The organism is Litorisediminicola beolgyonensis, from assembly GCF_042679605.1.
Lineage (GTDB): Bacteria > Pseudomonadota > Alphaproteobacteria > Rhodobacterales > Rhodobacteraceae > Litorisediminicola > Litorisediminicola beolgyonensis.
Map to the genome: position 1 here is coordinate 54844 of NZ_JBHTMU010000010.1, position 54471 is coordinate 109314.

Annotated in this window: 52 protein-coding genes (2 of these 52 cut by a window edge); 23 read left to right on the forward strand and 29 right to left on the reverse strand. The window is 68.0% G+C overall.

All coding sequences use genetic code 11. The annotated features are described in order from the left end of the window. Window positions 1-1685, forward strand: the 3' portion of a protein-coding gene (gene katG / locus ACFQ4E_RS07700; RefSeq protein ID WP_386802362.1) for a catalase/peroxidase HPI. Its footprint begins 490 nt before the window's first position; only the last 1685 of its 2175 coding nucleotides appear in the window; its start codon lies beyond the left edge, outside the window; its stop codon occupies window positions 1683-1685. Between the two features lie 90 nt (window positions 1686-1775). On the opposite strand, the gene ACFQ4E_RS07705 is transcribed toward katG, so the two are convergent. The 7 genes from ACFQ4E_RS07705 to ACFQ4E_RS07735 form a co-directional block, all read right to left on the reverse strand. Continuing rightward, the gene (locus ACFQ4E_RS07705; protein ID WP_386802363.1) at window positions 1776-3242 is read right to left on the reverse strand and encodes a mannitol dehydrogenase family protein; all 1467 of its coding nucleotides are present in this window, start codon (window positions 3240-3242) and stop codon (window positions 1776-1778) included. A gap of 56 nt (window positions 3243-3298) precedes the next feature. After that, complete coding sequence (locus ACFQ4E_RS07710; RefSeq protein WP_386802364.1) at window positions 3299-4066, reverse strand: L-iditol 2-dehydrogenase; 768 nt, start codon at window positions 4064-4066, stop codon at window positions 3299-3301. Then, window positions 4063-5061: an ABC transporter ATP-binding protein gene (locus ACFQ4E_RS07715; protein ID WP_386802365.1), complete on the reverse strand. Its 999-nt coding sequence runs from the start codon at window positions 5059-5061 to the stop codon at window positions 4063-4065. Before ACFQ4E_RS07715 ends, ACFQ4E_RS07710 begins: the two co-directional genes overlap by 4 nt. Window positions 5062-5072: 11 nt before the next feature. Beyond that, complete coding sequence (locus ACFQ4E_RS07720) at window positions 5073-5903, reverse strand: carbohydrate ABC transporter permease (protein WP_386802366.1); 831 nt, start codon at window positions 5901-5903, stop codon at window positions 5073-5075. A gap of 13 nt (window positions 5904-5916) precedes the next feature. After that, window positions 5917-6783: a carbohydrate ABC transporter permease gene (locus ACFQ4E_RS07725; protein WP_386802367.1), complete on the reverse strand. Its 867-nt coding sequence runs from the start codon at window positions 6781-6783 to the stop codon at window positions 5917-5919. A gap of 122 nt (window positions 6784-6905) precedes the next feature. Beyond that, the gene (locus ACFQ4E_RS07730; RefSeq protein ID WP_386802418.1) at window positions 6906-8198 is read right to left on the reverse strand and encodes an ABC transporter substrate-binding protein; all 1293 of its coding nucleotides are present in this window, start codon (window positions 8196-8198) and stop codon (window positions 6906-6908) included. 131 nt (window positions 8199-8329) lie between these two features. After that, window positions 8330-9391 carry a LacI family DNA-binding transcriptional regulator gene (locus tag ACFQ4E_RS07735; protein WP_386802368.1) on the reverse strand — a complete coding sequence of 354 codons (1062 nt, stop codon included), beginning with the start codon at window positions 9389-9391 and terminating at the stop codon, window positions 8330-8332. Window positions 9392-9713: 322 nt separating this feature from the next. On the opposite strand from ACFQ4E_RS07735, the gene ACFQ4E_RS07740 reads away from it, so the two are divergent. From ACFQ4E_RS07740 to ACFQ4E_RS07750, 3 genes are all read left to right on the forward strand, one after another. Next, window positions 9714-10382, forward strand: coding sequence for a 50S ribosomal protein L25/general stress protein Ctc (locus ACFQ4E_RS07740; RefSeq protein ID WP_386802369.1), 669 nt, complete (start codon window positions 9714-9716; stop codon window positions 10380-10382). 109 nt (window positions 10383-10491) lie between these two features. After that, complete coding sequence (pth, locus tag ACFQ4E_RS07745) at window positions 10492-11184, forward strand: aminoacyl-tRNA hydrolase (protein WP_386802370.1); 693 nt, start codon at window positions 10492-10494, stop codon at window positions 11182-11184. After that, the gene (locus ACFQ4E_RS07750) at window positions 11184-11552 is read left to right on the forward strand and encodes a DUF2237 family protein (protein ID WP_386802371.1); all 369 of its coding nucleotides are present in this window, start codon (window positions 11184-11186) and stop codon (window positions 11550-11552) included. Before pth ends, ACFQ4E_RS07750 begins: the two co-directional genes overlap by 1 nt. Before the next feature lie 120 nt (window positions 11553-11672). Here the strand turns inward: ACFQ4E_RS07750 and ACFQ4E_RS07755 are convergent, their stop codons facing one another. The 4 genes from ACFQ4E_RS07755 to trpB form a co-directional block, all read right to left on the reverse strand. Next, window positions 11673-12185: a helix-turn-helix transcriptional regulator gene (locus tag ACFQ4E_RS07755; protein ID WP_386802372.1), complete on the reverse strand. Its 513-nt coding sequence runs from the start codon at window positions 12183-12185 to the stop codon at window positions 11673-11675. An 18-nt stretch (window positions 12186-12203) separates the two neighbouring features. Then, the gene (locus tag ACFQ4E_RS07760; RefSeq protein WP_386802373.1) at window positions 12204-12734 is read right to left on the reverse strand and encodes a hypothetical protein; all 531 of its coding nucleotides are present in this window, start codon (window positions 12732-12734) and stop codon (window positions 12204-12206) included. Window positions 12735-12752: 18 nt separating this feature from the next. Next, window positions 12753-13358: a PepSY domain-containing protein gene (locus ACFQ4E_RS07765; protein ID WP_386802374.1), complete on the reverse strand. Its 606-nt coding sequence runs from the start codon at window positions 13356-13358 to the stop codon at window positions 12753-12755. A gap of 168 nt (window positions 13359-13526) precedes the next feature. Further along, on the reverse strand, window positions 13527-14747 hold the full coding sequence (gene trpB, locus ACFQ4E_RS07770; RefSeq protein ID WP_386802375.1) for a tryptophan synthase subunit beta: 1221 nt from the start codon (window positions 14745-14747) through the stop codon (window positions 13527-13529). A 152-nt stretch (window positions 14748-14899) separates the two neighbouring features. Here trpB and pcaD point away from each other — a divergent pair, with 152 nt between their 5' ends. From pcaD to ACFQ4E_RS07790, 4 genes are read left to right on the forward strand one after another with little or no spacing between them, the layout of a single operon-like run. Continuing rightward, window positions 14900-15691 carry a 3-oxoadipate enol-lactonase gene (gene pcaD, locus ACFQ4E_RS07775; RefSeq protein ID WP_386802376.1) on the forward strand — a complete coding sequence of 264 codons (792 nt, stop codon included), beginning with the start codon at window positions 14900-14902 and terminating at the stop codon, window positions 15689-15691. Window positions 15692-15712: 21 nt separating this feature from the next. After that, on the forward strand, window positions 15713-17038 hold the full coding sequence (locus tag ACFQ4E_RS07780) for a lyase family protein (protein ID WP_386802377.1): 1326 nt from the start codon (window positions 15713-15715) through the stop codon (window positions 17036-17038). Beyond that, window positions 17038-18222 carry an MFS transporter gene (locus ACFQ4E_RS07785; protein WP_386802378.1) on the forward strand — a complete coding sequence of 395 codons (1185 nt, stop codon included), beginning with the start codon at window positions 17038-17040 and terminating at the stop codon, window positions 18220-18222. The genes ACFQ4E_RS07780 and ACFQ4E_RS07785 overlap by 1 nt, the downstream gene beginning before the upstream one ends. A 30-nt stretch (window positions 18223-18252) precedes the next feature. Continuing rightward, complete coding sequence (locus tag ACFQ4E_RS07790) at window positions 18253-19332, forward strand: alcohol dehydrogenase catalytic domain-containing protein (protein ID WP_386802379.1); 1080 nt, start codon at window positions 18253-18255, stop codon at window positions 19330-19332. 641 nt (window positions 19333-19973) lie between these two features. Here ACFQ4E_RS07790 and ACFQ4E_RS07795 read toward each other — a convergent pair. Beyond that, window positions 19974-21851 (reverse strand): acyl-CoA synthetase, encoded by a 1878-nt coding sequence (locus tag ACFQ4E_RS07795; RefSeq protein WP_386802380.1) that lies wholly within the window; start codon window positions 21849-21851, stop codon window positions 19974-19976. 173 nt (window positions 21852-22024) lie between these two features. On the opposite strand from ACFQ4E_RS07795, the gene ACFQ4E_RS07800 reads away from it, so the two are divergent. The 3 genes from ACFQ4E_RS07800 to ACFQ4E_RS07810 all read left to right on the forward strand — a co-directional run bounded on the left by ACFQ4E_RS07800 (window position 22025) and on the right by ACFQ4E_RS07810 (window position 23290). Next, window positions 22025-22411, forward strand: coding sequence for a DoxX family protein (locus ACFQ4E_RS07800; protein WP_386802381.1), 387 nt, complete (start codon window positions 22025-22027; stop codon window positions 22409-22411). Window positions 22412-22478: 67 nt separating this feature from the next. After that, window positions 22479-23024, forward strand: a complete 546-nt coding sequence (locus ACFQ4E_RS07805) for a hypothetical protein (protein WP_386802382.1) — start codon at window positions 22479-22481, stop codon at window positions 23022-23024. Between the two features lie 107 nt (window positions 23025-23131). Beyond that, window positions 23132-23290 (forward strand): hypothetical protein, encoded by a 159-nt coding sequence (locus ACFQ4E_RS07810; protein ID WP_386802383.1) that lies wholly within the window; start codon window positions 23132-23134, stop codon window positions 23288-23290. A 63-nt stretch (window positions 23291-23353) separates the two neighbouring features. Here ACFQ4E_RS07810 and ACFQ4E_RS07815 read toward each other — a convergent pair whose 3' ends face one another. From ACFQ4E_RS07815 to ACFQ4E_RS07825, 3 genes are all read right to left on the reverse strand, one after another. Next, complete coding sequence (locus ACFQ4E_RS07815) at window positions 23354-23545, reverse strand: hypothetical protein (protein WP_386802384.1); 192 nt, start codon at window positions 23543-23545, stop codon at window positions 23354-23356. A 200-nt stretch (window positions 23546-23745) separates the two neighbouring features. After that, the gene (locus ACFQ4E_RS07820) at window positions 23746-23937 is read right to left on the reverse strand and encodes a hypothetical protein (RefSeq protein WP_386802385.1); all 192 of its coding nucleotides are present in this window, start codon (window positions 23935-23937) and stop codon (window positions 23746-23748) included. Between the two features lie 201 nt (window positions 23938-24138). Next, window positions 24139-25911, reverse strand: coding sequence for a trypsin-like peptidase domain-containing protein (locus tag ACFQ4E_RS07825; RefSeq protein ID WP_386802386.1), 1773 nt, complete (start codon window positions 25909-25911; stop codon window positions 24139-24141). Between the two features lie 188 nt (window positions 25912-26099). Here ACFQ4E_RS07825 and ACFQ4E_RS07830 point away from each other — a divergent pair, with 188 nt between their 5' ends. The 3 genes from ACFQ4E_RS07830 to ACFQ4E_RS07840 all read left to right on the forward strand — a co-directional run bounded on the left by ACFQ4E_RS07830 (window position 26100) and on the right by ACFQ4E_RS07840 (window position 28569). After that, window positions 26100-27026 carry a glycine--tRNA ligase subunit alpha gene (locus ACFQ4E_RS07830; RefSeq protein ID WP_386802387.1) on the forward strand — a complete coding sequence of 309 codons (927 nt, stop codon included), beginning with the start codon at window positions 26100-26102 and terminating at the stop codon, window positions 27024-27026. Next, window positions 27023-27535: a DUF6446 family protein gene (locus tag ACFQ4E_RS07835; protein WP_386802388.1), complete on the forward strand. Its 513-nt coding sequence runs from the start codon at window positions 27023-27025 to the stop codon at window positions 27533-27535. The genes ACFQ4E_RS07830 and ACFQ4E_RS07835 overlap by 4 nt, the downstream gene beginning before the upstream one ends. Before the next feature lie 161 nt (window positions 27536-27696). Next, window positions 27697-28569, forward strand: a complete 873-nt coding sequence (locus ACFQ4E_RS07840; protein ID WP_386802389.1) for a DUF1206 domain-containing protein — start codon at window positions 27697-27699, stop codon at window positions 28567-28569. Window positions 28570-28576: 7 nt separating this feature from the next. Here the strand turns inward: ACFQ4E_RS07840 and ACFQ4E_RS07845 are convergent, their stop codons facing one another. Together ACFQ4E_RS07845 and ACFQ4E_RS07850 are read right to left on the reverse strand one after the other, a co-directional pair. After that, on the reverse strand, window positions 28577-28846 hold the full coding sequence (locus ACFQ4E_RS07845; RefSeq protein ID WP_386802390.1) for a hypothetical protein: 270 nt from the start codon (window positions 28844-28846) through the stop codon (window positions 28577-28579). Next, complete coding sequence (locus ACFQ4E_RS07850; RefSeq protein WP_386802391.1) at window positions 28843-31632, reverse strand: [protein-PII] uridylyltransferase family protein; 2790 nt, start codon at window positions 31630-31632, stop codon at window positions 28843-28845. Before ACFQ4E_RS07850 ends, ACFQ4E_RS07845 begins: the two co-directional genes overlap by 4 nt. A 101-nt stretch (window positions 31633-31733) precedes the next feature. On the opposite strand from ACFQ4E_RS07850, the gene ACFQ4E_RS07855 reads away from it, so the two are divergent. From ACFQ4E_RS07855 to ACFQ4E_RS07870, 4 genes are all read left to right on the forward strand, one after another. Beyond that, the gene (locus ACFQ4E_RS07855) at window positions 31734-32201 is read left to right on the forward strand and encodes a YbaK/EbsC family protein (RefSeq protein WP_386802392.1); all 468 of its coding nucleotides are present in this window, start codon (window positions 31734-31736) and stop codon (window positions 32199-32201) included. 129 nt (window positions 32202-32330) lie between these two features. After that, window positions 32331-32756 (forward strand): DUF2852 domain-containing protein, encoded by a 426-nt coding sequence (locus ACFQ4E_RS07860; RefSeq protein ID WP_386802393.1) that lies wholly within the window; start codon window positions 32331-32333, stop codon window positions 32754-32756. Window positions 32757-32818: 62 nt separating this feature from the next. Further along, window positions 32819-33262, forward strand: a complete 444-nt coding sequence (locus ACFQ4E_RS07865) for an RDD family protein (protein WP_386802394.1) — start codon at window positions 32819-32821, stop codon at window positions 33260-33262. A gap of 221 nt (window positions 33263-33483) precedes the next feature. Next, window positions 33484-34296 (forward strand): arginyltransferase, encoded by an 813-nt coding sequence (locus ACFQ4E_RS07870; RefSeq protein ID WP_386802395.1) that lies wholly within the window; start codon window positions 33484-33486, stop codon window positions 34294-34296. Between the two features lie 150 nt (window positions 34297-34446). Here the strand turns inward: ACFQ4E_RS07870 and ACFQ4E_RS07875 are convergent, their stop codons facing one another. The 8 genes from ACFQ4E_RS07875 to ACFQ4E_RS07910 form a co-directional block, all read right to left on the reverse strand. Next, window positions 34447-35334, reverse strand: coding sequence for a cation diffusion facilitator family transporter (locus tag ACFQ4E_RS07875; protein WP_386802396.1), 888 nt, complete (start codon window positions 35332-35334; stop codon window positions 34447-34449). A gap of 115 nt (window positions 35335-35449) precedes the next feature. Beyond that, the gene (gene mscL, locus ACFQ4E_RS07880; RefSeq protein ID WP_386802397.1) at window positions 35450-35872 is read right to left on the reverse strand and encodes a large conductance mechanosensitive channel protein MscL; all 423 of its coding nucleotides are present in this window, start codon (window positions 35870-35872) and stop codon (window positions 35450-35452) included. A gap of 140 nt (window positions 35873-36012) precedes the next feature. Next, complete coding sequence (locus tag ACFQ4E_RS07885; RefSeq protein WP_386802398.1) at window positions 36013-36462, reverse strand: YtoQ family protein; 450 nt, start codon at window positions 36460-36462, stop codon at window positions 36013-36015. Window positions 36463-36699: 237 nt separating this feature from the next. Next, a complete protein-coding gene (pheT, locus tag ACFQ4E_RS07890) occupies window positions 36700-39096 on the reverse strand; it encodes a phenylalanine--tRNA ligase subunit beta (RefSeq protein ID WP_386802399.1) in 2397 nt (798 codons plus the stop codon). 382 nt (window positions 39097-39478) lie between these two features. Next, complete coding sequence (argC, locus tag ACFQ4E_RS07895; protein WP_386802400.1) at window positions 39479-40507, reverse strand: N-acetyl-gamma-glutamyl-phosphate reductase; 1029 nt, start codon at window positions 40505-40507, stop codon at window positions 39479-39481. Window positions 40508-40564: 57 nt separating this feature from the next. Then, window positions 40565-41377 carry a glutamate racemase gene (gene murI, locus ACFQ4E_RS07900; protein WP_386802401.1) on the reverse strand — a complete coding sequence of 271 codons (813 nt, stop codon included), beginning with the start codon at window positions 41375-41377 and terminating at the stop codon, window positions 40565-40567. A 36-nt stretch (window positions 41378-41413) separates the two neighbouring features. Next, window positions 41414-42292 (reverse strand): lysophospholipid acyltransferase family protein, encoded by an 879-nt coding sequence (locus ACFQ4E_RS07905; RefSeq protein ID WP_386802402.1) that lies wholly within the window; start codon window positions 42290-42292, stop codon window positions 41414-41416. Between the two features lie 294 nt (window positions 42293-42586). After that, window positions 42587-43492, reverse strand: a complete 906-nt coding sequence (locus ACFQ4E_RS07910) for a LysR family transcriptional regulator (protein ID WP_386802403.1) — start codon at window positions 43490-43492, stop codon at window positions 42587-42589. A gap of 168 nt (window positions 43493-43660) precedes the next feature. Between ACFQ4E_RS07910 and ACFQ4E_RS07915 the strand changes: the two genes are divergently transcribed. After that, on the forward strand, window positions 43661-47077 hold the full coding sequence (locus ACFQ4E_RS07915) for an indolepyruvate ferredoxin oxidoreductase family protein (protein ID WP_386802404.1): 3417 nt from the start codon (window positions 43661-43663) through the stop codon (window positions 47075-47077). A 7-nt stretch (window positions 47078-47084) separates the two neighbouring features. Here the strand turns inward: ACFQ4E_RS07915 and ACFQ4E_RS07920 are convergent, their stop codons facing one another. Next, window positions 47085-47516, reverse strand: a complete 432-nt coding sequence (locus ACFQ4E_RS07920; RefSeq protein WP_386802405.1) for a PaaI family thioesterase — start codon at window positions 47514-47516, stop codon at window positions 47085-47087. Window positions 47517-47572: 56 nt separating this feature from the next. Here ACFQ4E_RS07920 and ACFQ4E_RS07925 point away from each other — a divergent pair, with 56 nt between their 5' ends. Genes ACFQ4E_RS07925 through gluQRS form a run of 3 tightly spaced genes read left to right on the forward strand, consistent with a single transcriptional unit; the run spans window position 47573 to window position 50631 of the window. Continuing rightward, a complete protein-coding gene (locus ACFQ4E_RS07925; protein WP_386802406.1) occupies window positions 47573-48370 on the forward strand; it encodes an enoyl-CoA hydratase in 798 nt (265 codons plus the stop codon). Window positions 48371-48424: 54 nt separating this feature from the next. Further along, window positions 48425-49789 carry a methylenetetrahydrofolate--tRNA-(uracil(54)-C(5))-methyltransferase (FADH(2)-oxidizing) TrmFO gene (trmFO, locus tag ACFQ4E_RS07930; protein WP_386802407.1) on the forward strand — a complete coding sequence of 455 codons (1365 nt, stop codon included), beginning with the start codon at window positions 48425-48427 and terminating at the stop codon, window positions 49787-49789. Continuing rightward, window positions 49786-50631 (forward strand): tRNA glutamyl-Q(34) synthetase GluQRS, encoded by an 846-nt coding sequence (gene gluQRS, locus ACFQ4E_RS07935; protein WP_386802408.1) that lies wholly within the window; start codon window positions 49786-49788, stop codon window positions 50629-50631. The genes trmFO and gluQRS overlap by 4 nt, the downstream gene beginning before the upstream one ends. A 10-nt stretch (window positions 50632-50641) precedes the next feature. On the opposite strand, the gene hisI is transcribed toward gluQRS, so the two are convergent. Further along, window positions 50642-51007 (reverse strand): phosphoribosyl-AMP cyclohydrolase, encoded by a 366-nt coding sequence (hisI, locus tag ACFQ4E_RS07940; protein ID WP_386802409.1) that lies wholly within the window; start codon window positions 51005-51007, stop codon window positions 50642-50644. A gap of 68 nt (window positions 51008-51075) precedes the next feature. On the opposite strand from hisI, the gene ACFQ4E_RS07945 reads away from it, so the two are divergent. Then, entirely contained in the window at window positions 51076-51528 is a 453-nt protein-coding gene (locus ACFQ4E_RS07945; protein ID WP_386802410.1) for an iron-sulfur cluster assembly scaffold protein, read from the forward strand. 415 nt (window positions 51529-51943) lie between these two features. Here the strand turns inward: ACFQ4E_RS07945 and recG are convergent, their stop codons facing one another. Together recG and ligA are read right to left on the reverse strand one after the other, a co-directional pair. Beyond that, a complete protein-coding gene (gene recG, locus ACFQ4E_RS07950; RefSeq protein ID WP_386802411.1) occupies window positions 51944-54034 on the reverse strand; it encodes an ATP-dependent DNA helicase RecG in 2091 nt (696 codons plus the stop codon). Next, window positions 54031-54471, reverse strand: partial view of an NAD-dependent DNA ligase LigA gene (ligA, locus tag ACFQ4E_RS07955; RefSeq protein WP_386802412.1) — the final stretch only. 1716 nt of this gene lie beyond the right edge of the window; the window shows 441 of its 2157 coding nt (coding positions 1717-2157); the start codon falls outside the window, past its right edge; its stop codon occupies window positions 54031-54033. The genes recG and ligA overlap by 4 nt, the downstream gene beginning before the upstream one ends.

Here is a 54471-nt window from a genome sequence, read left to right on the forward strand (position 1 = left end):
ACGAGACGATGGGCCTCAAGACCTTCGGCTTCGGCTATGGCCGCGAGGATATCTGGCACCCCGAGAAGGACATCTACTGGGGCGCCGAGCGTGAATGGCTGGCCCCGTCCGACACGCGCTACGAGTCCGTCGAGAAGCCCTCGACCATGGAGAACCCGCTCGCCTCCGTGCAGATGGGCCTGATCTACGTGAACCCCGAAGGCGTGAACGGCAATCCCGATCCGGCCGAGACCGCCAAGCAGGTGCGCGAGACCTTCAAGCGCATGGCGATGAACGACGAGGAAACCGCCGCGCTGACCGCGGGCGGCCACACCGTCGGCAAGTGCCACGGCGGCGGCGATGCCAATGCCCTGGGCGCCGAGCCCGAGGGTGCGGGCGTCGAGCATCAGGGCCTCGGCTGGTTCAACCCGAACCTCGACGGCAAGGCCTCGAACGCCATCACCGGCGGCCCCGAGGGCGCGTGGACGACGAACCCGCTCGTGTTCGACATGGGCTATTTCGACATGCTCTTCGGCCATGAATGGGAGCTCACCGAGAGCCCCGCGGGCGCCAAGCAGTGGAAGCCCGTCGACATCAAGGAAGAGGACATGCCGCTCGACGCCTCCGATCCGTCGAAGCGCCGCATGCCGATGATGACCGACGCCGACATGGCGATGAAGGTCGATCCCGTCTACAACGAGATCTGCCAGAAATTCATGGCCGATCCGGAGTATTTCAAGGACACCTTCGCGCGCGCCTGGTTCAAGCTGACCCACCGCGACATGGGACCGAAGAACCGCTATGTCGGCCCCGACGTGCCCGCCGAGGACCTGATCTGGCAGGATCCGGTCCCCAACGGCCCGACCGGATGGGACGTGGACGCGGTCAAGGCGAAGATCGCCGACAGCGGCCTCACGCTCTCCGAGATGGTCTCGACCGCTTGGGACAGCGCCCGGACCTATCGCGGCTCGGACATGCGCGGCGGCGCCAATGGCGCGCGCATCCGTCTCGCGCCGCAGAAGGACTGGGAGGGCAACGAGCCCGAGCGTCTGGCCAAGGTGCTGGGCGTGCTGGAGCCGATCGCCAAGGACGCGGGCGCGAGCCTCGCCGACGTGATCGTTCTGGCGGGCAATGTCGGTGTCGAGCAGGCGGCCAAGGCCGCGGGCCACGAGATCGCCCTGCCCTTCACCCCCGGTCGCGGCGACGCGAGCGCGGAAGAGACCGATGCCGAGAGCTTCGACGTGCTCGAGCCGGTCGCCGACGGGTTCCGCAACTGGATGAAGGCCGATTACATCGTCGAGGCCGAGGAACTCCTTCTCGACCGGGCCCAGCTTCTGGGTCTGACCGCGTCCGAGATGGTCGTTCTCCTGGGCGGCATGCGGGCGATGGGCACCAATCACGGCGGCAGCGCGCATGGCGTTCTGACCGACCGCGAAGGGGCGCTGACGACGGACTTCTTCGTCAACCTGACCGACATGGCCTATAGCTGGCACCCGACCGGCAAGAACGTCTACGAGATCCGCGATCGCAAGACCGGCGAGACCAAGTGGACCGCCACCCGCGCCGATCTGGTCTTCGGTTCGAACTCGGTGCTGCGCGCCTATGTCGAGCTCTACGCCCAGGACGACAATGCCGGGAAATTCGTCGAGGATTTCGGCGCGGCCTGGACCAAGGTGATGAATGCCGACCGCTTCGATCTGATCTGATCGGTTCGGACACGCAAACGAAAGGCCCCGCGCGATCCGCGCGGGGCCTTTTATTTTCAAACGATTAGAGCGCGATTTTCGCGCGCCGCCTTAACCGGCGTAGCGCGCGAGCGTCGCTTCCGTGCCCTCGGCATAGAGATCGGTGAGCCAGCGCGCGAAGGCATCGGCGAAGGCCGAATGACTGCCCAGATCGCCGTAGATCCCGCGCTGCTCCAGCCAGGCCGCGGGACGCTCCCTGGCCTCGAGCGCTGCCGCGTTCAGCTGGCCCCAGATAGGGTCGTTGGGCTCGATCGTCGAGCCGTCCTCGCGCGTGCCCGCGCACATCCGCGCCCAGAGCGCCTGGCTCAGGGCGAACCCCTCGACCGGTGTGTTCGCCTTCAGCGCCTCGCGAATGGTCGGCAGCAGGAAGCCGGGATGCCGCGAGGAGCCGTCGAAGGCGACGCGGCGGGTGGTGTCGCGGATCTCGGGGTTCGAGAAGCGGCGGTCGATCAGGTCGAGATATTCCTCGGGCGTGCGCCCCGGCACCGCGGCGACATGGGGCGCGATCTCTTCGGCCTCGATCTTGCGGAAAAAGGCGCGGATGCCCTCATGCGCCATGCAGCCCGAGATCGTCTCGATCCCGAGGATCTCGCCGGGATTGGCGATGATCTGGTGGCCGCCGTTCAGCATGCGGATCTTCATCGCCTCGAAGGCGTGGACATCGTCGGTGAAGGTCGCGCCGACCTTGTCCCAATCGGGCCTCCCCGCGCAGAACGCGTCCTCGATGACCCATTGGCGGAAGTTCTCATGAGTGACCGGCGCCTTGTCGTCGATGCCGAACTCGCGCGCGAGCGCCAGTTCGGACGGGCCGGTCGCGGGCACGATGCAATCGACCATCGAGTTCGGAAAGCTCGCATTGGCGTCGATCCAGTCGGCGAGTTCGGGATCGGAGAGCCGCGCGAGACCCACGACCGTGGCGCGCAGGATGTCACCGTTGCCCTGGAGGTTGTCGCAGGAGAGGCAGGTGAACGGGCCGGTCCCGGCGTCGCGCCGCTGGCGGAGCGCCGCGACCATCGCGCCAAAGGCGGTGCGCGGCGCATCGGGCGTCTCGGCATCGTGGCGGATATCGGCGTGATCCGCGTCGAAGCCGCCATCCGCGTCGCGGTAATAGCCGCCCTCGGTCACGGTCAGCGCGACGATGCGGATATGGGCGTCGCTCATATGCGCGACGAGCGGCGCGTTGCCCTCGGCCACCGGCACGAAGCCGATCATCGAGCCCGTCACCTCGGCGGATTTGCCCGAGGGGTCGAGCTCGATCAGCGTGGTCAGGCAGTCCTGCTCCAGAAGCCGCTCGCGCTGCTGGGCGTCGGCGGGGCGCACGCCCGCGCCGATGATCGCCCAATCCTGGGCGAGCCCCTCGTCCATCAGCCGGTGCAGATACCAGGCCTGATGCGCGCGGTGGAAATTTCCCAGACCGATATGCACGATGCCGGGCTTGAGCGTGCTCCGGTCGTAGCGCGGCACGCGCACCTCCGGCGGCAGCTGATCGAGGGTCCGGTTCGAAAGCGCGACGGGCATCGGGGCCTCCTTGGGGTTTTCGTTGGTCTGGCAGTGGACGGACAGCACCGACGCCGTCAGCTCATCCACTGTCCGCCATCGACATTATAGGTCTGGGCGACGATGTAGCGCGCCTCGTCGGTGGCAAGGAAGATCGCCATTCCGGTGAGGTCCTCGGCCACGCCCATGCGCCCGAAGGGCACGCTCTCGCCGACCTCTTTCTTCTTCTGGCCGGGCGCCTTGCCCTCGTATTTCGCGAAGAAGGCGTCGACCCCGTCCCAATGCTCGCCATCGACCACGCCGGGCGCGATGGCGTTCACGTTGATGCCGTGCTGGATCAGGTTCAGGCCCGCCGACTGGGTGAGCGAGATCACCGCGGCCTTGGTGGCGCAATAGACGGCGACCAGCGCCTCGCCGCGCCGCCCGGCCTGGCTCGCCATGTTGATGATCCGGCCGCCCTCTCCGCGCTCGATCATGTGGCGCGCCACCGCCTGGAGCGTGAAGAGCGTGCCGCCGACATTGATGTCGAAGACGCGGGCGTAATCCTCGCGGGTGATCTCGACGATGGGCGCGGCGGTGAAGAGCGCGGCGTTGTTGATCAGGATGTCGATCCCGCCCAGGGCCGCGACCGTGTCGGCCACACCGGCGTCGATGCTGGCCTGGTCGGTCACGTCCATCACCACCGGATGCGCGCCGATCTCGGACGCCGTCTCGCGCACCCGGTCGGCGGCGATGTCGGCGATGGCGACGCGCGCACCCTCGGCGATATAGGCCTCGGCGAAGGCACGTCCGATGCCGCGGGCCGCGCCGGTGATCAGCGCGGTCTTTCCGTCCAGTCGGCTCATGCGATGCGCAGCCCGTTGCCGTCGAAGCGGACGATCTTGTCCTCCTGCGGGGCCAGGCGGATAGTATCGCCCGCCTTGTAGGAGACCTCGCCCGGGGCGCGGATGGTGATCGTCTCCGCGAGACCGGTGTCGTGGACATGGAAGAACGTGTCGCTGCCCAGATGCTCGGAGACACCGACCCGGCCCTCCCAGGGGCCGTCGCCGACGGTGATGTGCTCGGGCCGGATGCCGATGGTCTGGGCCTCGTGCTTCTTGGCCTCGGCGCCCTCGATGAAGTTCATCTTTGGGCTGCCGATGAAGCCTGCAACAAACAGGTTGCGCGGGCTGTGATAAAGCTCGAGCGGGCTGCCCACCTGCTCGATATGGCCGGCACGCAGGACCACGATCTTGTCGGCCATGGTCATCGCCTCGACCTGGTCGTGGGTCACGTAGATCATCGTCGTCTTCAGACGCTCGTGCAGCTCCGAGATCTCGAGCCGCATGCCGACGCGCAGCGCCGCGTCGAGGTTCGAGAGCGGCTCGTCGAAGAGGAACGCCGCCGGTTCCCGCACGATGGCGCGGCCGATCGCGACCCGCTGACGCTGGCCGCCTGAGAGCTGGCCGGGACGGCGGTCGAGATAGTCGGTGAGGTTCAGCACATCGGCGGCGCGCTCGACGCGCTTGTTGCGCTCCGCCTCGTCGAGACCCGCCATCTTGAGCGGGAACGCGATGTTCTTGCGCACGCTCATATGCGGATAGAGCGCGTAGGACTGGAACACCATCGCCAGGCCGCGCTTGGCGGGCGGCAGGTCGGTGGCGTCGGTGCCGTCGATCCGGATCTCACCCGAGCTGACATCCTCCAGCCCCGCGATCAGCCGCAGAAGCGTGGACTTGCCGCAGCCCGAGGGGCCGACGAAGACAACGAACTCGCCATCCTCGATGGTCAGGTCCAGCGGCGGAATGACTTCGACATCGCCGAATTTCTTCTGAACCTTATCAAGCGTGATACGTCCCATCGAAGGTCTCCTTATTTCACTGCGCCGAAGGTCAAGCCGCGGACAAGCTGCTTCTGCGAGAACCAGCCCATGATGAGGATAGGTGCGATCGCCATTGTGGAGGCGGCCGACAGCTTGGCGTAGAACAGGCCTTCGGGGCTCGAGTAGCTCGCGATGAAGGCCGTGAGGGGCGCCGCTTTCGCGGCGGTCAGGTTGAGCGTCCAGAACGCCTCGTTCCAGGCGAGGATCACGTTCAGAAGGACCGTCGAGGCGATGCCGGGGATCGCCATCGGCGTGAGCACGTAGAGGATCTCTTCCTTCAGCGTCGCCCCGTCCATCCGCGCGGCTTCGAGGATCTCGCCCGGGATTTCGCGGAAATAGGTGTAGAGCATCCAGACGATGATCGGCAGGTTCACCAGCATCAGCACGATGGTCAGGCCGAACCGGGTGTCGAGGAGGCCGAGATTGATGAAGATCAGGTACATCGGGTAGAGCACGCCGACCGCGGGAAGCATCTTGGTGGAGAGCATCCACAGAAGGATGTCCTTGGTCCGCTTCGAGGGCACGAAGGCCATCGACCAGGCCGCGGGCACCGCGATGATGATGCCGAGGATCGTGGAGCCACCGGCGATGATGATCGAGTTCCACAGGAAGCGCATGTAGTTCGAGCGCTCCTGCACGACCGAGTAGTTCTCGAGCGTCCAGTCGAAGAACAGGAAGACCGGCGGGTCCGAGATCGCCTGCGCTTCGGTCTTGAAGCTCGTCAGCACGGTCCAGAGGATCGGGAAGAAGATCAGGAGACCGACGGACCAGGCGGCGATGGTGGTGAGCGCCTTGCGGCGGGTGGTGACGGCACGGGCCATGTCTATCTCCTCCTCAGGCGTCGAGGTTCTTGCCGACGATCCGCATCAAGAAGATCGCGACGATGTTGGCGAGGATGACGGCGTAGATGCCCCCGGCGGATCCCAGGCCGACGTTCTGACTTTCGAGAACGCGCTGGTAGATGAGGTAGGTCAGCGTTCGCGTGCCGAACGAGCCCTGCGTGGTGACGAAGATCTCCGCGAAGATCGACAGAAGAAAGATCGTCTGGATCAGCAGCACGACGGTGATCGCGCGGCTCAGGTGCGGCAGGATGATGTAGCCGAAGCGCGACAGCGCCGAGGCGCCGTCCATCTCGGCCGCCTCGAGCTGCTCGCTGTCGAGCGACTGGATCGCGGTCAGAAGGATGAGCGTCGCGAAGGGCAGCCATTGCCAGGACACGATCAGCACGATCGAGAAGAGAGAGGCCTCGGAGAGCCATGAGACCGGCTCGGCCCCGAAAAATTTCCAAAGATGCGCGAAAAGACCGTTCACGGGGTCCATGAACATGTTCTTCCAGACCAGCGCCGACACGGTGGGCATCACGAAGAAGGGCGCGATCACGAGGATCCGGACGACCCCCTGCCCCCAGAACGGCTGGTCGAGGAGCAGCGACAGGAGCACACCGAAAATGATGGTGATGAAGAGCACACCGCCCACGATCACCAGCGTCGCCTGGACGCTGGGCCAGAAAGCCGATGAGGTGACGAAGCGGACGTAATTCTCGAACCCGACGCCGCCCAGATCGCCGCCTCGCAGCGGCAGGTACTGCCGGAACGAGAACCAGAGCGTCATCGTCAGCGGCACGAGCATCCAGCCGAGCAGCAAAATGACGGCGGGTGCCATCATGATGCGGGCGGCGGATCGGGAATGCTGGGTGGCCATGGGTGTCTCCTCCTCCGTTCGGCGCCCTCGCTGTCGAGGCGCACGCGCAGGTCAGCCCTGATCGGTCAAATCGGGATAACCAAGATCCGGGGGACGGTGTCCCGCCCCCCGGATGAAGTGGCTCAGTAGCCGGCCGCTTCCATTTCGTCGGCGACCATCGTCTGGGCCTTGGACAGCGCCTCCTCCGGCGACTGCTGGCCCGCGACCATGGCGGAGAACTCCTGGCCCGCGGAGGTGCCGATACCCGCCCATTCCGGGATCGCGACATACTGGATGCCGACATAGGGCACCGCCTCGACGGTCGGGTTGTTCGGGTCCGCGGCGTTGATCGAGCGCAGGGTCATGTCCGCGAAGGGCACTTCCTTGTAGTTCTCGTTCTCATAGAGCGAGGTGCGGCTGCCCGGAGGCACGTTCGCCCAGCCCTCTTTCTCGGCCACGAGCGCGAGATACTCCTTGGAGGTCGCCCAGTTGATGAACTCCTTGGCGGCCTCTTCCTGCTGGGTGCCGGCGGGGATCGCCAGGGCCCAGGCCCAGAGCCAGTTCGCGCGCTTCTCGACACCTTCCTTGTTCGGCGCGAGCGCGAAGCCGACGCTGTCGGCCACGGTCGAGTCGCTGGGGTTGGTCACGAAGGACGCAGCCACGGTGGCGTCGATCCACATGCCGCACTTGCCCTGCTGGAACAGCGCGAGGTTCTCGTTGAAGCCGTTGGTCGAGGCGCCCGGAGGGCCGTAGTTCTCGAGCAGGCTGTTGTAGAAGTTGACCGCTTCCGACCAGGCTTCGCTGTCGAGCTGCGGCGTCCAGTTCTCATCGAACCAGCGTGCGCCGAAGGAGTTGGCGACGGTGGTGATGAACGCCATGTTCTCACCCCAGCCGGCCTTGCCGCGCAGGCAGACGCCGTAGATCTCGTTGTCCTTGTCGGTCATCGCCTCGGCGGCGGCTTCGATGTCGGACCAGGTCGGCTCTTCCGGCATTTCCATGCCAGCGGCTTCCAACAGGTCGGTGCGATACATCACCATCGAGCTCTCGCCGTAGAACGGTGCCGCGTAGAGCGTGCCGTCATGGCTGAGACCTGCGCGCATGGCGGGCAGGATGTCGTCGGCATCGTAGCTCTCGGGCAGGTCGTCGAGCGCGACGAGCCAGTCCTGAGCGGCCCAAATCGGCGTCTCATACATGCCGATGGTCATGATGTCGAACTGGCCGCCCTGTGCGGCGATATCCTGGGTGACGCGCTGACGCAGCACGTTCTCCTCAAGCGTGACCCATTCGACGGTGTGGCCGGTCTTTTCGGTGAAATCGTCGGTCAGGCCCTGCATGCGGATCATGTCGCCGTTGTTCACGGTGGCGATGGTCAGCTCTGCGGCGGCGGCGGCAGTGCCGAGACCGAAGACCAGACCGAGGCATGCGGCCGACCCCATAAGGGTGCGCGTGGACGTCATAGGTTCCTCCCGTTTTTGCGTTTACGCGTGTCAAAACTAGGGCGAAACAGGGCACACGTCAACGAAAATTGTTTCCGGAAACCTCTCTGCGGCGCAGCATTGTTTCCACCTCAGGCCGATTCACGAATTTTTAGCGTCCCAGGAAACAATTCCACCGAGTGGTCGAACTCGGATTTTTGCCCCGCGATCTTGGCGATCACCCGGTCCACCGCGGCCCGCCCGATGGCGTCGAGATCCTGCGCGACGGTGGTCAGCGCGGGCACCGTGAAGGGGCAGAGCGGATAGTCGTCATGCCCCGCGATCCGCAAGCCTCCCCGCCTCTGGCTGCCCGGCGACAGCCCGTGTCGCGCGGCGGCGCGCAAGGCCCCGATGGCGACCCGGTCATTGGCGCAGAGGATCGAGCTTTCGGTGAAATCGCCCCGGGCGAAAAAGGCGCTGAGCGCCGCCTCGCCATGCGCCTCGTAGTGCCAGCCCTCGGCGATCAGCTCGGTCCCGATGATGCGCGGCTCGAGCCCCTTCTCGGCCATCGCCTCGAGGTAAATCTGCTCGTGCTGGAAGGCGTTGAAGTTCACGCGGGGCATGGCCAGGAAGACCGGAGGCTCCCCCACGCGGGTCAGGTAATTCAGGATAAGACGCATGCTTTCGGCATGGGCGGTCCCGACATAATCCACGTGCATCAATGGCTTAGGTCGCGTGTCAACCAAGACGTAAGGCAGCCGTCGATCCAGCCGCTCCTGCGCCTCGGTATTGGTCTGATTGCCGAGAGGCGCCACGATCGCGCCGTCCACATTCATCGACATGAAGGTTTCGACCGCCCGTGCCTCGACCCTCGGATCGGCGTGGGAGCACTGGGTGATGACGGTGAACCCGGCCTCCATCGCGGCGGTCTCGATGCCCTGCATGAGCTTGGTGAAAAAGAGGTCGTTGAGGTAGGGAATGATCACGCCGATCATGCCCGTGGACTTCCGGTTCAGACGCGTGGCGAAGAAGTTCGGGACATACTCGACGCGCTCCAGCCCGCGCTCGATCCGCTCGACCGACGACCGGCTGACCTTGGCCGGATCCTGGAAGTAGCGCGACAGCGTCGGACGCGACACGCCGATCTCGGCGGAGAGCTGCTCCATCGTGTGGATGCGCGGCTTGCGCTCGGCGCCCCCCGCATCCTTTCCCATTCCGACCACACGCGCCTCCCAGTAAATTTACAGATGTAAAACTTTTGTCGCGAGCGGATGTAAAAATCAAGCCCCAAGTCCTTGGACCTCCCGGCTTGCGCCTCCCGGGGCGCCTCCGCCCCCTGCCCCGCGCGCACGGTCGACACACGCCATCTTCAGACCTGACCGCTAATGTCGTAGCACCAGTCGCGGATCAGAGAGCGGTCTCGCAGCCCGGAGCGGCGTTCGGCCCTTGCCAAGGCGGCCGATCCAGTCTATCGCGCGGGCTTCGTGACGGGGTGACAGCCTTGGAGGCACCCCACCCAGCTAATGGAGACTTAAAATGGCTGAAGAAATTCCTGATCTTCACGCCCAGGAACGGACGGGGACAGGCAAGGGCGCCGCTCGTCAAGCCCGTCGTGACGGCATGGTTCCTGGCATCGTATTCGGCGGCGACGCCGACCCGCTTCCCATCCAGATCCCGTTCAACGAGCTTCTGAAGAAGCTCAAGGCCGGACGCTTCAAGTCGACCCTCTTCAACATGAAGGTCGACGGCCAGGACGACGTGCGCGTGATCTGCCGCGACGTGCAGCGCGACATCGTCAAGGACCTGCCCACGCATGTCGATTTCATGCGCCTGCGCCGGACCTCGAAGATCAACCTCTTCATCCCCGTCGAGTTCGTCGGCGAAGAGACCTCGCCCGGCATCCAGAAGGGTGGCGTGCTCACCGTGATCCGTCCGGAGATCGAGCTGATCGTGACCGCGGGTGACATCCCCGAGAAGGTCACCGTCGACATCTCCGCGCTCGAGATCGGCGACAACATCTCGATCAGTCAGGTGACGCTGCCCGAAGGCGCGAAGCCGACGATCGACCGCGACTTCGCGATCTGCAACGTCTCTGCTCCGTCCGGCCTTCTGGCCGCCGGCGACGAGGACGAAGAGCCCGCCGAGACCGAGGTCATCGAACAGACCGACGAGACCGTCGAGGCAGAGCCCGAAGAGGGCAACTGATCCCGGCATCCCGGTTCAGGGAAACGCGACGGCCCCGCCCCATCGGCGGGGCCGTTTGCGTTGGCGCTCAGGCTCGCCTATCTCTGGGCGGAACGACAGGGAGCGGGACATGAAACTCTTCGTGGGGCTGGGCAATCCCGGGCGCGACTATGCCGGACATCGCCACAATATCGGCTTCATGGCGCTCGACCGGATCGCCGAGGATCACGGGCTCGGGCCCTGGAAGAGCCGGTTTCAAGGTCAGGTGGCCGAGGGGCGTCTGGGCTCGGAGAAGGTGCTGCTCCTGAAGCCCGCGACCTACATGAACCGCTCCGGCCAGGCGGTCGGCGAGGCCGCGCGCTTCTTCAAGATCGACACGCCCGATATCTGCGTCTTCCATGACGAGCTCGACCTCGCGCCGGGGCGGCTCAAGGTGAAATCCGGCGGCGGGCATGCGGGCCATAACGGGCTCCGGTCGCTGCACGCGCATGTGGGCGACAGCTATCAGCGCGTGCGCATGGGGATCGGGCATCCCGGGCGCAAGGAACTGGTCTCGGGCTACGTGCTGCACGATTTCGCCAAGGCGGAGCAGGAGTGGCTCGACGACCTGCTCCGCGGCATCTCGGACGGGGCCCCGGCGCTGGCCGAGGGCGATGCGGCGGGGTTCATGAACAAGGTGGCGCTCCGGGTCAGCCCGCCCCGGAACGAGGGGCGCGGCAAGGCGACCGAGGCGCCTCAGGCGGCGCGGGAGCCCGCGGCGGAGAGCCCTTCGGCAGAGGACACGCGCTCGCCCCTCCAGAAACTTGCGGATCGGTTTCGGTGATGGAAAAAGACCCTGAGATCAACGTGTTCGGGGGCGACCTGAAACCGTGCTCCTCCGATCCCCTGACTGGGTTTTTCCGGGACGGGCATTGCAATACCTGCGCGGCGGATCAGGGCAGCCACACGGTCTGCGCGGTGATGACGGCGGAGTTCCTGGCCTATTCGAAATATGTCGGAAACGACCTCTCCACGCCCCGGCCCGAGTTCCGCTTTCCCGGACTAAGACCCGGAGATCGTTGGTGTCTTTGCGCGGCGCGCTTCCTGCAGGCGCAGGATGAGGGCTGCGCGCCGAAGGTCGATCTGGAGGCCACGCATATCCGCGCGCTGGACATCGTGCCGCTGCATATCCTCGAGGCGCACGCGATCTGAAACTTGCCCATGGGCAAGAAGAAGGTACAAACCCGTCAATTCGACCCCCTGTTTTGTACGCGGTCTGCGGTTTTCCGGCGTGATTTGTACAAATCCCGGATCGGCCCCAGGCGGACCGGATCAGGCCGCGTCGTCGCGCGCCGGTGAGGTCAGCGGGCCGTCCATCAGGGCGTCTATGAAGAGCGACAGAAGCTGCGGGCGACCCGTCACGCCGGCCTTGCGATAGATCGCGTTGGTCTGCGCCTTGACCGTTCCTTCCGAGGTTTGGCGCAGCGTCGCGATCTCGGCGGTCGAGAGCCCCTTGATGCAGAAGAGCGCGACGTCGCGCTCGGCGGGCGTCAGGCCCCATTCGTCGAATCGGTCCTCGATCAGCTCGCCGAAAGCGCCGGAGGCGAGCCGCAGGCTCTCCTCGGCGCGGTGGCGGGCGCGCAGGCTCCAGGCCAGAAGGAGCGCCGTGGCGATCACGCCGAGGATGAGGCCGAGCGCGGCGCCGATCTCGATCATCTCGTACAGCGCCCAGGAAATCGGTTCGGCCCGGAGGCCGAGGAGGCTCGACAGGAACTCCCACAGGAAGAAGGTCGCGCAGGCGATCTGCAGCGCCAGAAGCAGGGAGAAGCCGAGCCAGACCTTCACAGGCCGGGATCCGAGGGGTCAGTCGTCGTCATCGTCATCGTCGTCGCTGTCGCGCCCGGATCCGGAGCCGGAACTGTCGCGATCGTCGTCATCGTCGTCGTCGTCGCGCCCCGATCCGCGACCGGAGCTGTCGCGATCATCGTCGCGGTCGTCATCCCGGTCGTCGTCGCGATCATCGCGATCATCGTCCCGGTCGTCGCGGTCATCGTCATCGTCGCGATCGTCGTCCCGGTCATCGCGATCGTCGTCGCGGTCGTCCCGGTCGTCGCGATCCTCCCGGCTGCCCGAGCGGTCGTCGCGGTCATCGCTGCGGTCGATATAGTCGCGCAGGATCGCCCCGGTGGTCGGGTTGAGGATCACCTCGCGCCGCCCGATCCGGCTGGTCGAGACGATCCGGATCCGCCCGAGCCAGGTGCGGCTGATGCGGAAATTGTTGAAGCCCTGCTGGCGCAACTGGCGCACGACCTGTTCGGTCGCGTCCTGCGCCGCAGCCGGTGACCCGGCTGCGGCGAGCGCCAATGTGCCCAACAGGAAGGCGCGGCGCTTCATGGCCTGCCCTGCCAGAGGTCAGTCGTCGTCGTCATCATCGTCGTCGTCATCGCCTCCGCGGTCACGATCCCGGTCCCGGTCGCGTCCGCCACGGTCGTCGTCATCATCATCGTCATCGTCGTCATCGTCATCATCGTCGCGACCGCGGTCATCGTCATCATCGTCGTCACGATCATCGTCCCGGTCGTCGTCATCGTCATCATCATCGTCGTCGTCGTCATCGTCGTCGCCGCGACCGCCGTGATCGTCATCGCGATCATCATCGTCGTCGTCGTCATCATCGTCATCGTCGTCATCATCGTCGTCCCGGCCGCGTCTGTCATCCCCGTCGAGGAAGTCGCGGTTCTCGGAGCGCACCTGGACGCCGGAGCGCCCGGCATCGTCGCCGGCCGCTTCCCATTCCTGCTTGAGGATCTGGCCCGTGGAGCGGTCGTAGACGACCTCGACCTTGCGGTCGCCGCGCACGGCCTCGACCTTGGTCTGGCTGACGCCGTTCTTGATCTCGATGAAACCGAAGCCCTTGGAGGTCAGGTCCGCGACGATCTGGTCGCTGAACGCATCGGCGGTGGCCAGGGTGGCGCTGAGCATCAGCGCCCCTGTGGCGAGCAGGAAGGGTCTTTTCATGGGTCTGTCTCCTCTCAGTGACACGCGTGGGGCACATGCGTCGGGCGCGGCCCCGTCGTGGTGTCATGAGACCCCCACAATCGGGGTCCGGCTATAGAGGAGCGGTTTAGGGAGGCCCGCGTAAACCCCTGGTCCGCGGGCCTAAACCTGAGTTTATGGAGCTGTCGCTCAGCCCATCTCGACGCCGAGCGCCTTGGCGACGGTGAAGATGTCCTTGTCGCCCCGGCCGCACATGTTCATGCAGATGATGTGGTCGCGGGGCAGCTTAGGCGCGATCTTCATCACATGCGCCAGCGCGTGGGAGGGCTCGAGCGCGGGTATGATGCCCTCGGTCTCGCAGCAGAGTTGGAAGGCCTCGAGCGCCTCCTTGTCGGTGATCGCGACATATTCGGCGCGGCCGATATCGTGCAGCCAGGCATGCTCGGGGCCGATGCCGGGATAGTCGAGACCGGCGGAGATCGAGAAGCCCTCGAGGATCTGGCCGTCATCGTCCTGCAGAAGGTATGTGCGGTTGCCGTGCAGCACGCCTGGGCGCCCGCCGGTGAGCGAGGCGCAGTGCTCCATCTTCTCGTTGACGCCCTTGCCGCCGGCCTCGACGCCAATGATCGAGACCTCGGTGTCGTCGAGGAACGGGTAGAAGAGGCCCATCGCGTTCGAGCCGCCGCCGATGGCGGCGATGATGGTGTCCGGGAGACGCCCCTCGGCGGCCATCATCTGCTCTTTCGCTTCCTTGCCGATGATCGACTGGAAGTCGCGGACCATGGCCGGGTACGGGTGCGGACCCGCGACCGTGCCGATGCAGTAGAACGTGTCGCGGACATTGGTGACCCAGTCGCGCAGCGCGTCGTTCATCGCGTCCTTGAGCGTGCCGCGGCCCGAGGTGACGGGCACGACCTCGGCGCCCAGAAGGCGCATGCGGAAGACGTTGGGCTGCTGGCGCTCCACGTCGTGGGCGCCCATGTAGACCACGCATTTCAGGCCGAACTTGGCGCAGACGGTCGCGGTCGCGACGCCGTGCTGGCCCGCGCCGGTCTCGGCGATGATGCGGCTCTTGCCCATGCGGCGGGCGAGGATGATCTGGCCCAGCACGTTGTTGATCTTGTGCGCGCCGGTGTGGTTCAGCTCGTCGCGCTTGAGATAGACCTTGGCGCCGCCGAGATGCTCGGTCAGGCGCTCGGCGTAGTAGAGCGGGCTCGGGCGGCCGACGTAATTGGTCCAGAGATCCTGCATCTCGTCCCAGAAGCTCTGGTCGGTCTTGGCGTGCTCGTATTGCGCCTCGAGTTCCAGGATCAGCGGCATCAGCGTCTCGGACACGAAACGCCCGCCGAAATCGCCAAAGCGGCCCTTTTCGTCGGGGCCGGTCATGAAGCTGTTCACCAGATCGTCCATCGGAGCCTCCTGTCGCCTGTCGTGACGCCTGTGAATAGGCGCTTGGGCCGGTGGTTTCCAGCGCGAAATCGGCCGCCGGGCCGCGCGTGTTCCCTTTCGCCGCGACACGGGCTAGAGGATGCGGGAGACCACGGCAAAGAGGGGTGCGGGCCATGCAGATCGCGGAACTTGACGGGGTGCGGCTGCACTACCGGGTGGATGGCGATCCCGACGGCGCGCCGGTGGTCTTCGCCAATTCGCTCGGCACCGATCTGAGGCTCTGGGACCCGGTGCTGCCGCATCTGCCGAAAGGTCTGAGGCTCATCCGCTACGACAAGCGCGGGCACGGGCTGTCCGATTGCCCGAGCGGGCCCTACAAGATGGGCGCGCTGGTGACGGATGTGGAGCGGCTCCTGGACATGCTGGGCGTGCGCGACGCGATCTTCGTGGGCCTGTCGATCGGCGGGATGATCGCGCAGGGGCTGGCGGCCAAGCGGCTCGACCTGGTGCGCGCGGTGGTCCTGTCGAACACCGCCGCCAAGATCGGCACGCGCGAGATGTGGGACGAGCGGATCGCGCAGGTCAAAAGCCAGGGCATCGCCGCGATGTCGCAAGGCATCCTCGAGCGGTGGTTCGCCGCGCCGTTCCGCGAGACGGCCGAGTTCCACCTCTGGAAGAACATGCTCGAACGCCAGCCCGCCGAGGGTTATGCGGGCTGCTGCGCGGCCATCGCTGGCACGGATTTCATCTCCTCGACCTCGGGCCTCCGGCTGCCGCTTCTGGGCATCGCGGGCAGCGAGGACGGCTCGACCCCGCCGGACCTGGTGCGCGAGACCTGCGATCTGGTGCCGGGCTCCGAGATGCGGTTGATCCGCGGCACCGGCCACCTGCCCTGTGTCGAGAAGCCAGAAGAGTATGCCGAGATCCTGACCGGGTTCCTGCGTGCGCAGGGCGTGGCGGCATGATGCGGCGGCGGGACTGAGCGGATGGCGGCCTCGATCTTCGACAGTGCCCATCTGGGGCGGCTGGTGCCCACAGGCGAGACCGGACGGCTGTTCTCCGACAGCGCCGAGATCCGCGCGATGATGATCGTGGAGGGCACCTTGGCGCAGGTTCAGGGCCGCGCCGGGATCATCCCCGAGCTTTCGGCCCGGGCGATCCATCGCGCCAGCCTCGAGCTGCAGATCGACCCGAGCGGTCTGGCCGAGGCGACCGGCACCAATGGCGTCTCGGTTCCGGCGCTGGTCGCGGCCTTCCGGGATCTGATGCAGGCGCCAGAACATGCGCAATACGTGCATTGGGGCGCGACCTCGCAGGACATTATCGACACCGCGCTGATGCTGCGCCTCAGGCAGGTGCTGGCGCAATTCGACGAGGGGCTCAGGGCCGCGCTCTCGGCGCTCGCGCGGCTGGCGGAGGCCCATGCCGAGACGCCGATGGCCGCGCGCACCTATGGCCAGCACGCGACGCCCACGAGCTTCGGCGCGGTGGCGGCAAGCTGGGGCTGGCCGCTTCTCGACCTCCGCGACGAGCTTGCCCCCCTGCGCGCGCGGCTTTGCGTCTCGCTCGCGGGTGCGGCGGGCACGGCGGCGGAGCTGGGCGACGATCCGGCGGGCCTTCGCGCAGATTTTGCCGAGGCGCTCGGCCTCGCCGATCCGGGCCGCAGCTGGCATGCCGACCGGGGGATCATCCTGGCGCTCGCCTCCTGGGTCACGCGGACGGTGGTGGCGCTGTCCAAGATGGGCGAGGACCTGATCCTCGCGACGCAATCGGGCGTGGCCGAGGTGCGGCTCGGCGGCGCGGGCGGGTCCTCGACCATGCCGCAGAAACAGAACCCGGTGGCCCCCTCGGTGCTCGTGGCGCTGGCAAAACAGGCGCGCGGCCACGAGGCGGCGCTGATGGCGGCGGGCGCCCCGCGCCAGAGCCGCGACGGCGCGGCCTGGTTCACCGAGTGGATCGCCCTGCCCCCGCTCTGCCTGTCGCTGGCCGCGGCGCTCCATCACGCGACCGCGCTGGCCGAGACGCTGAGCCCGGACGCCGACGCGATGCGCGACGTTCTCGACGCCTCGCAGGGGCTTCTGGCCGCCGAGCGGCTGAGCTTTGCGCTGACCGACCGGATGCCGCGCCCCGAGGCGCAGGCCGAGGTCAAGGCGCTCTGCAAGGCGGTGGTGGCCGAGGGAGGACATCTGCGCGACGCGGCGCTCGCGCGCTGGCCGGATCTCGACCCGGGGCTCTTCGACGCTGCCCGGCAGATGGGACAAGCGCCCTCGGAAGCCCGCGCCTTCGTGGCGAAGGTGCGGTCTCGGGGCTGATGCGCGCGCCGCAGGCCGTTCTTCTGGGCACGGTGACCATCGACGCGATGGGCGTCGGGCTGATGATCCCGGTGCTGCCCGATCTCCTGCGCGAGGTGACCGGCTCCGGGCTGGCGCAGGCCGCGCTCTGGGGCGGGCTTCTGTCGACGGGCTTCTCGGCGATGCAGTTTCTCTGCGGACCGGCGCTCGGCGCGCTCTCGGACCGCTACGGGCGGCGTCCGATCCTTCTGGTCTCGCTGGCGGTGATGGCCGCCGATTACCTGGTGATGGCGCTGGCGGCGACGGTCTGGTGGCTCTTGGCGGCGCGGCTCGTCTCGGGGGTGACAGCGGCGACGCAATCCACCGCCTCGGCGGCGATGTCCGACCTCTCGCCGCCCGAGAAGAAATCCGCGAATTTCGGCCTGATCGGCGCGGCCTTCGGGATGGGCTTCGTGCTCGGCCCGATGCTGGGCGGGGTCCTGGGCGAGTTCGGCACCCGCGCGCCCTTCTACGCCGCCGCGGCGCTCGCCGCGCTCAACTGCGCGCTCGGCTGGTGGGTGCTGCCCGAGACGGTGACCGACCGCACCCGGCGCCCGCTGGAGATGCGGCGGCTCAATCCGCTGGGCGCGTTCCGGGCGCTCAACCGGCTCGAGGGCGTGGGCCAAGGCATCTTCACCTTCTTCCTCCTGCAGGTCGCCTTTTTCGTCTATCCGGCGATCTGGGCCTATTACGGCACCGCCCGTTTCGGCTGGTCGCCGGGGATGATCGGCCTGTCGCTGGCCCTGTTCGGGATCGCGGTGGCCTTCGTGCAGGGCGGATTGATCCGGGTGATCCTGCGCGTCCTCGGCGATCGCGGGACAGTGATCTATGGGCTCGTCTTCAACGGCGTCGCGTTCCTGGCGCTGGCGCTGGTGCAGTCGGGCACGCTGGCGATGATACTGACGCCGCTCGCGGCCTTCGGGGCGGTGACGTCGCCTGCGCTGCAGGGGATGCTGGCGCGGGTGGTGGGCGATGACGAACAGGGGGCGCTGCAGGGGCTCTTCTCGTCGGCGGCGGCGCTGGCGGCGATCGTGTCGCCGCCGATCATGACGGCGATCTTCGCGGCCTTCACCCGGCCCGAGGGTCCGTACTTCCCCGGCGCGCCCTTTCTCGCGTCGCTGGCGATCCTCGGGCTGGCTCTGGCGCTGGTCCTGCGCCGCGGCTAGGGTCCCGGGCGACGACCGAAGGAGCCCCCCATGACCCGGATCACCGCCGCCCTCGCCCGCGCCCATGGCGCGCCGATGACGCTCGAGGAGTTGGAGCTGCGCGCACCGCGCGACGGCGAGATCGAGGTCACGATGGAGGCCGTCGCGGTCTGCCATTCGGATATCGGCTATTGGGAGGGCGGCTTCGGCGGCGCGGTCCCGGCGGTCTATGGCCACGAGGCGGCGGGCCGGGTCTCGGCGCTCGGGCCCGGGGTCGAGGGTCTCGAGATCGGCCAGCGGGTGGTGGTGACGCTGATCCGCGCCTGCGGCGCCTGCGCGACCTGCGGGTCCGGGCGTCCGACGCTCTGCCGCACGCCGCGGCGCCATCCCGGCCCCCTGACGCTGCCCGATGGCGGCGAGGTCAATGCCGAGATGGATTGCGGCGCCTTCGCCGAGCGCGTGGTAGTCGAGCGCGGTCAATGCGTGGCGGTGCCCGATGCGCTGGGCCCGGCCGAGGCCTGCCTTCTGGGCTGCGGAGTGATCACCGGGGTCGCCTCGGCGGTGCATGCGGGGGGCTTGCGCGCGGGCGAGGACGTGGTGGTGATCGGCGCGGGCGGCGTGGGGCTCAACGCCATACAGGGCGCGCGGATCGCCGGCGCCCGGCGGATCGTGGCGGTGGACCTGTCGGAGGCGCGGCTCGAGGATGCGCGGCTTTTCGGCGCGACGGATGTGGTGCTGGCGAGCGCGGCCAAGCCCTGGCGCGCGGCGCTCCGAGCGATGGGACGCGGGGCGGATCTCTGCCTTGTCTGCGCGGGCGCGGTCGCGGCCTACGAGGACGCGATGCGTTATCTCGCCTGGGGCGGACGGATGGTGATGGTGGGGATGCCGCATTCGGGCCAGATGGCGCGCTACGAGCCGGTGGTCGCGGCCTTCACCGGCCAGCACATGCTGGGCGCCAAGCTCGGCGACGCGGTGATCCAGCGCGACATTCCTTGGATGGCCGATCTCTACCTGCAGGGGCGGCTGAAGCTCTCGGAGCTGGTGTCGCGCAGTTGGTCGCTCGCGGAGATCAACGAGGCCTTCGCCGACACCAAGGCCGGGGGCGCGCGGCGGAACGTCATCCTGTTCTGACCTTCGGGGCTGGGCGGGGGCAGAATTTTAATTAAAATTCTGCGGCTTGTGGGGAGCGCGCGGTCTGGGCCGGGCGGCGCGCTCGTGGCGCTCTTTCTGGGCCGAGAGCGCCGGACTGAGGCGGCCAGCGCCTGTCCGTGGGATGGCGCTGTGACGCCCGAGCGGTGGGCTTTATGGTTGCCAGGGTCGGATGACCTCTGGGGTGAGCGCGTGCGTCACAAAAGCGCCAGGCCGCCGGGACAGGCAGGCGTCGCCATCGTCGCTCGGACCGATGGCGCTCCTCCGGCGACCCAGGCGCCTTCGGCTTATCCCGGGCCTTGGGAGGAGACTTACAGTTGGCATTTGTCTGAGGCCAAAGTGGCTCGATCAGCCTGAGACCGCTCGATGCGTGTCTCTGTCAACAACGCGGACAGCGTCAGCATACGACATCTGGGGCGGTCTGCGTCTGCCCGCGGGGTGGCGCTGCAACGCCCGAGCGGTGCGCTTTATGGCGGCCAGGGTCGGATGACCTCGGAGGTGTGCGCGTCCGGCACCAAAGCGCCAGCCCTCCGGGACGGGCAGGCGCTGGCCCGGCGCCTTCGGCTTGATTCCGGGCCTGGGGCGGAGATCGACCTTGGCGAAGGCGCGCAGAGCGCGTCAGCTCAGGCCGCCATCTCCCATGGGCGCGTGAAGGCGCCGAGCGTGTCGGCGATCTCGGCCTCGGAGGTGCCGTTCGCGGTGACCTGCGCCACGAGGCCGCGCTTCTTGTCGTCGATGACCGAGGTCACGCGGGCGTCGAGGCCCTTCTCTTCCAGGGCACCGTTATAGACCCGGGTGATCGCCTGCTTGCGGAGATCGGGCTTGAAGACCTTGCCCACGGCGGTCTTCGGCAGCTCGTCGAGGATGGTCATGTGCTTGGGTTGCGCCGCGCGCTCGTGGACATGGCGCTTGCAATGCTCGAGAAGCTCCTCCTCGGTCACGCTCGCCCCGCCCACAAGCTCCACATAGGCGCAGGGAAGCTCGCCCGAATGGGCGTCGGGTTGGCCGATGGCACCGGCGAAAGCGACAGCGGGATGGCCCAGAAGCGCCTCCTCGATCTCGGCGGGGTCGATATTGTGACCGCCGCGGATGATGAGGTCCTTGGCGCGGCCGGTGATCCAGAGATAGCCGTCCTCGTCGACGCGGCCGAGATCGCCGGTGCGCAGGTAGAGGCCCTCGTGGAAAAGGTCGCGGTTCTTGTCTTCCTCGGTATAGGTCGAGCCCGCGTAGACCCCGGGGTTCGAGACGCAGATCTCGCCGATCTCGTCGGTGGCGCATTCGCGCGGGCCGTCCGGGGTCTGCTTGACGATCTTGACCTTGGTATAGGGGAAGGGAATGCCGATGGAGCCCACCTTCTTCTCGCCATCGACGGGGTTCACGGAGACGAGACAGGTGGCCTCGGTCAGGCCGTAGCCTTCGCAGATGGTGACGCCCGCGGCCTCCTCGAAGCGGCGGAAGAGCTCGAGCGGCAGGGGTGCTGAGCCCGAGAACGCCGTCTTCACCGTCGAGACATCGGCATCGACCTTGCGCTGCATGAGCGCCGAGATCGCGGTCGGCACGGTGATGATGAAGGTGATCTTCCAGCGCTCGACGAGCTTCCAGAAATTGTCGAACACCCCCTCGCCCCGGTAGCCCTGCGGCGTCGGGAAGACCACATGCGCGCCCGAGGCGATGGCGGCCATCAGGATCACGTGGCAGGCGAAGACGTGGAAGAGCGGCAGCGGGCAGATGATGTTGTCCTCTTCGGTGAAGAGAAGCTTGTGACCGAGCCAGCCGTTATAGATCATCCCCGAATAGAGATGCTGGGCGACCTTGGGCATGCCGGTGGTGCCGCCGGTGTGGAAATAGGCGGCGATCCGGTCGCCGGCGCTGTCGGCGAAGTTCAGCTCCTTGGGCTGCTTCCTCATCTCGCCGCGGAGCGATTTCACGTCCGCGGTGATCTTGCCGCCCTTCGGCCGGATCAGCGGCACGATCCAGCTTTTCGGCGGGGTCAGGTAACGGTTGAGATCGACCTCGAGCACGGTCTGGACCTTGGGCGCATGGCGCACCGCCTCGGCCACCTTCTGGGCGACATCGGTCTTGGGGAAGGGCTTGAGCATGACGACGACCTTGGCGCCGGTCTCGCGCAGGATGGCGGCGATCTGCTCGGGCTCGAGGAGCGGGTTGATCGGGTTGGCGATGCCCGCCACCGCCGCGCCGAGCAGCGTGACCACGGTCTCGTTGCAGTTCGGCAGGACATAGGCGACCACGTCCGTCTCGCCGATCCCGAGCGAGCGGAAGAGGTTCGCCGCCTGCGCCACCTGCGCGCGGAGCTCGGACCAGGTGAGCGTCTCGGCGCGGTCCTCGGGGCCGGAGAAGATCTGGTAGCTCACCGCCGGTCGGTCGGGATGCGCGCCCGCGGTCCGCGCCAAGAGCCCGTAGAGCGTTTTCGGCAGATCGCGCTCGTCCCACGGCATCTCCGCTTCGATCGCGTTGCGGTCGGCCATACCTGCAAAAGTCATGAAATCTCTCCTCGTCTCCCGGCGCGCAGTCTCTCTGCGCGGGGCGTCGCTGGCAAGGGGATGAGACGCAGCGGCAAATCGCTTCTGACGTGACGTCGGCGGCGGGTCGACTTTTCCATCGCGCGCGCCATATCGCCACGCACGTGATTAATCCTCCCTCAAGGTGACCGAATATGACGTTTCTCGCCCCCTTCCGCCCGCAACTCCTGTCGGTCCTTCGGATCATGACAGCGCTCCTGATGCTCCAGCACGGCCTGACCAAGGTGGTGAACTGGCCCACGAGCGATTTCAACGGGGTGCCGCTGACGACGCCGCCGGGATTCGCGGGCATCCTCGAGCTGGTCTTCGGGGCGCTTTTGCTGATCGGTCTCTTCTCGCGGCTGGCGGCCTTCATCCTGTCGGGCACGATGGCGGTCGCCTATTTCCTGGCGCATGCGCCGCAGGGCTTCTTCCCGATGCTGAACGGCGGCGAGCTGGCGGTGCTCTACTGCTTCACCCTGCTCTATCTCGCGGCGGCGGGACCGGGGCCCTGGTCGGTGGACGCGGCGCGCGGGCGCTGAGTGTCGTGGCTTATGGCCGGGAGGCGCGTGTCTCCCGGCCTCATTATCGAGTGACGGAGTGTGTGCTGTGGACCTGATCGACCTTCTGGAGACGGCCCGCGCCGAGTATGTCGCGGTGTTCGAGGCCGCGCATGCCGAGCAGAGCACCCGGTTCGGCGAGGTGATCCCCGAAATGGCGTTTCGGGCCGGCGACGGGCCCTTTCACGGGCGCGTCGTGGTCGATCTGATCGGGCGCAGCGCCGGGGGCGACCGGGCCATCGCGGTGCTGCCTCCGGAGGCCGCTTCCGTCGGTCCGGGCGCGGTGGAGTATGCCGGGCTCGACGTGTCGGTCGAGGCGCTGTCCTGGGGGGCGGTGCGGTTCGAGGTCGCGCCCACGCCCGTCGAAATCGCGGGTCTCGGCGCATGGTTCGATGACTGGATCGACCTCGAGGGCGGGCACCAGACCGAGGGGGCGCTTCTGTCGGGCGTGATCCACTCGGTGAACGTGACCTCGCGCGGGATCGAGGTGGATTTCGGCTCTGCCCCCGTTGCCGCGGCGACCGAGCTTCTGGCGCTTCTGAGCCAGAGCGGCGTCGAGACCGTCACCATCGCGGGCCCGAAAGAGGCGCGCTGAGCCTCTCACTCCCTTGACCGATATCAGGGCCCTCTGCCCCGGCGGCGGTCTAGGCTCTGTGCTGACGGGCGTGCTGACCGCCCGTCTCGGGAAGAGGAGACCGGGACATGAGAACGATCTTGATGGTGGTGGCGCTCTTCGTGCCGTTCGGCCTCGCGGGCTGTGCCGGGACCGCGCCCACGACCTATCCGATCTCGGGCGAAAGCTGCAGTCCCGCCGATCCGGTGCAGGATCTCGACGCGACCGATTGCGTGCAGCCGGTCTGAGACCCGGCTGGTCACTCACGGGACCAGAGGGGCCGCGCCAAGAAGGCGGCGCGGCCCCTGCCCTTACTCCCAGCAGTTCACCAGGACGGTCATGTCCGAGGCGATGGCGCTCAGGTCCTCGGGCGCCATGGCGGTCTCGCCTTGGGTCGTCCGGGTGCGCGCGCCCGCTTGGGTGACAAAGCTCCAAAGCTTCTCGGCCCGGGCCGAGAAGCTCACGCCGTCGGGCAGCTGGCGGTTGCCGTTCCGGACCGGCACAGGCACTCGCGGGCACGGCGGGTTAGCGACGTCCTGAGGGTGCGCGTGGGTCCATGGCGGGAGAGGTGGCCGGGCCGGAGGGTGCGCGGCGGAAGTGCCGCCGCTACAGCCCCGGCTCTGGACCGGGCCGGTCCCGGGGGACCGCCGATTCATGCACCGATCGAAGCAGCGGCGCCACGAAGGCGGCGCGGCCCCTGCCCTTATTCCCAGCAGTTCACCAGAACGGTCATGTCCGAGGCGATGGCGCTCAGATCCTCTGGTGCCATGGCGGTCTCGCCTTCAGTCGTCCGGGTGCGCGCGCCCGCCTGGGTGACGAAGTTCCGAAGCGGCTCGGCCCGGGCCGAGAAGCTCACGCCGTCCGGCAGCGGACGGTTGCCGTTCCGGACCGGCACAGTCGCGCGCGGACAAGTCGCGGTGACGACATCCTGTGGGTGCGCGCGGGGCCGCGGCGGGAGAGGTGTCCGGGCCGGAGGGTGCGCGGCGGAAGTCCCGCCACTACGGCCCCCGGTTCGCGACCGGGCCGGTCCCGGTGGCCCAACGATTCATGCACCGATCTGAGCAGCGGCGCCGCAAAGGCGGCGCGGCCCCTGTCCTTACTCCCAGCAGTTCACCAGAACGGTCATGTCCGAGGCGATGGCGCTCAGATCCTCGGGCGCCATCGCGGTTTCGCCCTCGGTCGTCCGGGTGCGCGCGCCTGCCTGGGTGACGAAGCTCCGCAGCGGCTCGGCCCGGGCCGAGAAGCTCACGCCGTCGGGCAATTGGCGGTTGCCGTTCCGCACCGGCAAGAGCATGCCGAGCACCGCGCCCCCCGCATCGAGGACCGGCCCGCCGATATCGGCGGGCTGCGCGACCAGATCGAGCCGCGCCAGCGTCGGCTCGCCCGAGAGCCCCTGCAGATCGGCGAGCGCGCCATAGGTCAGGGTCGGTGCGGGCAGGACGCCGCCATAGGAGAAGCCGGAGACCGCGACCTCGGATTTGAGCCGCGGCGCGTCGCTGCGGAAGGTCGCCGAGGCGAGCGGTGCGAGGCGCTCGGCGGGCTCCAGAAGGGCGGCACCGAGCGCGGCGTCGCGCGCCACGACCTTGGCCTCGATGGCATCGTCGAGGGTGATGCGCCCGCAATCGGCAACCGCGTCGAGCGCGGTCAGGACCAGCCCGGAGTCGTCGGCATAGAAGCCCGAGGCCCAGAGGCGCGGCTGGCGGATGCGCAGACCGGCCACCAGATCGACCGACTGGCCCTCGTCGCTGCGGGCCGAGGGGTCGAGGATGCCGGGAACGGCGGTGAAGCTCTCGCGCATGCGGGCCAGGACGCGGGTGCGGCGATCCTCGTCGCCCGCGGGCCAGATCAGGGTGAAGCCCTTGACCCCGCCATCGACCAGCCGCGCCTCGGTCACGCTGACGATGCGGTCGTTCTGGCCGGTGAGGCTGAACCCGTCCGAGCGGCGCTCGCGCGGGCCGTTCGGGGGCACGATCTCGAGCGTCTGGAGGATCTCGTAGAGCCCCCAGAGCGTCGCCCGGTCGCCCGGCTCGGAGATCAGGAGCACGCGGGCGTCGAGATCGCCGGTCGGCTCGTAATGCAGGAACGGCGCCTCGGAGCGCGCGAAGGAGACGACGCCCAGCGGCAGCTCCATCTCGATCCCGGCGCGGGCCTCGCGGACGCGCTCGAAGCCCAGCCCGTCGAAGACCGCGTTATAGGCCTGGAAAAGCGCGGCGCGCTGGCGGGTGGTCAGGATGCCGGTGACCTCGTAGCCGTTCTGGCGCTGCCATTCGGCCATGGCGTTGCGGGTGCCGGGGCCGTAGGCGGCGTCGATCGCGCCGCCATAGACACCCGCCCAGCGCAGCGCCTCTTGCAGCGCGAGCTTCTCGTTGCGGGTGAGATCGGCCTCGGAGGCGCGGGCCTCGCGCGGGGTCTCGTCGGTCGCGGCGGGGACCGGCGCCGGGGTGCCCGGCTGTGCGGGCTCAGGCGTCGCGGCGGCGGTTGTGGTGTCGGTCGTGTCGGGCTCGGACGGCTCCGCCACCGGCTCGGGCGCGGCGGCGCCTGCACCGATCGGGAAGAAGCGGCCGCGATACTCGCCCGCGGTCTCAAGATAGCTGTCGCGCGGGATCTGGCCCTGGCTGCGGAGGCGGCGCAGGAGGGCCGCGGCCTCGTTCTCGCTATAGGGGCCGAGCGCGATGCCGTACCAGCCGCCGCCGAGCGAGAAGCCGTTCACGTCCTGAAGATAGGAGGCATAGTCGCGCACCCGGTCCTCGGCCCGGTTCAGCGACGGCTGCGCCTCGATCTGGATATAGGTCCCGGCCTGCTGCGCGAGCGCGGAGGTGCCGGAGAGAAGCAGAGCCGCAAGAGCGAGCGTCCGGATGCGAGAGATCATGGGGGCGCGTCTCCGAAGGGGTGTTGCGATAGGTTTTTGCCGGTTTAGCAACTCTCACAGGGGCTGCACCTCAAATATTGCGGAGCGGCGCGATTGACCGGGCCGGTGTGTCCGCCTAATCAGTCGCCCGACCGCCCCAGACAGGGCCCCGCGGTCGCGGGCCCGACATGCCCCGGAAGGACGCCACCATGAGCACGCCCGACAAGCCGCGGAGTTTCCAGGAGATCATCCTGCGCCTGCAGGGCTACTGGGCCGCGAAAGGCTGCGCGGTCCTGCAGCCCTACGACATGGAGGTGGGCGCGGGCACGTTTCACCCGGCCACCACGCTCCGGGCGCTCGGGAGCCAGCCTTGGGCCGCGGCCTATGTGCAGCCCTCGCGCCGTCCGACCGACGGGCGTTATGGCGAGAACCCCAACCGGTTGCAGCATTACTACCAGTACCAGGTCATCATCAAACCCTCGCCGCCCGATCTGCAAGCGCTCTACCTGGGCTCGCTCGAGGCGATCGGGATCGATCTCGACCTGCATGACGTGCGCTTCGTCGAGGATGACTGGGAAAGCCCGACGCTCGGGGCCTGGGGTCTTGGCTGGGAAGTCTGGTGCGACGGGATGGAGGTGAGCCAGTTCACCTATTTTCAGCAGGTCGGCGGGCATGATTGCCACCCGGTCTCGGGCGAGCTGACCTACGGGCTCGAGCGTCTGGCGATGTATGTGCTGGGGATCGACCACGTGATGGAGATGCCCTTCAACGCCCCCGACGCGCCGATCCCGCTGAGCTATGGCGACATCTTCCGCCAGACCGAGGAAGAATATTCGCGGCACAATTTCGATGCCGCCTCGACCGAGATGCTCCTGCGGCATTTCGAGGATGCCGAGGCGGAATGCGCGCGGCTTCTGGCCGAGCCCGAGGTGGATCCCAAGACCGGCAAGCGGATCGTGATGGCGCATCCGGCCTATGACCAGTGCATCAAGGCCAGCCATCTCTTCAACCTGCTCGATGCGCGCGGCGTGATCTCGGTGACCGAGCGGCAGGCCTATATCGGGCGGGTGCGGACGCTGGCCAAGGCCTGCGCGGATGCGTTCGTGACGACCCGGGCGGGCGGGGCCGCGGCGTGATGGGCAAGATCCTTGCCGGTCTGATCGTGGTCTGCGCGCTGGTCGCGGGCGCGGCGATGTACTGGCTGCAGGTCTATGCCTATTACGACGAGGTGCCCGCCGAGGGCGCGTCGGTGGTGCTGACGCCACGCGACGGCGGCGCGCCCGAAGCCCTTGAGATCGCGGAGTTCCAGGGGATCGACGCGGACAGCTCTCCGTTGCGCTACCGGGCGTGTTTCACCACCGATACGACGCCGAGCGCGCTGGACGCCCGGTTCGAGCCCTATGGCGGCGCCGAGCCGCGCGTCGCGCCCGGCTGGTTCGACTGCTTCGACGCCGAGGAGATCGGCGCGGGGATCGACGCGGGCACCGCGCAGGTGTTCCTGTCCGAGCGCAACATCGCCTTCGGCATCGACCGGGTGGTCGCGGTGACTGAGGACGGGCGCGGCTATGTCTGGCAGGAAGTCAATGAATGCGGCGACAAGGCCTATGACGGCACGCCCTTGGGCGAGGATTGCCCGGAGCGCTGAGCGCTCGCCTGCCCCGGCATGGGTTGGGGCTTCTTTTCAGCGCTGAAATATCAAAACGGACAGAGTGACCGCGCCAGCTCCGAGCGACCGACGGCGCAAAAACGGGAACAAAAGGCGTATCTCGCGCGCTCCTCAAGGGCCAAGTGCGAGGAGAGCCAGCCATGTCCAGCGATACGCCCCCCGGATGGGTCGTCCCGATGATGCGCGCCGGATATACGGCGCGCGCGATCACCTATCTTGCCGTCGGCGGTCTCGGCGTCGCCGCGGCGATGTCCGGAGGCAGCGCCGAGGGCACCACCGGCGCGATGGCGCAGCTTCGGAACGAGCCGTTCGGCCTGCTCCTTCTGTGGGTCGTGGCGCTGGGTCTCGCCTGCTACGCGGTCTGGCGCTTCTGCGCCGCCTGGTACGATCTCGAACGGCGCGGTGACGATGGCGAGGGGCTTTTCGCCCGGGCCGGGCTTCTCCTGACCGGCGCGATCCACTTGGCGCTCGGCATCTCGGTCGCGGGCATCGCGATGGGCGGTGGCGACGGGGGCGATGGCGGTGCCGCGCAGGACTGGACCGCGAAGCTTCTGCAGATGGAGGGCGGCCGCTGGATCGTCGGCGCGGTGGCACTCGGCACGATGGCGGCCGGTGCCTATTACGTCTGGAAGGGCATCGACGAAAAATACAAGCGCACCATGCGCGTCACTCCGACGACCCGGAAGCTGGACCCCGCGCTGCGCTTCGGCTTCGTGGCCCAAGGCACGGTGATCGCGATCATCGGTCTTCTGATCGGCTATGCCGCCCTGCGCGTCGATCCGAGCCAGGCCGGAGGTGTCGGTGCCGCGCTCGATTACGTCCGCTCGATGAGTTTCGGCCGTATTCTGCTGGGCCTTCTGTCCGTGGGGCTTCTGGCCTTCGCGCTGGAGAACGCCGTCGAGGCCGTCTACCGGATCGTGCCGCGCTGTGCGGGGCCGGATGTCGATACGCTGAAAAGCTGGGCCAAGCGCAAGGCCCGCGAGGCCGAGGCGCAGGCCAAGGCCGCGGGCTGAACGACGATCAGGTCTCGGGTGCGCCCCTGCGGGCGCGCCAGCCGCCGCGGCGGCCCTTGCGGTCCGGGGCGGCGAGCCCCTCGCGCAGGACCTGCGTCATCGGGTGATCCTCGGTCCCGTGCCGCTCCAGCAGCGCCGTGATGGCGTGCTGCGGGTCGGTGTCAGCCGGGAGAACCAGCGCCCAGTCGAGAAAGATCGTCCGGCAATCGGCGAGGTCGATCCCGTCGATTCGGTAGGCTTCGGCGATCTGGCCCTGGGGGTCGATGGCATCGGTCATGCGCTCTCTTCGGGCTCTGGTAGGATCGTGTCAAGACAGCGGCCCGCGGCCTCGGTGTCCTCGGCGAGCGTCTTGCCGAGCGTGTCGAGATCGGGCGTGCCGGTCAGGCGGCAGAGGAGCGACGCGCCCCCTGCCCCGAGCGTGTCGGGATCGATTGCCCCATCGGCGATAAGCTTGGCCCCCATCTGCAGGGCCCGAAGGCGCAGGTAGGTGTCGCGGAGCGTCTTGGCCCCTCGCTCGTCCAGAAGCCCGCACTGCTCTGCCGCCGCGATGCCGTCCGGGGTGCTCCGCGTCTGCGCCTGCTGCGACAGGAGCGCACCTGCCTGCGCGAAAAGCTCGATCTCCTGCATGCGGCCGCGGCCGATCTTGGTCTCCCACGCGCCGCCCTCGCCCTTGGCGGCGGCGATCCGGGCGCGCATCTTGGCGACCTCTCCGAGCACCGTCGCGGCGTCATGAGGCTTTGCCAGCACGTCGCGGCGCACGGCGTCCACATCGGCGCCGACGCTTTCGCTTCCGGCGACGATCCGGGCGCGGGTCAGCGCGAGATGCTCCCAGGTCCAGGCCTCTTCGGCCTGGTAGGCGCGGAAGGATTGCAGGCTGGTGGCGACCGGCCCCTGGTTGCCCGAGGGGCGCAGGCGCATGTCCATCTCGTAGAGCCGCCCCTCGGCCATGGGCGCGGTCATCGCCGCGACCAGCGCCTGCGTCAGCCGGGCGTAATAGGTCCGCGCGGGCAGCGGGCGGCGGCCCTCGGACGCCTCGACCCCGTCGGCATCGTAGATCACGATCACGTCGAGATCGGAGCGCGCGTGCAGATGCCCCGCGCCGAGCGAGCCCATGCCGAGGACCGCCGCGCCGCGTCCCGGGGGGGCCCCGTGCTTCCGAGCGAACTCGGCCACGACCTCGGGGAAGAGCCCGGCGAGCGAGGCGGTGGCGATCTCGGCATAGTGCCGCCCGGCCTCGTCAGGTCCCGAGAGGCCGCGCAGGAGATGCACGCCGGTGCGGAAATGCCATTCCTTGCCCCAGCGGCGGGTGGCGTCGAGCTGGCGCTCGTAATCGTCCTCGCGCGAAAGCCGTCGGGCGAGCGCGTCGGTCAGCGCCTCGGGCCCCGGCCAGGCGGCGAAGAAATCGCCGCCGATCACCGCGTCGAAGACACCGGCATTGCGCGACAGGTAGCGGGCGAGATCGGGCGAGACCGAGACGATGTCGACCAGCAGGTCGATGAGCTGGGGATTGGCCTCGAAGAGCGAGAAGAGCTGGACGCCCGCGGGCAGGCCTTCGAGAAAGCCGTCGAAGGCCAGGAGCGCCTCGTCGGGCTGGGCGGCCTCTTGCAGGCGGGCGAGGATCTCGGGGCGCAGGCGCTGGAAGATATCCAGCGCGCGGGCCGAGCGCAGGGCGGCGTAGCTGGGCCAGCGGGCGGTGATCTGGGCGCCGAACTCGGGCGCGGGCTCGGCGCTTTGGCGGGGGCTGTCCGGGGCGAAGAACTCCTCGGTCAGGGCGTGGACCTCTTCGAGCCGGGCGCGGAGGTCCTGCTTCAGCTCCGCGAGGTCGCGGCCCATGAGACAGGCGAGCCGCTCGAAGCCCTCGTCGGTCTGCGGCAACGCGTGGGTCTGGGCATCGGCGACCATCTGCACCCGGTGCTCGACCTCGCGATGGGCGCGGTAGTGATCGGTGAGCGCGCGGGCGGTCTCGGGCGCGATCCAGCCCTTCTCGGCCAGCACCGACAGACCGGTGACGGTCTGGCGCACGCGCAGGTCGGGATCGCGGCCCCCGGCGATGATCTGGCGGGTCTGGGTGAAGAACTCGATCTCGCGGATGCCGCCGCGGCCGAGCTTCATGTCGTGCCCCGAGAGCGTGATCGGCCCGCCGGTGCCCTTGTGCTCGCGGTAGCGCAGCCGCATGTCATGGGCGTCGCGGATGGCGGCGAAGTCGAGATGCTTGCGCCAGACGAAGGGCGTGAGATCGGCGAGAAAACGCTCTCCGGCGGCGATGTCGCCCGCGGCGGCACGCGCCTTCACATAGGCGGCCCGCTCCCAGGTCCGCCCGAGGCTTTCGTAATAGCGCTCCGCCGCCTCCATCGGCATGGCCACCGGCGTCACCGCCGGGTCGGGGCGCAGGCGCAGGTCGGTGCGGAAGACATAGCCCTCGGCGGTCATCTCGCTCAGCGCCTGGCTCATCTTGCGGGTGGCGCGGATGAGGCTGGCGCGGGCCTCGTGATAGGCGTCGCGGTCGTAGCGGGTCTCGTCGAAAAGGCAGATCAGGTCGATATCGGAGGAGTAATTGAGCTCGCCCGCCCCCATCTTTCCCATCGCGAGCGCGACGAGACCGCCCGCGCTGGCGATGTCCTCGGGCCCCTGCCCGGGCAGCTTGCCGCGGCGGATTTCCTGGGCCACGGCCCAGCGCATCGCCCAAGCGGTCGCGCGGTCGGCAAAGCCGGTGAGCGCGCCGGTCACCTCGTCGAGCGTCCAGGCGCCGCCCAGGTCCATGAGCGCGGCCAGAAGCGCCACACGGCGCTTGGCTTGGCGAAGCGCGGTCCGGGGATCGCCCTCGGGGTCGTCGCCCGCCACCGAGAGCAGCGCGTCAAGCGCCGCTTCGGGGGCGTCGAGCGCGGCTTCGAGCCACTCCGCCTCGCGCAGGATCAGCCCCCTGAGATAGGGGCTGGAGCCGCCGGCCCCCGCGATCAGCTCGGCGGCTTCGCCCCTGGCCCAGGGCGCGGCGTCACGGGCATCGCGACCGCCTTCGGTATCGAAGGGGCGCGGGCATCGGGTGAGGTTCAGGCGATCGGACATGCGCGCGAGAGAGCCATGCGCGCGACGGAATGGCAACTGGCACGCTCTTGCGGCCAGGGCCCCGGGCGGTCCATGAGGGGGGAAAACAGGAGGTTTGGGGTATGAGCAAGAGTTTGAAGCGCGTGCGCGCGGCGCTCGAGGCGGCAGGGACCGAGGTCGATATCCGCGAGGTCGGACAGGCCCGCACGGCCGCCGAGGCCGCCGCCTCGGTCGGCTGCGAGATCGACCAGATCGCCAAGTCGATCATCTTCCGGGGCGAGACGAGCGGCGCGGCACTGCTCTTTCTGACCGCGGGCGGCAACCGCGTCGACGACGCGAAGGCTGCGGAACTGGCCGGCGAGCCGCTCGGCAAGGCCGATGCGGCGCTCATCCGGGCGCAAACCGGCTTTGCCATCGGCGGCGTCGCACCGGTGGGCCATCTCTCACCGATCCGCGCCTGGCTCGACCCGAGGCTCCTGGACTTCACCGAGATCTGGGCGGCGGCGGGCACGCCCCGGCACGTCTTTCGCCTGAAAAGCGCCGATCTGGCCCCGATGACCGGCGCGGAAGCGGCTGATTTCACGGCCTGATCGCGGAAATGTAAAAAACTTTCACATAGAGGCTTGAAGCGGGCGGGACGAGTTCCGATCTATTGGATGTGAAAGACATTCACATGGACCCGAACCCAAGACAGACATCCTAGAAAAACGGAGACCCGAATGAGCGCCTATGCCTCGACCGCATCCCTGCCCGACCGAGCCGGATGGCTCAGCCGGGCCGAAACCTGGCTGGACCAGCGCGGCAAGCCCGCCTGGATCGCGGCCACCGTCCTCGGCTTCATCATCTTCTGGCCGGTGGGCCTTGCCGTTCTTGCCTACATGATCTGGAGCAACCGCATGTTCTCGAAATCCTGCCGCACCTCCAACCGCCACGCCCGGGCCCGCCACGGCTTCTCGGCGATGAGAAGCTCCGGCAACGCCGCCTTCGACGCCTACAAGGCCGAGACGCTGCGCCGGCTCGAGGAAGAGCAGCAGAGCTTCGAAGAGTTCCTGCGCCGCCTGCGCGAGGCCCGCGACAAGGCCGAGTTCGACCAGTTCATGCAGGAGCGTGACACCACCGTGACCGACCCTCGGGCCGAGGCCTGAGCATCCCTGTCCGGGCCCCGCGCGGGCCCCGGCTCCCGACCCTTCGCGACGAGAGGACGCAAATGACCCGGACCATGACCTACCTGCCCGACCCCGTGGCCGAGCCGCAGTTCTACGACAGCGTCGCCGTCAAGCGCGCGCTGGCCTGGGTGGTCGACGTGACGCTGATCGCGCTGATGACCTTTGTCGCCAGCCTGCTCACGCTGGGGATCGGGTTCTTCTTCCTGCCGGTGATGTTTCTCGCCATCGGCTTCACCTATCGCTGGTTCACCATCGCCGGCGGCTCCGCGACCTGGGGCATGCGGCTGATGGCGATCGAGCTGCGCGACCAGTGGGGGAAGGAACTCGATTTCGGCAGCGCGTTCCTGCACACGCTGGGCTACACGCTCTCGATCGGCACGGCGCTGATCCAGCTGGGCTCGATGCTCCTGATGCTCACCACCGAGCGCGGCCAGGGCCTGACCGACATGGTGCTCGGCACGGTCATGGTGAACCGCCGCGGCTGAGCCTGCGACATCACTCCCGACCAGGATGGCCCGCGCCCCGGCGCGGGCCTTTTCTCGCCTTCGGGCGGCATCGGGAGGCGCGAAGCGCCGCTCCGAGCCGCCCCGGGCGCGCCGCCCCGCGAAGGGCGGCGCGCTGCCGCGTTTACCTCGCGTGATCCGGGGACTTGGCGCGTGGTTTAAAGATTGTTACCGTTTTAAGGATTGACCCCGAAGGAACGACGATGCGCCACACGCTGCCCCTCGCGCCCCAGTTCTACGTGACGGCGCCGCAGCCCTGCCCCTACCTGGACGGCCGGATGGAGCGGAAGCTCTTCACCGCGCTCCAGGGCGAGCAGGCAGAGCGGCTGAACGACGCGCTGTCGAAGCAGGGCTTCCGGCGCTCGCAGAACGTCCTGTACCGCCCCTCCTGCTCGGAATGCGCGGCCTGCCTGTCGGCGCGGATCGACGTGTCGCGCTTCGTGCCCTCGAAAAGCCAGAAGCGCACGCTGCGCCGCAACGCGCATCTCGAACGGCGTGCGACGAGCCCTTGGGCCTCGGAGGAGCAATACGCCCTCTTCCGCCGCTATCTAGACAAGCGCCATGCCGATGGCGGCATGGCCGATATGGACGTGTTCGAGTTTGCCGCGATGATCGAGGAGACGCCGATCCGCAGCCGCGTAATCGAATATGTCGACCGCGAGAGCGGCGATCTGACGGCGACCTGCCTGACCGACGTGCTCGATGACGGGCTGTCGATGGTCTATTCCTTCTACGAGCCCGACCTGCCGCAGCAGTCGCTTGGCTCGTTCATGATCCTCGACCATATCGAGATCGCGCGCGAGGCCGGGCTGCCTTACGTCTATCTCGGTTACTGGGTGCCGAACTCGCCGAAGATGGGCTACAAGGCCAATTTCTCGGGGCTCGAGCTGTTCCGGCAGGGGACCTGGATGCCGCGCCGCGAGGATGACGATTTCAGCGCCGAGATCTCGCCCGACGGCACCGATCCGATCGCCGAGCAGGTCGCCAATATCTCGCTTCCCGACACCCGCGGCTGAGCGGGCGGCGGCAGAATTTTAGATAAAATTCTGCTCCGGGCGCGGTTGGAAAAACGGCCCATCTTCGTTCGGCGGGGCAAGCGTGCCTCTCGCCAGAGGCTCCAGAATTTTAATTAAAATTCTGGAGCCCGCCCGTGTCTGGCTCAATGCTCAGAGAACGACGATCCCGGAATGCTTGGCCTTGTGCTCGGGCTCGACATGGATCGTGACCGTCACCCCATCGCGCGCCGCGCGCACCGCCGCCTCGATCCGGTCGCAGATCGCATGGGCGTCGTTCACGCTCATCTCGCCCGGCACCACCAGGTGGAACTCGACGAAGCTCGCGCGTCCCGCCTGGCGCGTGCGCAGGTCATGCGCCTCGACCGCGCCCTCGGCATGGGCGGCGATGATGGCGCGCAGCTCGGCGAGCTCGCTCTCGGGCACCGCCTCGTCCATCAGGCCCGAGAGCGAGGCCGAGATCACCCGCCAGCCCGACCAGAGGATATTGACCGCCACCAGCGCCGCGAGCGCCGGATCGAGCCAGAGCCAGCCGGTCAGGACCGCCGCCGCGACGCCGATCGTGACGCCCACGGACGAGGCCACGTCGGTCCAGAGATGCGCGCCATCGGCCTGGAGCGCCGGGCTCCTGAGCCGCCGCCCGCGCCGCAGAAGGACGAAGGCCCAGAGGCCGTTCAGGACCGAGGCCAGGATATTGACGCCGAGGCCCTGCCACGGCGCGGTCAGCGGCACCGGGGTCCGAAACCCGTCCCAGGCCTCGCGCAGGATGAAGAGTGCGGCGAGCACGATCAGCACGCCTTCGAGCACCGCCGAGAAGAACTCGGCCTTGTGATGTCCGAACGGGTGATTGGCGTCGGGCGGGCGCTGCGCCACCTGCACCGCGAAGAGCGCGGCGAGCGCGGTGGCGACGTTGACGATGCTCTCGAGCGCGTCCGAGAGAAGCGCCACCGATCCCGTCATCGCCCAGGCGAGCGTCTTGATCGCAAGCACCGCAAGGCCCACGAAGACCGATCCGATCGCGATCCTGGTTGTCTTGGTCATCTGGTCCGGGCGGTCTGGGTTGCGGAAACTGTCGGAGCCGCGGCATAGCCCGCCGCGGCCCGGGGATGCAACCGAAGAGCGCGCCAGTCCCGTCCCGGGCGGCGCGCCCGGGGGCTCACTTCTTCAGAGCGTCGCGGATCTCCAGGAGCACGTCGAGCTCGGAGGGGCCGGTATGGACCTCCGGGGCGGCGTCGTCGGGGCGTTCGGCGGCGGCCTTCACGCGGTTGACCATCTTGACCAGCATGAAGACGACGAAGGCGATGATGAAGAAGTTGATCACCGCCATCAGGAAGCTGCCGATGGCGAAGACCGGGGCGCCGGCCTCTTTCGCGGCCTCGAGCGAGGCGTGCTGGGAGCCGTCGAAGGTGTAGTACCAGCCCGAGAAATCGATCCCGCCGGTGAAGAGCGCGATGATCGGATTGATCAGATCGCCCACGAGCGAGCTGACGATCGCGGTGAAGGCGGCGCCGATGATGATGCCGACGGCCATGTCCATGACATTGCCCTTGGCGATGAAGTCCTTGAATTCCTGAATCATTCCATTGTCCCCACTGATTATACATGACGACCGTTGACGGTCGCGGGGACGCTAAGCCGAAACGCACCGTTTATGGAATGGAAAAAGTCGTGCGCGCCGGAACTGGCGGCATATCGCTCTCGGGCCGGTTTGGCCCCGCGTCAGCCCGGCAGCGATCCGGTCAGCACGTAGCGCAGGATCGAGACGACCTCTTCCGGCGTGCGCGCCACGGCCTGCGCGGCGGCATCGACCTCTTTGAGCGCATGGTCGTGCTCTTCGGGCTGAAGGATCACCAGCGATTTGCCCAGGCCCGCGGCCATCCCGGCATCGAAGGCGGCGTTCCACTGCTTGTACTCGGTGCCGAAGCGCACGACCACGACATCGGCGTCGGAGATGCCCTTCTTGGTGCGGAGCGAATTGACCAGGGCGCCCTTGCGATCGTGCCAGAATTTCTTGTCCTCGGCGCCGAGGATCTCGACCCCGCAATCGTCCGAGGCGGCGTGGTCGGTGACGGGCGCGGTGAAGGTCACGTCGAGCCCCTGCGCGCCGTCGATGATGCGCTCGCGCCAATCGGTGTGAATCTCGCCGGAGAGATAGACATTGAGGCCCATGATCGCTGCTCCTTCGGGTATGTGCGGTTGCCCCTGGACCTAACCCGACAGGCGCGCGCTTCAACCGGGGTGGCGACAGCCGGTACCATCCCGGCGCATGTCACGCGCACACCCGCACGGATCGTCGTCCGGGATCGACGTTCTACCTTCGGCCAAAGGCGACAGGCGTGGACCGGTGCGGCGCCGCGCGCCACGGGCGGCAGAATTTTAATTAAAATTCTGCGGGTTGCGCGGAGGTCAGCCGCGCAACGTGCCGCCTGTGGCCTTGCTCACCTTCTCGACGATGCGCGCGCCCACGGCCTCGATCTCGGCCTCGGTCAGGCTCTTGCCCTGCGGCTGGAGCCGGACGGTGATCGCGAGCGACTTGCGGCCTTCTCCGAGGCTGCCGCCGATGAACTCGTCGAAGACGCGGACCTCCTCGATCAGCGCCTTGTCGGCCCCCGCCGCGGCGTTCACCAGATCGAGCGCCTGGACATCGGCATCCACGACGAAGGCGAAGTCGCGCTCCACGGGCTGGAGATCGTTCAGGAGAAGCGCCGCGCGGGTGGTGGTGCTCTTCTTCGGCTCGGGGATCTCGGCGGGCCAGAGGGTGAAGCCCACGGCCGGGCCCTTCACGTCGAGGGCGCGGAGGACCTTGGGGTGGATCTCGCCGAAGACGCCGAGCACCTTCTTGGGCCCGAGGCATAGCACACCCGAGCGGCCCGGGTGCCACCAGCCCGCGGCGTCGCGGCGGATCTGCATCTTGGCGGGCGCGCCCATCGCGGCGAGAAGCGCCTCGGCATCGGCCTTGACGTCATAAAGATCGACCGCGCGCGCGGCGCCGTGGACATCCTTGGGGCCGGTGCGCCCGACGCGGATGCCGCTCAGGAGGAGGTGCTGCTCGCCCGGCTCGCCGCCGTGGAAGGCCGAGCCCAGCTCGAACAGCGCGAGATCGGCGAACCCGCGCGCCTGATTGCGCGCCGCGGCCTGGAGAAGGCCCGGCAGGAGCGCGGGGCGCATGTGGCTCATCTCGGACGAGATCGGGTTGGCGAGCATCGAGGCGTCATCGCCGCCGCCGAAAAGCTGCGCCGCCGCCTGGTCGATGAAGCTGTAGGTCACGCATTCGTTGTAGCCGAGCGCCGCCGCGGTCCGCCGTCCGGCGCGCTCGCGGCGCTGGAGGGGCGACAGGATCGGGCGCGGGACGCCCGGGTCGAGCCGCTTGAGCGGACGGCCTTCGAGCCTGGTCAGGGACGCGATGCGGGCGACCTCTTCCACGAGATCGGCCTCGCCCATGACGTCGGATCGCCAGGAGGGCACCTGCGCAATGTCGCCGTCGAGCACAAAGCCGAGGCTTTCGAGCGTGGCGCGCTGGGTCTCGGCGGGAATGTCCATGCCGACGAGGCTCTGCACCCGGTCAGTGTCGAGGCGGAAGGCGCGGGTCTCTTCGGGGATCGCGCCCGCGACCATGACCTCGGAGGGCTCGCCGCCCGCGTGCTCGAGGATCATGCGCGTCGCGGCCTCGAGCCCGTGCGGGGTCCAGGCCGGATCGATGCCGCGCTCGAAGCGGTAGCGCGCGTCCGAGTTGATCTTGAGCGCGCGGCCGGTAAGCGCGGTGCGGATCGGATCGAAATAGGCGGCCTCGACGAAGACGTTGACGGTCTCCTCGGTGACGCCGGTCTCGGCCCCGCCCATGACGCCGCCGATGCTCTCGACGCCGGTGTCGTCGGAGATGACGGTCATGCCCGGCTCGAAGACATAGGTCTTGTCGTCGAGACCCACCAGCGTCTCGCCGCCCTGGGCCGCGTGGATGCGCAGGTTGCCCGCGACCTTGTCGGCGTCGAAGACATGCAGCGGGCGGTTGCGGTCGAAGGTGAAGAAATTGGTCACGTCGACGAGGAAGGAGATCGGCCGGAGGCCCACCGCCTTGAGCTGCGCCTTCAGCCAGTCGGGGCTCGGGCCGTTCGTCACCCCGCGGATGACGCGGCCGTAGAAGACCGGGCAGCCGTCGCGTGCGTCCTCGTCGATGGTCACACCGATCGGGCACGGGAAGCTGCCCGGGACCGGGTCGACCGTGCCGGGCTTGAGCGTGCCGAGGCCGCGCGCGGCGAGGTCGCGGGCGATGCCGTGGACCCCCAGCGCGTCGCCGCGATTGGGGGTGATGGCGATCTCGATCACGGGGTCGATCTTCTCGGGCGCGTTCTGCGCCAGCCAGTCGGTGAAGCGCTCGCCGACCTCGCCCGAGGGCAGCTCGATGATGCCGGAATGTTCGTCCGAGAGCTCCATTTCGCGCTCGGAACACATCATGCCGTGGCTCTCGATCCCGCGAATCTTGCCGACCTGGATCGTGGTGTCGATGCCGGGGACGTAGGTGCCGGGGCTGGCAACGACGACGGTGATGCCCTCGCGCGCGTTCGGCGCGCCGCAGATGATCTGGGTCTCGCCCTCGGCGGTGGCGACGCGGCAGACCTTGAGCTTGTCGGCATCGGGGTGCTTTTCGGCGGCCAGGACCTTGCCCAGACGGAAGGCCCCGAGGCGCTCGGCGGGGTTCTCGACGCCCTCGACCTCGAGCCCGAGGTCGGTCAGGGTCTCGGCGATCTCCTCGACGGATGCGTCGGTCTCGAGGTGGCGCTTGAGCCAGGACAGGGTGAATTTCATCGATCTCGCCTCACACACGCGGATTGCGAGGCGTCTCTAGCGGATCGCCGCGCGGGGTTAAAGACTGCGCGTCTCTGGCTGGTCGCATCTAGGGAGGGGATCGGCCGTGCCGGCCGAACGAGAGGCGCTGCCTCTCGTGCTCTCCGGGATATTTATCGACAGATGAAGATCAGGGGGCGGGCCCGGGCTGGCGCAGCCTGCGCTCTTTGGTTGGGCTGGGGAGCCGCCTTTGGTGACCTCGGGCGCGGTTTGGGGACGGGCTGCGCTTTGAGGCTTGGGGGGGGGCGGGATGCGGGGGCTTTTGCGGCCCCGCATGGGAGAGGCGCTGGGTCTCGCATGCGGGGAATGTCTTGGACAGAGGGCGGCCGGGGGCCGGTCCCCGTCAGGGAAAACAGGGCGCCAGCATCAGGCCCTGGGTCTCGGGCAGGCCGAGCATCAGATTGGCGTTCTGGAGCGCCTGGCCCGAGGAGCCCTTGGTCAGGTTGTCGAGCGCCGCCACGACGATCGAGCGTCCGCCGATACGGTCGCCGGTCACTCCGACATGGCAGAAATTCGAGCCGCGCACATGGTGCGTCGAGGGCGTCTCGCCGAACGGCAGGGGGATGATGAAGGGCTCGTCGGCATAGGCGTCGCAGAGCGCGCCGTGGACCTCGTCCGGGGCGCCGGTGACATAGGCCGTGGCGAGGATGCCGCGGTTCATCGGCAGGAGATGCGGGGTGAACTGGACACGGACGTCGCGGCCGGCAAGTGTCGAAAACTCCTGGTCGAACTCGCCCAGATGCCGGTGGGTGCCGCCGACGGAATAGGCATTGGTCCCCTCGGAGAGCTCGGCGTGGAGGAGGTTCTCCTTGAGCGACCGCCCTGCCCCGGAAACCCCGCATTTCAGATCGAGGATGATGTCATCGAGCCCGATCACGCCCGCCGAGATCAAGGGCCGGATCATGTACTGACCGGTGGCGGCGTTGCAGCCGGTGCCCGCGACCAGCCGCGCCGCGGTGATCTCGTCGCGGTAGAACTCGGTCAGGCCGTAGACCGCCTCTTTCTGCATTTCGGTCGCGGCATGCGGGTTGCCGTACCACTTGGCATAGGCCTCGGGGTCGCGGAGCCGGAAATCGGCGGAAAGATCGACGATCTTGAGATGCTTCGGCAACTCGCGGATCACCTCCTGGCTGGTCTTGTGGGGCAGCGCGCAGAAGCACAGGTCGATCGCGGAGAAATCGATCTCTTCCCAGGTCACGAGTTTCGGCAGGTCGAGATGGCGCAGATGCGGGAAGACCTGATCCATCCGCTGACCGGCCTTGGAATTGGCGGCGAGGGCGGCGATCTCGAGATCGGGATGGGTGGCGATCAGCCGGATCAGCTCGGCGCCGGTATAGCCGGACGCGCCGATGATGGCGATGTTCTTGGTCATGGGTTTGGTCCTGTTCTCAATGGATTGCAGATCGGTCTTCAGACGAGGCGCGCGCGGTCACGCGGCCAGAAACTCGATCTTTCGTCGGAGAAACTGGGTGGCCTGGCCCGACACCTTGCGCGGGTCGCCGGTGGTCAGGAAGGCCGAGGTCTCGCCGGGCCCGCGCATCTCGGGATGGCGGGTGAGATAATCGGCGAGGCTTTCGGCCACGAGCGAGGCCTGGCTGTAGACCGACACGTCCGGCCCCAGCGCATCGCGGAAGATGTCTTCCATGAGCGGGTAATGCGTGCAGCCGAGGATCGCCGCGTCGGGCTCGGGCATCTTGCGCAGGAGCGCGTCGACATGGCTGCGCACGAGCGCTTCGGCGAGGATGGTGTCGCCCTCCTCGATCGCGTCGACGAGACCGCCGCAGGCCTGCGCCTCGACATCGACGCCGATGGCGCGGAAGGCGAGCTCGCGCTGGAAGGCGCGGCTCCGCACGGTGGCGGGCGTGGCGAAGAGCGCGACGCAGTTCACGCCCACCTCGCGCGGCGGCGAGTTGTCGCCCCATTGCCGTTCGGTCAGCGCCTCGATCAGCGGCACGAAGACCCCGAGGACGCGCTTGTCGCGGGGGATCCAGCTTTCCTGCATGCGCCGGAGCGCGGCCGCCGACGCGGTGTTGCAGGCCAGGATCACCAGGTCGCAGCCCTCGTCCCAGAGCCGCGACACCGCGCGGGTGGTGAGCTGGTAGATGTCGTCGGCGTCGCGCACGCCGTAAGGCGCATGCGCGTTGTCGCCGTAATAGACAAAGGGCACGTCGGGCAGCCGCTTGCTCACCGCGTCGAGCACGGTGAGACCGCCCAGCCCCGAATCGAAGACGCCAACCGCCATGGTCCGTTCCCGCCTGCCCTTGATGCCCCGCGCGCCTCAGGCGCGCCGGTGTTTATCCTCGAACTCGAAGCCGATCTCGTCGCAGGGGAACGGCTCCGGTGACAGCTCATACGTCGCTTTGCGAAGGAAATCCATCAGCCCGCGCGCATCGCCCGCAAAGGGGGCCAGCGTCTCGGCGCGGAGGGGCTGGCCGATCACCAGCCGCACCGGCTTGTCGACGCGGCGACCGAACTCGCGGATGAGAAGGCCCATGCGCAGCGTGACATGCAGGTGCGAGGCCATCTGGAAGAGCCGCGAATTGTGCCCCTCGAAATAGACCGGGACGACGGTGGCGCCGGAGCGGGCGATCATCCGCGCGGTGAAACTGCGCCAGGAGGGGTCCATCGGGCGCGTCATGGGCCGCGTCGCGGTCGAGACGGTGCCGCCCGGGAAGACGCCGATCGCGCCGCCCGCGCCGAGATAGTCGAGCGCGGTATTGCGGGTGAGGAGATTGGCCTCGACCGCCTCGCGGGTGCCGTCGAAATCGATGGGCAGGATGATCCGTTCGAGATCGGCGGCCTTGCGGAAGATGCGATGGGCGAGGATGCGGAAATCGCCGCGGGCCTGGGACAGGAGATGCCCCAGAATCAGCCCGTCGAGAATGCCGTAGGGGTGGTTGGCGACCACGACCAGCGGGCCCTCGCGCGGGATCGCGTCGAGCGCACCGGCGACGAGGTCGAGGCGCAGGCCGTAGCGCTCGATCATGACCTGCCAGAAATCCCGCCCTGCGGCGACCTCGTGCTCGTATCCCGCCGCGCGCCGGATCAGGCGGCCGCGGCCCGAGGCGGTTTCGAGCAGGCGGATCATGGCGCGGCCCGGGCGGGTCTGCGCGGAATGGGCGTAGGAGATGTCGCGCGCGGCGTGTCGGGTGCTCACCGTCAGGCTCCGGGCAAGGGGCGTGTCCGCACGGAATGCAACGGCAGCGCGACGGTTTTGTAAAACGATCTCGCGCGGGCGCCGAAAACCGGGCGCGCCCCTGTGGCGCGATTGCCCTTGGCAAGGCCCAAAAAAAATGGCCGAGCGCAAGGCCCGGCCAAGTCCAACAGGGAGGTATGAAGATGATGCACCATGCGGCGCTTCACCGTTCGATTGACGAAATAAGAGGCAGGGATGAAACGATCAAGCGCCGGAATGCCGCAGGTGCAGCATGACGGCTATGCGCCTAGCGCATCACTCCGCCTCCATCGCGGCGCGGGACCTGCGATGGGCGATGATCTCGTCCTGCACGAAATCGCGGAAGACCGCTATCCGCTTGGACTGGCGCAATTCCTCGGGATAGGCGAGGAACACCGGCACCTCGACCGACTCGACCTCGGGCAGGACGCGGACGATCTGGGGGAAATCCTCGGTGATGTAATCGGGCAACACGCCGATCCCAAGATTCGAGATCACCGCCTGCAGGACTCCGAAATAGTTGTTCACCGTGAGGGTGGCGCTGATGTCGTGCATCATCAGCTGCTGCACCAGAAGCATGCCCGCATTGACCTGCGCGGACCGGGTGTTCTGACTGATCAGGCGGTGGTTCTGCAGGTCCTCGAGCTCCTTCGGCTCGCCGACCCGTGCGAGGTATTCCGGAGCCGCGTAAAGGCGCATGCGGATGTTCATCAGCCGCTTGCGGATCAGGTCCGCCTGGCTCGGCTCTTTCATGCGGATCGCCACGTCGGCCTCGCGCATGGGAAGGTCGAGCACGCGTTCCTCGAGCATCAGGTCGATATTGAGATCGGGATATTTCTCGTAAAGCTTGTGCAGACGCGGCGCGAGCCAGAGCGACCCGAACCCGGCGGTGGTGGTCACGCGGAGCTCGCCGAAGACCTCTTCCTCGCTGTCGCGGATGCGCGCGGTCGCGCCCTCGATCCGCTTCGACATCGAGCGGGTGGCATCGAAGAGAAGCTCGCCCTGCTCGGTCAGGATCAGGCCCCGGGCATGGCGGTGAAACAGCGTGGTGTTGAGCGATTCCTCGAGCGCGCGGATCTGGCGCGAGACCGCCGATTGCGACAGGTGCAGCGTGTCGCCGGCATGGGTCAGACTGCCCGCGTCGGCGACGGCGTGAAATATCCGGAGCTTGTCCCAATCCATAGTACAATCACTTTCCGCTGATCTGCGCCTGTCTACAGAAGCGCAGGATACGATAAAGACGCAAAATCGTATTTTCACATAAATGTCGCAGGAATTGGACCGCCAAAGGTGCTGTGACGGGCGGCGAAAATCGTGCCATGCTGAAAACATCGGCACGGGAGGCACGATATGTCCGGACATGCGATCACGCTCGAGGACCGGTTCGATCTGGATCGGGGCCAGGTTCTTCTGAACGGAACCCAGGCGCTGGTGCGGCTGATGCTGATGCAGAAGGCGCGCGACCGGGCACAGGGGCTCAATACCGCGGGCTACGTCACGGGATATCGCGGCTCGCCTCTCGGCGCGGTCGATCAGCAGATGATGCGGGCCGCGCGCATCCTTGCGCCGAACGACATCCGCTTCCAGTCGGGCCTGAACGAGGATCTCGCCGCCACCGCGCTCTGGGGCAGCCAGCAGGCCGAGCTGCGCGGAGAGGGCCGCTTCGACGGGGTGTTCGGGCTCTGGTACGGCAAGGGGCCGGGCGTCGACCGCTCGGGCGACGTGATGCGCCACGCCAACATGGCCGGGACCTCGCGCCATGGCGGCGTGATCATGGCCATGGGCGACGACCATACCGGCGAGAGCTCGACGGTGCTGCACCAGTCCGAATGGGCGATGGTCGACGCCTACATGCCGGTGATGTCGCCCGCGGGCGTGCAGGAGATCCTCGATTACGGGCTTTACGGCTACGCGCTGTCGCGCTTCTCGGGGCTCTGGGTCGGGCTGAAGCTGATGAAGGACACGGTCGAGGCCACGGCGGTCGTGGATGGCCGCCCCGACCGGCTGTCGCTCGGGCTTCCCGAGTTCGTGATGCCCGAGGGCGGGCTCAACATCCGGCTCGGCGACACGCCGCATGCGCAGGAAGCGCGGATGATCGACCACAAGCGTTTCGCGGCCGAGGCGTTCAGCCGCGCCAACCGGATCGACCGGCGCGTCTGGGGCAAGCCCGGCGCCAAGATCGGGCTGGTGTCGGCGGGGAAATCCTGGCTCGACCTCGCCCATGCGCTGTCGCTCCTGGGGCTCGATGCCGACGAGGCCCTACGGCTCGGGATCACCACCTACAAGGTCGGCCAGGTCTGGCCGCTCGACATGGCGGGGTTCCACGACTGGGCCGAGGGGCTCGACCTGATCGTGGTGGTCGAGGAGAAGCGCAAGCTCATCGAGGTGCAGATCAAGGAGGCGATCTTCGACGACCGCCAGGGCCGCCGCGTCTATGGCTGGTACAAGGGCGGCGCGGGCGGCCTGCACCGCGAGGAGCTCTTCCCCACCCGCGGCGCGCTCGATCCGGTCTGGATCGCCGAGAAGCTGGGCGCGATCCTGATCGAGGAAGGCCGCGACACCGACCGCATCCGCGCCGGGCTCGCCCGCCTCTCCGAGGCGCGGCGCGCCGACAACGCGCCCCAGATCGCCGCCCGGCTCCCCTATTTCTGCGCCGGGTGCCCGCACAACACCTCGACCAAGCTGCCCGAGGGCAGCCGCGCCTATGCCGGGATCGGCTGTCACTACATGGTGCAGTGGATGGACCGCGCGACCACCGGCTTCACCCATATGGGCGGCGAAGGCGCGAACTGGATCGGCGAGGCGCCGTTCTCGACCCGCGAGCACGTGTTCCAGAACCTCGGCGACGGCACCTACAACCATTCGGGCGTGCAGGCGATCCGCGCCGCACTCGCGGCGGGCACCAACATCACCTACAAGATCCTCTACAACGACGCCGTCGCCATGACCGGCGGTCAGAAGAACGACGGCGGGCTCTCGCCCGAACAGATCGCCCGCGAGCTCGTGGCGATGGGCGTGGGCCGGGTCGAGGTGGTCTTCGACGACAAGGAAGAGCCCGAGCGGTCGCTCTTTCCCTCCGAGGTCGGCTGGCACCCCCGCGCCGAGATGGACAGCGTCCAGCGCGACCTGCGCGAGGTGCCGGGCGTCACCGCCATCGTCTACGTGCAGACCTGCGCCGCCGAAAAGCGCCGCCGCCGCAAGCGCGGCCAGTTCCCCGACCCCGACACCCGCGTCTGGATCAACCCCGAGGTCTGCGAGGGCTGCGGCGATTGCGGCGTGCAGTCGAACTGCGTCGCCATCGTGCCGCTCGAGACGCCTCTGGGCCGCAAGAGGGCCATCGACCAGTCCTCCTGCAACAAGGATTTCTCCTGCCTCAAGGGCTTCTGCCCGTCCTTCGTGACCGTCTCGGGCGCGACGCTCCGCAAGCCCGAGACCGCGGCGCTCGAGCTGCCCGTCATGCCCGAGCCGGAGCTGCCGGGGATCGAGGGCACCTGGAACCTCGTCGTCACGGGCGTCGGCGGCACCGGGGTCGTGACCATCGGCGCGGTCCTGGCGCAGGCGGCGCAGCTTGCGGGCATGGGCGCGGGCATGATGGAGATGGCCGGTCTCGCCCAGAAGGGCGGCGCGGTCCATATCCATTGCCGCCTCGCCCGCGCGCCCGGCGACATCTCGGCGATCCGGGTCGCGACCGGCGAGGCCGATGCGCTGATCGGCGGCGACCTGGTGGTCTCGGCGGGTGCCTCGACGCTGGGGCTCCTGCGGCCGGGCGGCTCCGGCGCGGTGGTCAACAGCCACGAGATCATCACCGGCGAGTTCACCCGCGACACCGAGTTCCGCCTGCCGGCCGACGAATTGCGCGACGCGCTCCGCCGTCGGCTGGGCGACGGGCTCGCACTTTTCGACGCGACCGAGCTGGCGCGGGCGACTTTGGGCGACACGATCTTTTCCAACATGATGATCCTCGGCGCGGCCTGGCAGCGGGGGCTCGTCCCCCTGCCCCGCAAGGCGATCGACGACGCGATCCGGCTGAACGGCGCCGCGGTCGAGCGCAACCTGCGCGCCTTCGAGATCGGTCGCTGGGCAGTCCTGCACCCGCAGGCGGCGCGCGACCGGATGGACCCGCGGGTGATCGCCCTGCCGCCCAGCCTCGACGAGATCATCGCGGTGCGCGCGGAGCATCTCGAGGCCTACCAAGACAAGCGGCTCGCCGGGCGCTACCGCGCGGTGGTGGACCGGATCGGCCAGCCGCGCCTGAAGGAGGCGGTCGCCAAGGGCTATCACAAGCTCTTGGCGGTGAAAGACGAGTACGAGGTCGCGCGGCTGCATCTGAAGACCCGTGCCGCGCTCGCGGAGGTCTTCGACGGCACGCCCGAGCCGGTCTGGCATCTCGCCCCGCCGATCCTGGGCGGGATCGGGCCCGAGGGGCGGCCGCGGAAGCGGGCGTTCGGGCCCTGGGTCGAGCGGCTCTTCGGGGTCCTCGCCGGGATGAAGCGGCTACGCGGCACGATCTTCGATCCGTTCGGGCTGAGCGAGGAGCGGCTCCTCGAACGTCGGCTTCTGCGGGAATACGAGACCGATATGGACACGTGGCTTCCGCGCGTGGGCGAGGTCGATCTGGACGCGCTGGTGGCGCTGGCGGAGCTGCCCCTGACGATCCGGGGCTTCGGGCCGGTCAAGCTCGCCAATGCCGAGCGCGCCGCCGCGCGCCGCGAGGAGATCCTTGTGGCGCTCGAATCCCCCGGCGCGGCGGCCAAGGCCGCCGAGTGATCCCGGTCTAGCCCGCTGCGCGGCGCGGCGGCAGCGAATAGGTCAGGCTTGCGCGGGCCACGGGCTCGGGCTTGCCCTCGGAGAACAGGAGCACGTCGCAGACGCTCAGGCTGCGCCCGAGTTTAAGAACCCGGCATTCGGCCAGCACGTCGGCACCGGCCTCGGGTTTGCGCATGAAATCGATGGCGCAGTTGGTGGTGACGGCCAGCGCCTCGCGCCCGATCCGCGCCATCGTCGCGACATAGGCCGCGACATCGGCAAGGCTGAACATCGCCGGGCCCGAGACCGTGCCGCCCGGACGCAGGTGGCGCTCGTCGGCGAAGAGCCGCATCACCAGAAGCTCGTCGTCGAGCCGATCGATGCCGAACATGCCCTCGACCTGCGGAAAGACCTCGGACAGGAAGCCTGCCATCTCCTCGGCTTCGATCTTCAGCGCCATGTTGTCCTCCCGCGTGCTTCGCCGGTAAGCTGGCGCGAGCCCGAGGGGAGGACAAGATGGCAATTCTCGAACGTTGCGACGACGGCGCGATCACGCATCTGCGCCTGAACGCGCCCGATACGCTGAACGCGCTGTCCGACGGCATGCTTGACGCGCTGCACGACACCTGCGACGCGTTGGAGGCCGAGGCGGGCCAACCGGGCGCGCCCCGGGTGGTGATCCTGTCCGGCGCGGGCCGCGCCTTTTGCGCGGGCCACCACCTGCGCGAGATGCAGGCCAAGCGGCAGGCGCCCGATGGCGGCGCGGCGGCGATCCGCGCGCTTTTCGACCGCTGCGGCGCGCTGATGACACGGCTTCAGCGCCTGCCCCAGCCGGTGATCGCCCAGGTCCACGGCATCGCCACCGCCGCGGGTTGCCAGCTTGTCGCCACCTGCGATCTGGCCGTGGCCGCCGACACCACGCGGTTCGGGGTGAACGGCGTGAATATCGGCCTCTTCTGCTCCACCCCGATGGTGGCGCTCTCGCGCAACCTGCCGCGTAAGCAGGCCTTCGAGATGCTCACCACCGGCACCTTCATCGACGCCGAGCGCGCGCTGACGCTTGGCCTCGTCAACCGCGTCGTGCCCGAGGACGCGCTCGGCGAGGCCACGCAGGAGCTGGCCGAGACCATCGCCGCCAAGCTGGGCGCGGCGGTGCGGATCGGCAAGCGCGCGTTCTACGAGCAGCTCGACATGAGCATCGACGACGCCTACCGCCACACTGGTGACGTGATGCTCGAGAACATGATGGACAAAAACACTGAAGAAGGGATTAACGCCTTTCTCGAAAAGCGCAGCCCCGACTGGACCCAGTAGCGACGGGTGCGAGGGGGATGTGACAAGCCCGCGCAGAGCGGTTAGGAGAGCGCCATGACACAGGAACTCCATATCGTCGGCGGCGGAATGGCCGGAGCCGAGGCCGCCTGGCAAGCCGCGAACCGCGGTGTGCAGGTGGTGCTGCACGAGATGCGCCCGAAAGTGAAGACATTCGCGCATCAGACCGGAAACCTTGGAGAAATGGTCTGCTCCAACTCGTTCCGCTCGGATGATGACGAGCAGAACGCGGTCGGCCTTTTGCATTGGGAGATGCGCGCGGCGGGTGGCCTGATCATCACGACCGCGCATCGCCATCGCCTGCCCGCGGGCGGCGCGCTTGCAGTGGATCGCGAACCCTTCGCGCAGACCATTACCGACGCCCTCACGTCGCACCCCAACATCCGGATTTCGCACGAGGAAATCACCGAGCTTCCCGAGGACGGCCAGTGGATTTTCGCGACCGGCCCGCTGACCTCGGAGGCCCTCGGACAGGCCATCGCCAAGGAGACCGGCACCGACCGGCTGGCCTTCTTCGACGCCATCGCGCCCATAGTGCATGCCGACAGCATCGACATGTCGAAGGCCTGGATGCAGTCGCGCTACGACAAGGGCGATACCGAGGACGAGCGCAAGGCCTACCTGAATTGTCCCATGGACAAAGAGACTTACGACGCGTTCATCGACGCGCTCCTCGCCGCCGACAAGACCGAGTTCCACGAGGGCGAAACGGCGGGATATTTCGACGGATGCCTGCCGATCGAGGTCATGGCCGAGCGCGGTCGCGAGACGCTGCGGCACGGTCCGATGAAGCCGGTGGGGCTCACCAACCCGCACGCGCCCGAGATCAAGGCGCATGCGGTGGTGCAGCTGCGCCGGGATAATGCGCTCGGGACGCTCTTCAATATCGTCGGCTTCCAGACAAAGATGAAGTATGGCGCGCAAGCCAATGTTTTTCGGATGATTCCCGGCCTTGAGAATGCGCGCTTCGCACGTCTTGGCGGCATCCACAGAAACACCTTCCTGAACTCACCGACGCTGCTCGACGCCCAGATGCGCCTGCGGTCGCGGCCGAATATCCGCTTTGCCGGGCAGATCACCGGCGTCGAGGGCTATGTCGAATCCTCTGCCATGGGGCTGCTCGCCGGTCGGCTGGCCGCCGCGGACCTGACCGGCTCCACCCTGCCGGAGGTGCCGCAGGACAGTGCCCATGGCGCGCTGGTGCATCACATCACCGGCGGTGCCGAGGCCAAGACGTTCCAGCCGATGAACGTCAATTTCGGTCTCTTCCGCCCGCTGGATGAGCCCGTTCGCGGAGGCCGTCGCGGCCGCAAGGACCGCTACAAGGCCTATACCGACCGCGCCAAAGAGGCCTGGTCGGGCTGGCTCGACGCGCAGGAGGCGGCGCAGGCCGCGCAATGATCACGCGCTTTGCGCCGTCGCCCACCGGCCCGCTGCATCTCGGGCACGCCTTTGCCGCTTTCGTCGCCTGGGATCTCGCAAAAGCCGGGGGCGGGCAGTTCCTTTTGCGGATCGAGGATATCGACCGCAGCCGTGCGGGGGACGCATGGGAGCGGCAGATTTATGAAGACCTGAAATGGCTTGGGCTGAGCTGGCCCGAGCCGGTGATGCGGCAATCCGAGCGCCAGCCCGCTTACGACGCGGCGCTCGACCGGCTCTGGGCCGAAGGACTGCTCTACCCGTGTGACTGCAGCCGCCGCGATATCCTCGAGGCCGCCTCGGCCCCGCAGGAGGGCGCGCCGCCGCATGGTCCCGACGGTGTGATCTATCCCGGGACCTGCCGCCCAGTCGCTCCTCCGAGCGGACCGCGGCCCAGGGAGGCGACGCTTCGGCTGGATATGCGGAGGGCTCTCAAGTCCTTGTCAAGGCTAAGTTATCTGGAGACCGGCGACGGTCGCCACGAGCGGATAGAGATCACGGACGCGCATCTGATCGAGGAGGTCGGCGATCCCGTCCTGGCGCGGCGGGACATGGCCACCTCGTACCACCTGTCGGTCGTGGTGGACGACGCCGCGCAAGGGATCACTTGCGTCACGCGCGGAGCCGATCTCGCTCCAGCGACGGCGATCCATGTGCTGCTGCAGCATCTTCTGGGGCTGCCGGTACCGAGTTACCATCATCACCGGTTGATCCGCGATGACGAGGGCAAGCGGTTGGCCAAACGCGACGACGCGCGCGCGATAGCGCGCTACCGCGACGACGGGCTGAGCCCCGCGGATATTCGCGCGAAGATCGGCCTCTAACTTACTATATTTAATCGTGAACGGGCGCCATCAGCTCGGTCTCGCGACCGTCGGCGTCGATGCGCGTGTAGAAGCACGACCGTCGATTGGTGTGACAGGCCGGGCCGGTCTGGCGGATGCGCAGCAGGAGGCAATCGCGGTCGCAATCGGCGCGCAGTTCCACCAGTTCTTGCACATGCCCCGAGGTCTCGCCCTTGATCCAGAATGCCTGCCGCGAACGCGACCAGTAGGTGACGCGGCCAGTGTCGAGCGTGCGAGAGACGGCCTCGGCGTTCATCCACGCCATCATCAAGACCTCGCCGGTCTCGGCATCCTGCGCAATCGCTGGAATCAGGCCGCGCGCGTCATAGACCAAGGTCGCAGGATCGAAGGACATGCACGAAAACCCTTTTGCACAGCGGATCGGAGCCCCTATCTATGAGCCAGCACCGAAAAGGAAAAGCCATGTCCGGCGAAACCGACCTGATCAAGCTTTACTCGCAGCGCATCCTGGAACTGGCGGCGGACATCCCGAACACCGCACGGCTCGAAGCGCCGGACGCGACGGTCAAGAAGCGCTCGCCGCTCTGCGGCTCGACGGTGACGGTCGATCTGTCGATGCAGGACGGCCGGGTGTCGGCCTATGGGCAAGACGTGAAGGCCTGCGCGCTTGGGCAGGCGGCCGCGTCGGTCGTGGGAGGCGCGATCGTCGGGCGCTCGCGGGCCGAGATCATGGCTGCACGCGATGCGCTGAAGGCGATGCTCAAGGAAGACGGGCCGACCCCGCCCGCGCCTTTCGACGGGTTGGAAGTGCTGCGTCCGGCGCAGGCCTACAAGAATCGCCACGCGTCGATCCTTTTGGCGCTGGATGCCGCGGTCGAGGCGTCCGAGACCGCCGAAGAGGCGCGGACGGCCTGAGGGCCCTCTTTTTTCCAGACAATTCTCATGAAAAAAAACCGCCGCCTTCGGAGAAGGCGGCGGGAAAGTGGCGCGTCTTGTGTTGGGACGGGGTGGCGGATCGCGATCGGGGACAGGCAATGTCGTCGCGGCGCATCGGGTTGGGACAGTGATGCGGTGACACCCGGCACAATAAGCGCAGGCAGAAAACGGGGTCAGAGATGGAGGGCGCCGAACAGGATCACCACCAGCGAAAGCGCGCCGATCGCGTCGGTCAGCAACGTGTCGCGGGAGCGATCGAGCGTGGTCTTGATCTGGTCGAGCATGGCGTCCTCCGTCTTTGTTTCACCTTTGTTCCCATATCCCTCACGCTCTGTAAAGAACTTTTTGAGAACATCCGTGAACATTTCGGAACGTACAGACAGGAGGTGTCGACTTACCCCACGTGAATCAGGCGGATCGCCTCGTCCTGACGCATGAGCCAGAGAAGCAGGCGCGCCGCCTTGCCCCGCGGTGTCTCGAGCTTCGGATCGTCGGCCAGAAGCTTGCGCGCATCGGTCTGGGCAATGGCCATAAGCGCCGCCTGCCCCTCGAGATCGGCGATACGGAACCTCGGCAGGCCAGATTGCGCGGTGCCGATCAGGTCGCCCGCGCCGCGCATCTGCAGATCGACCTCGGCGATGCGGAAGCCGTCTTCGGTCTCGCGCAGGGTGGTCAGGCGTTCGGTCGCGGTCTCGCCAAGCGGCGGCTGGTAGAGCAGAAGGCAGGTCGAGGCGGCGCTGCCCCGGCCGACGCGGCCGCGCAGCTGGTGCAACTGGGCGAGCCCGAACCACTCGGCGCGCTCGATCACCATGATCGAGGCGTTGGGCACATTGACGCCGACCTCGATCACCGTGGTGGCCACGAGAACCGAAGTCTCGCCCGCGACGAAGCGGGCCATCGCGCGGTCCTTCTCGGCGGGCGGCATCTGGCCGTGCACAAGTCCCACGCGCCCCTCGCCGAGCGCGGCGCGCAAATGCCGGAAGCGCTCTTCGGCGGCGGTCAGGTCCACGGCCTCGCTCTCTTCGACCAGAGGGCAGACCCAATAGGCCTGCCGCCCCTCGGCCACGGCACGGCGCAGATGGGCGACGATCTCGTCCATGCGCTCGACCGACATGAGCGCGGTCTTCACCGGCGTCCGTCCGGGGGGCTTTTCGTCGAGGACCGATACTTCCATGTCGCCGTATTGCGTAAGCGCGAGGCTGCGCGGGATCGGCGTCGCGGTCATCACCAGCACATCGACGCTCTCGCCCTTCTTGCCGAGCTCCAGCCGCTGCCGCACGCCGAAGCGATGTTGTTCGTCGATGATGGCGAGGCGCAGATCGCGGAACACGACGTCCTGCTGGAACACCGCATGCGTCCCGACCAGGATCTGCAACCTGCCCTCTGCCAGCGCGGCAAGCTTGGTGCGCCGGTCGGCGCCCTTGTCGCGGCCGGTCAGGATGTCGAGCGTCACGCCGACGCTTTCGGCCAGGGGCCGCAGCCCTTCGAGATGCTGGCGCGCGAGGATCTCGGTCGGGGCCATCATCACCCCCTGCCCGCCCGCTTCGACCGCGATCAGGAGCGCAAGGAAGGCGACCAGCGTCTTGCCCGCGCCGACATCGCCCTGCAGCAGCCGGTTCATCCGCTCAGGCCCGGCCATGTCCGCCGCGATCTCGTCGACAGCGCGGCGCTGCGCCCCGGTCGGCTGATACGGCAGCGCCAGGAGCGCCTGCGCGCGCAGCGTCCCGTCGCCCCGGGTCGGGCGACCCGGAACGGCGCGGCGCCGCGCGCGGGCGAGCGCGAGGGTCAGTTGATGCGCGAGAAACTCGTCATAAGCGAGACGCGTGCGGGCGGGCGCGGTCGGAGCCAGATCGCGGATGCCGGTCGGATGGTGCGCGGCCTCGAGCGCGGCGGTCCAGTCGGGCCAGGCTTCCCGCGCCAGAAGGCCGGGATCGATCCATTCCGGCAGGTCCGGCGCGCGCGTCAGAGCCCCGGCGATGGCGCGGGTCATGGTCCGGAGCGTCACCCCGGCGGTCAGCGGGTAGACCGGCTCGAAGGCGGGGAGCGTGTCGGCCTCGTCGGCGCGCAGCACGTGATCGGGATGGACCATCTGCGCGACGCCATCGAAGAGCTCGACCTTGCCCGACACGATCCGCCGCTGGCCGGTGGGCAGAAGCTTGGTGAGGTAGTCGGCGCGGCCGCGGAAGAACACGATCTGGAAGCTGGTCTCGGCATCCTCGACGACGATGCGGTAGGCGCCGCCCCGGGTTCGCGGCGCGCGGTGCTGGCCGATCGTGACCTCGACGGTCAGCACGTTCGGCAGATCCGCGCCGCGGATCGTCGAGCGAAGCGCGCGGTCGACACCGGACACCGGGAGCGCGAACAAGAGGTCGCGCGGCGCATGAATGTCGATATGTTCCAGCGCCTTGGCGGTCTTAGGTCCGATCCCGTCAAGCTCGGTCATCGCCCCGAAGAGCGGAAAGAGGACCTCGGGCCGTCCGCTCATGCCTGCCCGATCAGCCTCAGCCAGCCCTCTTCGTCGAGGATCTCGAGCCCGAGCTCGCGCGCCTTGGTCTCTTTCGAGCCCGCGCCCGGGCCCGCAACGACGATGTCGGTCTTGGCCGAGACCGAGCCCGAGACCTTGGCGCCCAGGGCCTCGGCCCGGGCCTTGGCCTCGGCGCGGGTCATGCGCTCGAGCGTGCCGGTGAAGACCACGGTCTTGCCCGCGACCGGGCTGTCGGTGGCCTGCGCCTCGGGAGGCAGGATGTCCAGAAGCGCCGCGAGCCGGTCGATCGAGCGGCGTTCGTGGTCTTGGGCCAGGGTGGTGACGAAGGAGTCGGTGAGCGTGCCGCCGACCCCGTCGATGGCGAGGAACTCGCCCCAGGCGGGACTTTGGGCCAGCGCCTCACGGGTCTGGCCGTCTGCGGCGGGCTCGGAGGCGGC

What these genes read in the sequence shown, in the direction of transcription:
- ACFQ4E_RS07710 (WP_386802364.1), bottom strand. Translation starts at nt 4,066, where the DNA reads ATGAGCCGACTGGACGGAAAGACCGCGCTGATCACCGGCGCGGCCCGC.
- ACFQ4E_RS07830 (WP_386802387.1), top strand. Translation starts at nt 26,100, where the DNA reads ATGAGCACGCCCGACAAGCCGCGGAGTTTCCAGGAGATCATCCTGCGC.
- trpB (WP_386802375.1), bottom strand. Translation starts at nt 14,747, where the DNA reads ATGGACGATCTGGTGAACAGCTTCATGACCGGCCCCGACGAAAAGGGC.
- argC (WP_386802400.1), bottom strand. Translation starts at nt 40,507, where the DNA reads ATGACCAAGAACATCGCCATCATCGGCGCGTCCGGCTATACCGGCGCC.
- ACFQ4E_RS07910 (WP_386802403.1), bottom strand. Translation starts at nt 43,492, where the DNA reads ATGGATTGGGACAAGCTCCGGATATTTCACGCCGTCGCCGACGCGGGC.
- ACFQ4E_RS07860 (WP_386802393.1), top strand. Translation starts at nt 32,331, where the DNA reads ATGAGCGCCTATGCCTCGACCGCATCCCTGCCCGACCGAGCCGGATGG.
- ACFQ4E_RS07795 (WP_386802380.1), bottom strand. Translation starts at nt 21,851, where the DNA reads ATGACTTTTGCAGGTATGGCCGACCGCAACGCGATCGAAGCGGAGATG.
- pth (WP_386802370.1), top strand. Translation starts at nt 10,492, where the DNA reads ATGAAACTCTTCGTGGGGCTGGGCAATCCCGGGCGCGACTATGCCGGA.
- ACFQ4E_RS07800 (WP_386802381.1), top strand. Translation starts at nt 22,025, where the DNA reads ATGACGTTTCTCGCCCCCTTCCGCCCGCAACTCCTGTCGGTCCTTCGG.
- ACFQ4E_RS07750 (WP_386802371.1), top strand. Translation starts at nt 11,184, where the DNA reads ATGGAAAAAGACCCTGAGATCAACGTGTTCGGGGGCGACCTGAAACCG.
- ACFQ4E_RS07915 (WP_386802404.1), top strand. Translation starts at nt 43,661, where the DNA reads ATGTCCGGACATGCGATCACGCTCGAGGACCGGTTCGATCTGGATCGG.
- ACFQ4E_RS07760 (WP_386802373.1), bottom strand. Translation starts at nt 12,734, where the DNA reads ATGAAGCGCCGCGCCTTCCTGTTGGGCACATTGGCGCTCGCCGCAGCC.
- ACFQ4E_RS07810 (WP_386802383.1), top strand. Translation starts at nt 23,132, where the DNA reads ATGAGAACGATCTTGATGGTGGTGGCGCTCTTCGTGCCGTTCGGCCTC.
- pheT (WP_386802399.1), bottom strand. Translation starts at nt 39,096, where the DNA reads ATGAAATTCACCCTGTCCTGGCTCAAGCGCCACCTCGAGACCGACGCA.
- ACFQ4E_RS07785 (WP_386802378.1), top strand. Translation starts at nt 17,038, where the DNA reads ATGCGCGCGCCGCAGGCCGTTCTTCTGGGCACGGTGACCATCGACGCG.
- ACFQ4E_RS07730 (WP_386802418.1), bottom strand. Translation starts at nt 8,198, where the DNA reads ATGGGGTCGGCCGCATGCCTCGGTCTGGTCTTCGGTCTCGGCACTGCC.
- ACFQ4E_RS07945 (WP_386802410.1), top strand. Translation starts at nt 51,076, where the DNA reads ATGTCCGGCGAAACCGACCTGATCAAGCTTTACTCGCAGCGCATCCTG.
- recG (WP_386802411.1), bottom strand. Translation starts at nt 54,034, where the DNA reads ATGAGCGGACGGCCCGAGGTCCTCTTTCCGCTCTTCGGGGCGATGACC.
- ACFQ4E_RS07920 (WP_386802405.1), bottom strand. Translation starts at nt 47,516, where the DNA reads ATGGCGCTGAAGATCGAAGCCGAGGAGATGGCAGGCTTCCTGTCCGAG.
- ACFQ4E_RS07740 (WP_386802369.1), top strand. Translation starts at nt 9,714, where the DNA reads ATGGCTGAAGAAATTCCTGATCTTCACGCCCAGGAACGGACGGGGACA.
- murI (WP_386802401.1), bottom strand. Translation starts at nt 41,377, where the DNA reads ATGGCGGTTGGCGTCTTCGATTCGGGGCTGGGCGGTCTCACCGTGCTC.
- ACFQ4E_RS07845 (WP_386802390.1), bottom strand. Translation starts at nt 28,846, where the DNA reads ATGACCGATGCCATCGACCCCCAGGGCCAGATCGCCGAAGCCTACCGA.
- pcaD (WP_386802376.1), top strand. Translation starts at nt 14,900, where the DNA reads ATGCAGATCGCGGAACTTGACGGGGTGCGGCTGCACTACCGGGTGGAT.
- trmFO (WP_386802407.1), top strand. Translation starts at nt 48,425, where the DNA reads ATGACACAGGAACTCCATATCGTCGGCGGCGGAATGGCCGGAGCCGAG.
- ACFQ4E_RS07780 (WP_386802377.1), top strand. Translation starts at nt 15,713, where the DNA reads ATGGCGGCCTCGATCTTCGACAGTGCCCATCTGGGGCGGCTGGTGCCC.
- ACFQ4E_RS07720 (WP_386802366.1), bottom strand. Translation starts at nt 5,903, where the DNA reads ATGGCCCGTGCCGTCACCACCCGCCGCAAGGCGCTCACCACCATCGCC.
- ACFQ4E_RS07790 (WP_386802379.1), top strand. Translation starts at nt 18,253, where the DNA reads ATGACCCGGATCACCGCCGCCCTCGCCCGCGCCCATGGCGCGCCGATG.
- ACFQ4E_RS07705 (WP_386802363.1), bottom strand. Translation starts at nt 3,242, where the DNA reads ATGCCCGTCGCGCTTTCGAACCGGACCCTCGATCAGCTGCCGCCGGAG.
- hisI (WP_386802409.1), bottom strand. Translation starts at nt 51,007, where the DNA reads ATGTCCTTCGATCCTGCGACCTTGGTCTATGACGCGCGCGGCCTGATT.
- gluQRS (WP_386802408.1), top strand. Translation starts at nt 49,786, where the DNA reads ATGATCACGCGCTTTGCGCCGTCGCCCACCGGCCCGCTGCATCTCGGG.
- ACFQ4E_RS07715 (WP_386802365.1), bottom strand. Translation starts at nt 5,061, where the DNA reads ATGGGACGTATCACGCTTGATAAGGTTCAGAAGAAATTCGGCGATGTC.
- ACFQ4E_RS07825 (WP_386802386.1), bottom strand. Translation starts at nt 25,911, where the DNA reads ATGATCTCTCGCATCCGGACGCTCGCTCTTGCGGCTCTGCTTCTCTCC.
- ACFQ4E_RS07855 (WP_386802392.1), top strand. Translation starts at nt 31,734, where the DNA reads ATGAGCAAGAGTTTGAAGCGCGTGCGCGCGGCGCTCGAGGCGGCAGGG.
- mscL (WP_386802397.1), bottom strand. Translation starts at nt 35,872, where the DNA reads ATGATTCAGGAATTCAAGGACTTCATCGCCAAGGGCAATGTCATGGAC.
- ACFQ4E_RS07885 (WP_386802398.1), bottom strand. Translation starts at nt 36,462, where the DNA reads ATGGGCCTCAATGTCTATCTCTCCGGCGAGATTCACACCGATTGGCGC.
- ACFQ4E_RS07875 (WP_386802396.1), bottom strand. Translation starts at nt 35,334, where the DNA reads ATGACCAAGACAACCAGGATCGCGATCGGATCGGTCTTCGTGGGCCTT.
- ACFQ4E_RS07850 (WP_386802391.1), bottom strand. Translation starts at nt 31,632, where the DNA reads ATGTCCGATCGCCTGAACCTCACCCGATGCCCGCGCCCCTTCGATACC.
- ACFQ4E_RS07765 (WP_386802374.1), bottom strand. Translation starts at nt 13,358, where the DNA reads ATGAAAAGACCCTTCCTGCTCGCCACAGGGGCGCTGATGCTCAGCGCC.
- ACFQ4E_RS07925 (WP_386802406.1), top strand. Translation starts at nt 47,573, where the DNA reads ATGGCAATTCTCGAACGTTGCGACGACGGCGCGATCACGCATCTGCGC.
- ACFQ4E_RS07735 (WP_386802368.1), bottom strand. Translation starts at nt 9,391, where the DNA reads ATGGGAAAGGATGCGGGGGGCGCCGAGCGCAAGCCGCGCATCCACACG.
- ACFQ4E_RS07865 (WP_386802394.1), top strand. Translation starts at nt 32,819, where the DNA reads ATGACCCGGACCATGACCTACCTGCCCGACCCCGTGGCCGAGCCGCAG.
- ACFQ4E_RS07725 (WP_386802367.1), bottom strand. Translation starts at nt 6,783, where the DNA reads ATGGCCACCCAGCATTCCCGATCCGCCGCCCGCATCATGATGGCACCC.
- ACFQ4E_RS07870 (WP_386802395.1), top strand. Translation starts at nt 33,484, where the DNA reads ATGCGCCACACGCTGCCCCTCGCGCCCCAGTTCTACGTGACGGCGCCG.
- ACFQ4E_RS07840 (WP_386802389.1), top strand. Translation starts at nt 27,697, where the DNA reads ATGTCCAGCGATACGCCCCCCGGATGGGTCGTCCCGATGATGCGCGCC.